Below are 57,671 nucleotides of genomic sequence, written 5' to 3' on the forward strand. Positions count from 1 at the left end.
GTGGGATCCTCGGGGGCATTTTTGCACCCCTGGATCCCACGCAACTCGACGTCAGCTTGTCTCCAGCGGCCGCGATGGGTCGGACGTCCACGCGTTCATCGAGCCGTCGTAGACCGATGCGTCGTCGCGGCCAACCGCCGCGAGGGCGAAAGCTGCTGCGGTGGCGGCGATTCCGCCTCCGCAGTAGGTGACGGGTCGCACCGAGTCGTCGAGGGCGCCCACCGCGTCGAAGATCGCTCGAAGCGCGGGAACGTCTTTCAACGTGCCCCGCTCGTCGACCAATTCGCCGAAGGGCACGTTCACACTTCTGGGGATGTGGCCGGCCGCGAAGGTGTCTCGGTCGAGGCGTTGATCAATAGCACGCCCGAGTCGTCGACGTCGGTGACCACCTCGTCGGTGGTCTCGATGCGTTCCTCCCGCCTCTGAGCTGTGAATTCTGCAGGCGGATAACCCGATTCGCCGCGGTCGACGGGGAAGCCCGCGTCAACCCACGCCTGCAGGCCCCCGGCGAGCACGGCGACGTTGTCGAAGCCCTCGAGACCGAACTGCCACCACAGCCTGGTGGCCCAGATTCCGTTCTCCGAGTCGTAGACCACGACGCGCGAGTCGTCACCGACACCCGCCGCACCCACGGCTGCAGCGAACTGTTCCGACGACACGACGGCGAACGGCGCCTCCCCGTCGGGGTCGGTGAGCGCGAGCAGTTGATCGACGAACACCGCGCCGGGAATGTGCCCGGCCAGGTACGACTCCTGCCCGGACTCGATCTGCGGCGCTCCGTCACCGAATCGGAGATGCACGGTCGCGTCGACGACCCGCAGCTTGGGATCATCGCCCAGATCGCGCAGGTCAGAAGCTGTGATGAGATGTGGCGTGCCCATACCCCGACACTACCGGCGACCGGCGCACACCCCGCCGATCAACTCTGTTCCCCGCGCAGGTTCTCGAGCAGCCTGAGCCAGATCTCACTGATCGTGGGATACGACGGGACTGCGTGCCACAACCGTTCCAGGGGAACCTCGCCGACGACGGCGACGGTGGCCGAATGCACGAGCTCTGCGATGTCGGGTCCGACAAACGTGGCTCCCACCAAGACGTTTCGCGCGCGGTCTATGACCAGCACCGCGTGGCCGCTGTAGTTCTCGCGTGCCAGCGCCGACCCTGCGACCTCGATGTCGAGTTCGGAGGTGACAACATCGATGCCCGCGTCGCGGGCGGCACGCTCGGTCAGCCCGACCGACCCGACCTGCGGCTCGGTGAACACCACCTGGGGCACCGCCGCGTGGTCGGCTGTGGCCAGAAAACGCTCGCCGTCGAGTGAACGGACTTCTGCGCGTGCGGCGATCACGTCACCGGCGACCCGCGCCTGATACTTGCCCATGTGCGTGAGTGGCGCGCGGCCGTTGACATCGCCGACCGCATACAGCCAGTCGTGCCCGGCGACATTCAGGTGATCGTCGACGTCGAGCTTGCTCTTGGGATCGATGCCGAGTGTCTCGAGTCCGACGCCGACGGTGCGGGGTCGTCGACCTGCGGCGACAAGGATCTCGTCGACCTCGAGTCGATCGACGACGTCGCCGTCGCGGTTGGCGAGTTCGACGACGGCCGGCCCGCCGTGCACTCGCCCGTAGCCGGTGTCGTCGACCTCCGGTCGCGCCACCGACCCAAACGTCGTGCCGAAGCGGATGTCGACTCCCCTGTCTCGCAGACCCGACAAGACTCGTTCCCCGACAAAGGGTTCCATCGACGGAAGCAGTGCGTTGCCTCGCACGACCATCGTGACCACACTCCCGAGCTCCGCGAGCCACGTCGCCGCCTCGCAGGCAACGACACCCCCGCCGAGGACCGCGATGCGTGCGGGAACCTCGACGAGATTCGTCGCATCACGCGACGTCCACGGCGCAGCATCGGCGAGACCCGGGATCGGCGGGATCGACGCGTCGCTCCCCGTCGCCAGCACCACCGCCTCGGTGGCGCGCAGGCGTCGACCCTCCACCTCGACCTCCCGCTCGCCCACCAGCCTGCCGACGCCGCGCACGACGTCGATGCCCGCGCCCCGCGCCCAATCGACCTGCGACGAGTCGTCGCGGTTGTGGGTGAACGAGTCGCGCCACGCCAGCAGACGGCCGGGTTCGGGCTGATCGTCGACGATTCGCGTCCGCGAACCGGGCAGCCCCGTCGCAGCCTCGAGTGCGGCGCCCGCCCCCAACAACGCCTTGCTCGGCATGCACGCCCAGTACGAGCATTCGCCGCCGACGAGTTGACTCTCGACGAGCACTGCACGACGGGCACTTCCGCGGATCGCGTAGTCGGCTGCGTTCTCGCCCGCCGGTCCTGCGCCGAGCACGATGACGTCGTAGGTGTCGGTGTCTGCCATGAAATCCACGGTAGCCCCGCCTGAATGGTGCGGACTGGCTGTAACACTTGCTGACCGCGGAACGACCACTAACACATCGGGTCCGCTCACCGCAGGAGAACCATGCCAATTTCACCCGAATCCGCTGCCGGCGATCCTCGCGATCAGTGGATTACCTACGACGCCCCCGTTGCCGACGAGTCGACGGCCCCGGGTAACCGAACTCCCGGTCCACGCCGAATCCGGCGCAGGCTCGTCGGTCTCGCCACTGTGCTCACCCTGACCGCAGCCCTGCTGGGCCTGAGCGCGGTGATCGGCAAGGACGACCGCGCCTCGGCGCTCGTCGGACACCCCGAGGTCCTGCGCAACGGCTGCACGTGGGACTCGTCGGGAAACTACGTCCAGAACTGCAAAGTGTGGTCGCCGTCACAAAACAAGTGGGTCGTCGTGCAGATCCGAGCGTCGAGCGGCAGCGACAAGGGCGTGTACCTCCTCGACGGCATGCGTGCCCGCGACGACCGCTCCGCGTGGACCACCGACGTGCAGGCCGCCAAGGTCTACGACGGTAAGAGCGACACGACACTGGTCATGCCCGCGGGCGGAGCGTCGTCGTTCTACACCGACTGGGACGCCGGAGCCGGCGACAAGAACGTCAAGATCAAGCAGGAGACCTTCCTGACCGACGAACTGCCCGCATATCTCGCGACCAATTTCGGTGTGAGCCGATCGAACAACGCGATCGTCGGGCTGTCGATGTCGGCCGGGCCTGCTGTCACGCTTGCCGAGCGGCATCCTGAGCAGTTCAAGGTGGTGCAGGCGATGTCGGGCTACTACCAAACCGACAATCCGATCGGCGCGCTCGGAGTGTTGGCAACGCAGACACTCGTCTCCAACTACACCAACGGGATCGTCAACATGTGGGGCGCGCCGGGAAGCGCACGGTGGACCGCGAACGATCCGTCGAAGAACATCGACAAACTCAAGCAAAACGGTCAGACGCTGATCATCTCGTCGGGAAGCGGCTTTCCGAGCCCCGCCGATATGGCGAAGCTCTCGCAGTCGGATCTGATCAACGCCATCGCGTTGGAAGTCCTGTCGGCGGTATCGACGGTGCTCATGCAGTTGCAGCTCGCACAGTCCGGGGTATCGGTGATCTCGCTTCCGAACTACGGGGTCCACAACTGGGCCAACTGGGATCGCAGCCTGGGCGCAGGCAAGAACGACGTGTTGGGCGCACTCAACAAGACACCTGCGGTGACCGCGAAGACCCAGCTCGTCAGTGCTGCGGGATCGCCGGAACCCGACGGCGTGGCCAAGGCAACTGCTGCCGCGCGTGTCGCGGCGTCGCAGCAGGTGCAGTCCCCGGCGGTACTCGCAGCGGTGGCGGCAGACAAGGCGTCGAGTACATCGAGCACTACATCGACCTCGACCTCGCCGTCGGAATCCGCCCGATCTGCCGGCTCCACAACCGAATCGACGACCAGCACTCCTTCCGAGGAGACCACGACAACCACAACCCCTGCCCCGACGGGCTCCAGCACATCGAGCCCGAGCAACTCGACGCCGCCGCAGTCGACGACTTCTGACTCGACGACGACTACAACAACGACGACAGTCGCCACACCGTCGCCGTAACCCTGCAGGCCGGGGGAAGCCGCTAGGCGCCCAGCATCGTCGTGCCCGTCCGCTGACGGATCGGCTCGAATGATCTACTCAAGGGCATGACGCCTTCACCGAGCGCCCTGGTCCTCGCCGCGGATCAGGGCGAGGTCGCAGTACTCACACTTGCCATCGCGCTCTACTCGGCGGCCATACTCATCGCGATCGGCGTGGGTATCAACGCCGTCAACCGCAAGCGTCGACGCCTCGCCATCGCGATGGCGATATGCGTCGGGGTGCTGGTGGTTGCCGGCGTCGTAGTCGCGGTGATGAGCAGTATCCACTGACGGCTAGCCGTCCCTAGCCACTGACGGCTCTGCCGTCCCAATCCCACTGACGGCTCGCCGTTCACCTGCACCGACGGCCTGCCGTCCACCACCTCGACGCCCCGCGTATGCGCGAACGCTCAACGGTATTCACCGAGGGGGCTTAGACTTCGGCGGTTACGCTCTGCCGCGGGGGACGCAGCCCGTAGACCCGACGGTGGAATCGATCTGATCAGGGGTGTGTATGTCAGAGATGCCGTTCGGTGGGTTGAGTCGTCGCGAGTTCTTGTCGCGAGTTGCCGCGGTCGGCGGGGGCGCACTGCTCACGTCGTGGGCCGCGCCGATCATCGACAAGGCCTACGCCCAGGCCGACCCTGCGGGCACGGGATCACTCGACGACATCGAGCACATCGTGCTGTTCATGCAGGAGAACCGCAGCTTCGATCACTACTTCGGCACCTACTCGGGTGTGCGAGGATTCGGCGAGTCGACGCCGCTGTGGCGCCAGCACGGCTGGGCACCCGGCGTCGGACCGACCAAGTCGGGATACACGATGCCGTTCCGCCTCGACACCGAGAACGACGCCAACCTCGACGGCGAGTGCATCAACGATCCCGACCACTCGTGGGCCGGGCTCCATCACGCGTGGAACGGCGGCCGCAACGACGGTTGGCTCCCCATGTCGATCGATTCGGTCGGTCCCGCCAACGCGCCTGCACTCATGGGCTACTACGAGCGCGAGGACATCCCTGTCCACCGGACGCTTGCCGAGGCATTCACCATCTGCGACGCCTACCACTGCTCAGTACTCGGCCCCACCGACCCCAATCGCCTGTACTGGATGAGCGCAACGCTCGACCCCGAGGGCAAGCACGGTGGTCCGCTTCTCGAAACACCAACGCTCATACCCAAATTCGCCTACAGCTGGCGCACCATGCCGGAGAACCTCAGCGAGGCGGGCGTGAGTTGGAAGATCTACAACAACAAAGACCTCGGCCCGGTCTCGTCGGTTGTCCTCGACGGCATGATGGGCTGTTTCAAGCAGGCGCAGAATCCCAACTCGGAGTTGGCTCGACGCGGTATCGACCCGACCTACCCGAACGACTTCCGCGCCGACGTCGCCGCCAACCGGCTACCCAAGGTGTCGTGGGTCGTCCCACCGGCGATGGAGTGCGAACATCCCGCGCTGCCCGCGGCTTTGGGCGCTGTCGGCATCGTGCAACTCCTCGACATCCTCACGTCGAATCCCGCGGTCTGGGAGAAGACGGCTCTGATCATCAGCTACGACGAGAACGGCGGCTTCTTCGACCACGTCGTTCCCCCGACGGCACCGCCCGGCACCAAGGGCGAGTACGTCAGCGTGCCGAACATCAACAAGGTCTCGTCGTCGAAAGGCATCCGCGGGCCGATCGGACTCGGCTACCGCGTGCCGTGCTTCGTGATCTCGCCGTACAGTCGTGGCGGACTCGTCGCGCGCGAAACCTTCGACCACACTTCGCAATTGCGACTCATCGAGAAGCGCTTCGGCGTCGACGTCCCGAACCTGACCGCGTGGCGCAGGCAGACCGTCGGCGACATGACGACGGCGTTCGATTTCGCGCACCGCCCCAACTCGGCGCGACCACGCCTCGGCGACCCGAATCCCAAGGCACAGAACGCCCTACTGAAGTGCGGCCCCAACATTGCAGCGGGCACGGCCGGGTATGGCGCGCCGTATCCGGTGCCGCCCAACAGTATGCCGCGTCAGCAGCCCGGCACGCGTAGGTCGCCGAGCGGCATCGTCTGACCCGTTGTCACGCCGCGGCGGGCAGACGTCCGTCGAGAACCGCCGCGGCTGTGCGCGTGAACACTGTCATCCACACTGTGACGAGAACGCCGAGAAGTATCGCTGCGGCAATGCGAAACATGGTGGAGTCCAACACTGTTCCCAATGCTGCCAGTCCAGTCACGCAGGTGCCGATCGGAAACGTGAAGCTCCACCATGTCAGCGCGAACGGCATGGAACGTCGGATGTTGTGCACGGTGACAGCGGTGGCGAGCGCGAACATCACTACGCCCAAGCCGGTCGCCGCGACCCCGTAACCGACACCGAAGATCCGCAAACCCGTTGCGATGGTGTGAGACTCGGAGGCGTACCCGGCGAGCGCGGAGTCGGCATGCGCGGCAAGCGAATTCGCTGCCGTGATGGACTGGCCGATGATGCCGAGCGTGATCCAGATCGTCGGCGCGGCGCACCCGGTGGGTACGGTCCCGTGAACCAGGCGGCCATAGATCATCGAGAGTGTGATCAAACCCAGGAACAAGCTCAGTCCAAACAGCAAGTAGCACAACAGCAGAAAGCTCACTCGCCACTGCCCCGCCGGAACGTGGTCGACCAGCAGCGCACCCGTCGTCGCCGACACCATCGGCGGGACGACCGGCATCAGCCATGCCGGTAGCGCGACAAGGTCGGTGCGTCGACGATGGCGCGTCATCATGAGAAATGGCACCCCGATCGCCGTGCCTAGCCCCACGAGGGTCCCGACCGACCACAGGGCCGCGTCGACGACAACCGCGGCGTCGGTCCCGAGGATCGACGCCCCGACGGTGATGGTGCCCGCTCCGACGGTCAACAGTGCCATCGGGATCGCGCCGTAGAACTGAACCATCACGGGGTCGGCGGCGTAACGTCGCGCCTGCCCGGAATGCCGCACCCAGTGCACACCGAACGCCGCGGCGATCACCACCAGCAGCACCGCCGCGAGCAACCAGATCGCCGTCGCGAAGCCGCGGACCGCCGGTACATCTCCGGCAACACTGATCGCCGACGTCGCCACGATCCCGGTACCCATCACCGCCGCGAACCAGTTGGGCGTGATGTGGGCGAACGCCTCCGCGCGACGCCCCCCCGACGACCCGCTCGACGGAACGTCGGAGGCCAGCGGACGGTCGAGGATCTCGGTCATGGTTCCCAGCATCGGCCGCCGGCCAACCCTCCGGAAGACGGCTCAACGTTGTGGGGCCACAAGCACTGGTTGTGGCTGAGCACGCCCACTCGACGCGACGAAGCGCCCGCTCGACGGAATACAGCGCCCACTCGGCCGCGCTCCCTGCCGACTGGGCGCTTCATTCAGCCCACTGGGCGCTTCATTCAGCCGACTGGGCGCTTCATTCAGCCCACTGGGCGCTTGGCTCAGTCCACCGTGCAGGTCAGTCGACGGCCATCTCGCCGAGCTCCGACCAGCCGTCGGCGTCGACGGTGGTGTTGATGATTTCCGGTGTCGCGACGAGGAACTGCGGCAGGTCGGCGGTCGCCTTCTTGAAGTGATCGCTCGAGACGTGAGCGACGGCGGCGTCGTCGTCGAACGCCTCGATGAGGACGTATTCGTTGGGGTCGTCGAGGCTGCGTGACCACGTGAACCATTTGTTGCCGGGCTCCGACCGTGTTGCCTCGGTGAATTCGGCGACCAGGTCGGGCCACTGATCTGCGTACTCGGGCTTGATCTGCCATTTGGCGACGATGTGGATCATGCACCCAGCCTAGGTCGCCGCCACGACAACGTGGAACGGTTGCCGTGTCTCATTGTGAGAACACCGATCGTGCAAACACCGAGTGTGAGGCGGCGTGCATCACCTAACCCAAGCGGGCGTAACTTGGGTCACACAGCACCACAGGAGGAGAAGCGATGCGCGAGATCACCAAGTTCTACGTCGACGGTCAGTGGGTGGAGCCCACCGAGTTGAATCTCATCGACGTGATCAATCCGGCCACCGAGAAGGCCGCTGGCCACGTCGCCCTGGGCACCGCCGCAGACGTCGACGCCGCCGTGAACGCAGCGCGACGCGCCTTCGCCTCGTGGGGGCGCAGCTCCGTCGACGACAGGCTCGCCGTGCTCAACGCCATCATCGCGGAGTATCAGAAACGCGCAGACGACCTCGCCGACGCCGTCACCGAGGAGATGGGTGCCCCCGCGGGACTGGCGCAGGCCGCCCAGGTACCGATCGGCCTCGGACACCTCATGACCGCCGCTGCGGCGCTGCCCGAGTACCGCTTCGCGGAGGATCGCCGAACCTCTCGAATCGTCAAGGAGCCCATCGGTGTCTGCGGATTCATCACGCCCTGGAACTGGCCGCTCAATCAGGTCATGTGCAAGGTGGCACCCGCGTTGGCCACCGGCTGCACGATGGTGTTGAAGCCGTCGGAGGTCGCTCCGTTCTCGGCCGCGATCGTCGCCGAGATCTTCGACGCCGCAGGCGTTCCCGCAGGCGTCTTCAATCTGGTCAACGGTGACGGACCCGGCGTCGGGTCGGCGTTGGCGGCCCACCCCGGCATCGACATGATCTCCTTCACCGGCAGCACCCGCGCGGGCATCGAGGTCGCGCGCACCGCAGCCCCGACCGTCAAGCGCGTCGCACAGGAACTCGGCGGCAAGAGCCCCAACATCATCCTCGACGACGACGACCTCGCACAGAACGTCGCCGGTGGCGTCGCATCGGTCATGCTCAACTCCGGACAGTCGTGCAACGCACCCACCCGCATGCTCGTCCCCAACTCGCGAATCGACGACGTCGTCGAGGCCGTGAAATCGGTCGAACCCTCACTGACAGTGGGAGATCCGACCAGCAAGGTGCGTCTCGGCCCGGTCGTCTCGGAACCGCAGTTCGAGAAGATCCAGGGCCTCATCGAGCGCGCGATCGACGACGGCGCCACCCCGGTCATCGGCGGTGCCGGCAGGCCTGACGATCTGCCGACCGGCTACTACGTGCGTCCGACCGTCTTCTCCGGCGTCACCAACGACATGGAGATCGCGCGGACCGAGGTGTTCGGGCCCGTGCTGGTCGTCATCGGCTACGACGACATCGACGAAGCACTCGAGATCGCCAACGACACCGAGTACGGTCTCGCGGGCTACGTGTCGGGCAAGGATCTCGACGAGGTGCGTCGGATCGGCGAGCGTATCCGCGCCGGATCGATCTCCCTCAACGGGGCGCAACTCGATCCGTCGGCACCGTTCGGCGGCTACAAGCAGAGCGGCAACGGCCGCGAGTGGAGCGACTACGCATTCGACGAGTTCCTCGAGGTGAAGTCGCTTTTGGGCTACGACGCCTGAGCCTACGTATCCGGATGGGTCACACATGCCCATCCGGATACGCTGCGGGCAACGAAGACTCGGTGACAGTCGCAGAGTAGGTCGACCCCGCGAGGAGCCAAGATGACCGTTGCCCGTGACATCGCCGACGTGATCGAACACCACATCGGCGGTGAGATCCCTGTGCATCTCACCGCATGGGACGGCAGCGTCATCGGCCCGGACGACGCTCCGCACGTCGCCATCTACAGCCCCGACGCGCTGCGCCGAATCATCTGGCATCCAGGCGAACTCGGCGCAGCTCAGGCCTACGTCACCGGCGAGCTCGATGTTGTCGACGACCTCGACGACGCCCTCACCCATGTGTGGGAGGTCGCCGCCGCTCGCGGGCTCTCTGGTATCCGCCCATCACCGCGTGTACTTTTCGACGTCGCGCGACTGGCTCTCCGCTACCGACTTCTCGGCCTCCCCACAGCCCCGCCTGCCAGCCAGGCACGCGTGCGGGGACGTCTGCATTCCCGCGCTCGCGACCGCGCCGCGATCAGTCACCACTACGACCTGTCGAACGACTTCTATGAGCTGATCCTCGACGAGCACATGGCGTACTCGAGCGCCTACTGGACGTCGGATCACCCCGACTACACGCTGGCCGACGCGCAGGCGGACAAACTCGATCGCGTCTGCCGCAAGGTGGGTCTGGATTCGGTTGCCGGACAGCGATTCCTGGACATCGGGTGCGGATGGGGCTCGCTATCGCTCTATGCGGCAGAGCACTTCGATGCACGAGTGGTCGGCGTGACCATCTCACGCGAACAGAAGGCATTCATCGACGAGCGCATCGCCCAGCGCGGCCTGGCCGACCGCGTCGAGATCCGCGTGCAGGACTACCACGAGATCCCCGACCCTCCGTTCGACGCCGTGGCGTCGTTGGAAATGGGCGAGCACGTCGGTGAGCAGAACTATGCCACGTACGCACAGGTGTTGCGCGACAAGGTCATTCCCGGTGGACGTGTGTGCATTCAACAGATGTCAAGGCCCGAGGGCAAGCATCCCGGCGGTGGCCCGTTCATCGAGTCGTTCATCGCACCCGACATGTACATGCGCCCCGTCGAGCGAACCGTGCAGTACCTGACCGATGCCGGACTCCGCGTCGACGACGTCGAGGAGATGGCCGAGCATTACGTTCGGACCGTAGACATCTGGTACGACACCTTCGAGAAGAACTGGGCACGTGCCGTCGACCTGGTCGGCGATGAGATGGCACGCGTGTGGCGGCTCTACCTCGTCGGCGGACGCATGGCCTTCCGCGACGGCCGCATGGGCGTCGAGCAGATCACGGCGACGAGACCGCGTTAGCCCTGAGACCGCGTTAGCCCTGAGAGCGTTAACTCGGCGCGACGTGCTGCTCGAGCCACCCGAGCGTCGTCGAGAGCACCTTGTCCTGCTCTGGCTCGTTGAAGATCTCGTGGTAGAGATCGTCGAAGATGACGAGCGTCTTGTCGTCGGAGCCCGCGAGGCGTTCGACCATCTCGCTGCCTGCCGGGTTGGTCAGCCGGTCGGCCGAACCGTGCATCACGAGAAGTGGGATCGTCAGTGAGCCCACGCGGTCGGGGAAGCTCTGCATCGTCGACAGCATCTCCGCACCCAACCGCGCCGGAATACGAGCGCGCGTCACCAGCGGATCGGCTTGGTATGCGGCGACGACGTCGGGATCGCGAGAGACGGCCGTCGAATCCAGCGCGATGGTCGGCAGCCAGGGCGCAACCTTGCCGAGAACCTGGGAGACGGCGATGACCGGACCCGGCATGTCGTCGCCGGGCATCACGGCGGCACCGGAGAGGATCAGTCCGTCGAGCTTGCCCTGATGGTCGAGTGCGTAGTCGAGCGCGATGCAGCCGCCCATGCTGTGTCCGAGCAGATAGGTGGGCAGCCCGTCGATCGCGGTCTGCGTGACGACGGTGTCGAGGTCGTCACTGAATTGCTTGAATGACTTGATACGCAACCGTTTTCCGCCGGATCGGCCATGCCCGAGGTGGTCTGGTATCGCGACGGAAAATCCGGCGTCGGTGAACACCTTCGCGACATGCGAGTAGCGTCCGCCGTGCTCGCCGAGGCCATGTGCGATGACGACGAGTCCGCGCAGGTTCGCGGGCGTGAGGGTTGTGTAGAAGATCTGCTCGCCGTGCTTGCCGGAGAAGGTGCGCTCTTCGGTCGTGACGCCAGGTGTGCCGTCTGCGCTGTCAGCCATTGGGCCATTATGGCTCACCGCGCGGCCAGATCAGCAAGTTCGGGCCAAGCTCCACCCGGGCACGTCAACCACCGGTCCGCGTCAGACGCCGACCCCGACGAACTTCTCCGACGCCGCCCAGAGCCCGTCGATGAGGTCTCGGCGGTGTGCCTGCTTGTTCTCCCGACCGTTGGGCTTGAGCCGGTCGAAGTAGACGCCGTTGATCTCCGGGTCCGCACCACGACGTGCCAGCGCGATGAGTGGCTGCGCACCCTGCTCAGGGGTGATGGTGCCGAACCGCTTGAGCGGTGTGCGATAGAACAGTCCGACGAAGGCAGAGTCGCGACCGAAGCTGCTGGCGACCACACCGGGGTGTACGGCAGCCGAGACGATCCCGTCGTCGCGCCACCGATCGGCGATACCCCTGGTGAACATGATGTTCTCCAATTTGCTTGTCCCGTAACACCGTAACTCGATCGTGCGTCGTCGCTCGAAGTCCAGGTCGGTGAGATCCACGCTGCCCGCAAGGTTGCCGAAGCTCGAGGTGTTGACCACCAGCGCGCCACCGTCGGCAGCCAACTGCTCCTTGAGCAGGTTCGTCAGGAGAAACCCGCTGAGGTGATTGATCTGGAAGTTCGGCTCGTGTCCGTCCGCCGTCTTCTGTGCCGGCGCGAACGTGCCGCCCGCGTTGTTCAGCAGCACATCGATGGAATCGACCCGTGCGGCGATGTCGCCCGCCAGAGCGCGCACCTCGTCGAAGCGCGCGTAGTCGGCGGTGAACGCCGTCGCACCCACTTCTGCCGCCACAGCCTTCGTCTTCTCCTCCGACCTTCCGACGATGATCAGGTCGACGTCGGGTCCGGCGAGCTCGCGCGCGGCGACAGCTCCTATTCCGTCGCTGGCGCCGGTGATCACGATTGTCCGTGTGTCTGCCACTGAGGTCCCCCGCTTCGTGTCATCGAGCGTCGTGCCCGAACCGTTCTCATCAGGTCTACACGGCGTCGGGTCCAGACGGCGTCGGGCCTGGTCCCATCGCTCGCGGGGCACGACGAGCACGCATCACTCGCGCCAGAACCCCGCTTCTTCCAGCAACTCGACGGCGCGATGGCCCCCACGCAGGAAGTGCCCCTCGATCAGCGTGCGAACGATGCCCGGCGAACGGCCACGCAGAGCGTCGAGGATCTCGCGATGATCACGCATCGACGAGGCCACCGCGTCGGGGTGGGAATCGAAGAACCCCGACGGAATAGCCCTGCTGAGCAACCGAAGCTCCGCGATCAGCCGCCGTGATGAGGACGCCTTGTTGATCACCCGATGGAAGTGCGAGTTCAGTGCTTCGAGTTCGATGAGGTCGGCGGTCGATTCCATCTGCGCGGCAAGGTTGTCGAGAGTCGCGAAGGCGTCGTCGGAGAGGTTCATCGCAGCACGCTCTGCGGCAAGGCCCGAGATCACACCGAGCATCCAGTAGTGGTCGCGAATGTCGTCGCGGGACAGGTCGGCGACGAACGCCCCGCGGCGCGGGATCGTCTCGATGATGCCTTCGCCCGCCAACGAGATCAGCGCCTCACGGACGGGCAGTTTGCTCATACCCAAGTGGTCGGCGAGCGCATCCTGGTCGATCTTGGCGCCCCGACGTAACTCACCGGCGAAGACGAGGCCCCTGATCGCACGGGCCGCGGCCTCCTTGCGCACCGACGTCGCCACGTCGGACTTCTCGGCGGAGTTCACGGTCATTCGTCGATGCTATCGCCCAGTCGACGCCGCAAGCACCCCGAATTATCATCTTTGACGCTCCGTGCGGACATAGAAAGCGTCTTAGCTGTTGATATGTAAGTCCTCTTGGTGCGCCCGGCGTGTATTTGATAATTTTCACCCCATGACCACCGCAACCGATCAACCGACGCCCGAGGTCGATGCCGACGATTTCGAGCAGATCCGCCAACTGGTCCACGACTTCATCCGCACCAGGGTCGTGCCCCGCGAAACCGAGATCATGCAGTCCAACGAGGTACCGGCCGATCTGCGTGCGCAAGCCGCGGAGATGGGATTGTTCGGATATGCGATCCCGCAGGAATGGGGTGGCCTCGGACTCGACCTGACCCAAGATGTCGAGCTGGCAATGGAGTTCGGGTACACCAGCTTGGCGTTGCGATCGATGTTCGGCACCAACAACGGCATCGCAGGTCAGGTGCTCGTCAACTTCGGCACCGACGAACAGAAGAAGCACTGGCTCGAGGGCATCGCGTCGGGCGAGGTGGTCGCGTCCTTCGCACTGACAGAACCGGGAGCGGGCTCCAACCCGGCGGGGTTGCGCACCAAGGCAACCCGCGACGGGCAGGAATGGGTGATCGACGGCCAGAAGCGCTTCATCACCAATGCGCCGATCGCCGACCTCTTTGTCGTCTTCGCACGAACCCGTCCCGCCGATGAGTCGGGAACCGGCATAGCCGTATTTCTCGTTCCCGCAGACACTCCCGGCGTCGAGGTCGGCACCAAGGACGCCAAGATGGGCCAGGAGGGCGCGTGGACTGCCGACGTCACCTTCGACGGGGTACGTGTGCCTTCGTCGGCGCTTGTCGGTGGCGATGAGGAGAAGGGCTACAAGGCTGCGATGACGTCGCTCGCCCGCGGCCGTGTGCACATCGCCGCACTGTCGGTGGGGCAGGCGCAGCGCGCACTCGACGAATCGGTCGCCTATGCCGCCAATGCCACACAGGGCGGAAAGGCCATTGGCTCTTTTCAATTGGTGCAGGCGATGCTCGCAGATCAGCAGACCGGAGTGATGGCCGGACGGGCACTGGTCCGCGAGGCCGCCGCCAAGTACGTCTCCGGAGAGGATCGACGTGTCGGACCGTCGGCGGCGAAACTGTTCTGCACGGAGATGGTGGGCAAAGTCGCCGACCTCGCCGTGCAGATTCACGGCGGAACCGGCTATATGCGCGAGGTACCGGTCGAACGTATCTACCGCGACGTGCGCCTGCTCCGCCTGTACGAGGGCACCAGCGAGATTCAACGACTCATCATCGGCGGCAACCTGATTCGCGCCGCGACGACGTAGACGCCGCCGACAACCACACCTCCACCCGTCCCGAGAACAGGACACTTCACCATGCCAGGACCGCTCCTGAACGATCAGACCGCCGTGATCACCGGCGCCGCACAGGGAATCGGTTTCGCCATCGCGCAGCTCTTCGTCGACGAGGGCGCTCGCGTCGTGATCGGTGACGTCAATGCGGAGGCCGCCGACAAGGCAGCTGTGCAACTCGGCGGCTCCGAGCGTGCGATCGGCGTGCGGTGCGATGTCACCGACAGCGACGACGTCGACGCGTTACTCGCCGCAGCCGCAGACGCTTTCGGCCCCGTCGACGTCATGGTCAACAATGCCGGGATCACTCGCGATGCCACCATGCGAACCATGACCGAAGACCAGTTCGACCAGGTCATCAACGTGCATCTGAAGGGCACCTGGAACGGCACGCGCAAAGCCGCGGCGATCATGCGCGAACGCAAGAGCGGTGCCATCGTCAATCTGTCGTCGCTGTCGGGCAAGGTCGGCATGGTCGGGCAGACCAACTACTCAGCAGCCAAGGCGGGCATCGTCGGGATGACTAAAGCCGCCGCGAAAGAGATGGCGCACCACGGGGTTCGAGTCAATGCCGTCGCGCCAGGCCTCATCCGCTCCGCCATGACCGAAGCCATGCCACAGAAGGCATGGGATCAGAAGATGGCCGAGATCCCGATGGGACGCGCGGGCGAGGTCAGCGAAGTCGCCACTGTGGCACTGTTTCTCGCGAGCCACCTCTCGTCGTATATGACCGGCACCGTCATGGAGGTCACCGGCGGGCGGTTCATGTGACCACCGGGCGTAGTCACGTGTCTCGCCCGCTGGCTGGCGTTCGCGTTGTCGAAGTGTCGAGCTTCGTCGCATCTCCCCTGTGCGGCTTGACTCTTGCGCAACTCGGCGCCGAGGTGATCCGCGTCGATCCGACGGGCGGTGCCGCCGACGTCCATCGCTGGCCGTTGACCGATGACGGCACCACCTCCATCTACTGGACCGGCCTCAACCGCGGCAAGAAGTCGATCACCGCAGACCTGCGTTCACCCGACGGCCAGGAGTTGATCCGACGACTCGTCGTCGAATCAGGTTCTGGCGGTGGGATTCTGGTGACCAATGCGGCTGGCCGGGACTGGATGAGCCACGAGACGCTGGCAGCGCTGCGCAGCGACGTGATCACCGTCGAGCTGTGCGGGCTTTCCGACGGCTCCCCCGCAGTCGACTTCACGGTCAACGCGCGCATCGGCTTTCCGATGATCACCGGTCCGCTCGATCATGCGGGTCCGGTCAACCATGTACTCCCCGCGTGGGATGTGATCTGCGGACTCTATGCCGCCGTGTCACTCACCGCGGCGGTGCGCAAACGGGAACACAGCGGCGACGGTAGCCGTATTCGGCTGGCGCTCGAGGACACCGCGTTGTCGATCGCCGGAACGCTCGGCTATCTGACCGAACCGCAGGTGAATTCGACGTCGCGGCCCGCCACGGGGAACGACGTCTACGGGACGTACGGCACCGACGTCACGACCGCGGACGGGGATCGATTCATGATCGTCGCCCTCACCGCACGCCACTTTCGCGACTTGGTCCGCATCACCGGAACCGACGGTGTCGTCGGCGCACTAGAACGCTCACTCGACGTCGACTTCACCACCGAGGCCGACCGCTTCACCCATCGCGACGTGTTGAACGCGCTGTTCCGCACGTGGTTTGCCAACCAGCCGACTGAGAGCGTCGCCGAGCTCCTCGAGGAGTCGTCGGTACTCGCGCAGCGCTACCGGACATTCGACGAGGTGGTGGCGTCCGGCGCGCTGGCCGCGAACCCGCTGTTCACTGATCTCGACCAACCCGGCGTCGGCACCTACCTCGCCGCGGGACTACCCGCAGGCTTCGACGGCGAACACTTCGCAGCAGGGCCTGCGCCAACCCTCGGCGCCGACACGCCCACGTGGCCCCCTACGACCCAGTGACACCGCCGACCCCGTGACACCGACGATCCCGTGACGCCACCGACGACGTCTCCGGAATAACACCGCACCTCGGCAGGTTGACTGAACCAGTTGCTCAGATTTGAGCAAACAGCCGACCAGGAGGTTCCGATGCCCGCCATCACCGCCGACACCACAACATTGCCCCGCCTCACCGCGCCGGCACTCGAGGCCACCGAACGACCCGTGAAGTCGCTGACCCGTGGTCCGCGCGGATACGAGGGAGAAGGGTTTCCCGTGGTCAGAGCCTTCGCGGGCGTTCCAGCAGCGGTTCTCGACCCGTTCATCCACATGGATCAGATGGGTGAGGTCGACTACGAGCCGGGCGAACCGAAGGGCACCGACTGGCACCCGCACCGGGGCTTCGAGACCGTCACCTACATCATCGACGGCCGCTTCCAGCACCAGGACTCCACCGGTGGCGGCGGCTTGATCGAGAACGGCGCCACCCAGTGGATGACCGCCGGGGCCGGCATCCTGCACATCGAGACCCCACCGGCCGAGTTGGTCGAGTCCGGTGGCCTGTTCCACGGCATCCAGCTCTGGGTGAACCTTCCGGCCAAGGACAAGTTCCTCACGCCGCGCTACCAGAACCTCGAAGCCGGGAACGTCGCGCTCGTCGCCTCGCCCGACGGCGGCGCACTCGTCCGCATCATCGCGGGCGAGCTCGACGGCCACGCGGGGCCGGGTGCCACACACACGCCGATCACGGTGGCGCACGCGACCGTCGCGCCGGGTGCATCCGTGTCGGTGCCCTGGCGGGAGGACTTCAACGCCCTTGCCTACGTCCTGTCCGGACGTGGCACCGTCGGCCCAGATGCGCGTCCGATCGAGCAGGGTCAACTCGCAGTATTCGGCAAGGGTGACCGTCTGACGGTCGCCGCCGATGCCGGGCAGGACAGCAACCGCCCCGCCCTCGAGGTCCTCCTGCTCGGCGGACAACCGATTCGCGAACCCGTCGCACACTACGGTCCGTTCGTGATGAACACCCGCGAGCAACTGATCGAGGCCATCGAAGACTTCCAGGCCGGTCGTCTCGGCGTCATTCCGCCGGATGCGATCATGCCGCACACCAGCACTCGATGACCGCCAACCCCTCGATCCAGAAGGTCGCCGCGTCGAAATCCCAGGCGTGGCGGCTCTTCATCGAGACCAGCGCCCGACTCCAGACCACGCTCGACGACGAACTCCGTGCTCACTGCCGAATGTCGTTGGCGGACTATCACGTTCTGTTGATCCTTCACGAATGCCCCGGTGGCCGTGCACGAATGCGCGACCTCTCCCACCGCATGGTGTTCTCGACATCGCGTCTCTCCTACCAGATCGACGCGATGGTCCGACGCGGGTGGCTTCGTCGCGAGGCGGCCCCAGAGGACAAACGCGGTAGCTACGCGGTACTGACCGACGACGGACGCTCGGCGTTCGAGGCGGCGGCACGCGACCACGGTGCGGCCGTCGACAGGTTGTTCACCTCCGCGCTGTCGGATTCCGAAGCAAGCGAACTCGCCGACCTCATGGAGACACTGACCGGTCACCTCGACGCCGAAACTCCCCTCACCCCAAGCACATCCGCGAGCCGAGCGAAATGAGGACACCATGACCGACACGCAGACCCCACCGATCACCGATGTCGCAGGCTGGCGCCTCATCCGCGCGGCTGACCGCTACATGTGGAACGACGAGGCCATCGACTCGCGGCAATCATTCCCTGCCACGGGCAGTTTCGACCTCGCGGCCAACGCGCACGGGATGCTACTGGTCCACAACGACGACATCGTCGACGCGGGCGCAGGCTTCGACACCCATCAGCATCGCGACGCAGAGATCGTCACGTGGGTCGTCGAAGGCGCTCTGCACCACAGGGATTCGCAGAGCAGCGAAGGTATCCTGACACCCGGCGTCGTACAGCGCATGTCTGCGGGATCGGGAATCAGGCATTCCGAGCGCAACGCGTCGACGCGCGCCGAGAACCAACGGCTGCGCGTGGTGCAGATGTGGATCGCACCGGAGTATTCGGGCGGCACACCGAGTTACGCGGAAGCGGACGTCAACGAAGCGTTAGCCGACGGCGGGCTGGTCACCATCGTGTCGGGACTCGACCGCGACGCGGGTGGGCATACGTTGTCGATCGGCAACAGCTACGTCGCGCTACACGCCGCGCGCCTACTCCCCGACCGCCCGGTCACCCTGCCGTCTGCACCGTTCGGGCACCTGTTCGTGGTCTCCGGCACCGTCACCGTGTCGGGCCTGCCGAGCGGCGAGACGGCCGACGACCCCCTCACGCTCACTGAGGGCGACGCGCTGCGTACCGCGAGCACCGCCGCATTGACTGTCGCCGCAGACGCACCGGCCGAGATCCTCTTCTGGGAGATGCACACGTCGTTCGACGCCGCACGCCCCTGACCGCTCGACAAACGCGATCAGAGTTGCGGCGCAACCGTTGTGGAGATCAGCTCGAGATGCTCGAGATCGTCAAGGTCGAGCATCTGCAGGTACAACCTGGTGACTCCGATGGCCCGGTAGGACTCGATCTTCTCGACCACCTGATCGGGTGTACCCGCGAGTCCGTTCTCCCGGAGCTCGCCGACCTCGCGCCCGATTGCGTCGGCACGTCGTGTGACGTCTGCATCGCTTTTGCCCACGCAGATCGTCAACGCCGCCGAATACGTGAGTTCGTCGGGTCCGCGACTCGCCGCTGTGCACGCATCGCGCACGACGTCGAATTGCGCTGCGACGACGTCGGTCTTCGCGAACGGCACGTTGAACTCGTCGGCAAACCGCGCGGCCAACGCGGGGGTGCGCTTCTTACCCATGCCGCCGATGATGATCGGGGGCCGCGGTGACTGCACCGGCTTGGGCAACGCGGGTGAGTTGCTGACCTGAAAGTGCTTGCCGCGGTAGTCGAAGAGATCGCCGGCGGGCGTCGACCAGAGCCCGGTGATGATCTCGAGGTTCTCGGTCAGCTTCTCGAAGCGTTCTCCGAGCGGCGGGAACGGGATCGCGTACGCCTCATGCTCCTCGGCGAACCATCCTGCGCCGAGTCCGAATTCGATTCGGCCACCGCTCATCTCATCGGCCTGCGCAACCTGGATCGCGAGCTGACCGGGATGGCGGAACGTCGCCGACGTCACCAGGGTGCCGAGACGGATCGTCGAGGTCTCCCGACCGAGCGCCGCCAACGTGAGCCACGCATCGGTCGGCCCCGGGAGCCCCTCGGTGTTCATCGCCAGGTAGTGATCGGATCGGAAGAATGCTCCGTAGCCGAGGTCTTCGCTCGCCCGCGCGACGCGCAGCAGCGTCTCGTACGTGGCACCCTGCTGAGGTTCGGTGAAGATTCGCAATTCCATGGAATTCAACCTACGCGTCGCGAACTCGGGTCTGTCCGGCGTGCCGTCATCTCTGGGGACGCGTCACGCCTCCGGCGTGATCTGGCCCGCGGGCACCAGCGACGGCTCGTCGACGGTCGAGAGGGTGAGGACGGCCTCGACGATCGCGTCCTGCGTCTCGATCTGCGCTTCGAGCCTTCGCAACCGGAATGCGACGTCGTGCTCGGCGAGGTCGCCGGTGATGTCTACGGCTGCCACCAGGTAGAACTCCATCGGACCGACGTACTCCGCATGCAGATAGGTGACCCGATCGATGTCGGCCATGTCGAGCAGACGAACGAGGATGGCGTCGCGAATCGGCGCCATGGCCTCCTGGCCGAGGAGAAACTCGCTGTTGCGTCGGATCAGGAAGATGGCGATGAAGCCCAACAGCAGACCGACGAGGATCGATCCGAGCGCATCCCAGACTGCGTTGCCGGTGATCTGATGCAGCGCCATGCCCGCAGCAGCGATCGCGAGTCCGACGAGTGCCGCGGAGTCCTCGGCGAACACTGCTCGCAAAGTGGTGTTCGACGTCCGGCTGACAAATCGAAGCGGGTGCATCGACATCCGACGTCCGCCCGCCTTGGCTTGGCGCACCGACTGTATGAACGAAATACCTTCCAGCACAGCGGAGATCGCGAGCACGATGTAGCCGACGAGATAGTTGGTGTCTTCTTCCGGGTGTACCAGCGCGGTGATGCCGTTGACCACCGACACGGCAGCGCCGACTGCGAACAGTCCGAACGCCGCGAACATCGACCAGATGTAGGTTTCCCTGCCGTGCCCGAACGGGTGACTCCTTGTCCTGCCACGGTTTCCGCGGCGCTCGGCGATGAGCAGAAAGATCTCGTTTCCCGAGTCCGCCCAGGAGTGCATGGCTTCAGCCGTCATCGATGCCGATCCCGTGACGATCGCAGCAATCGTCTTGGCAATGGCGACCGCAACATTGGCGACGAATGCGATGACGACCGTCGTCATCGAATCCTGATCGTTGATAGGGGTGACGAGTTGCTCATCGGTCCGCGGCGCATCCGTGTCAGCCATTATCCGATCGTCTCACGGCATGCGTTTGCCGACACTCGATCCGGACACGCCCTCGCCGAGAAAATGACCGCGCGGCGCACCCAGCCGAAGGTGCACCGCGCGGTCGTCGAATCCAGACTCGGGTGAGAGGTTATCCGAGGCTGAAGGGCTTTCCGTAGAACGTCACGATCTGTTCTGCGTTGGGTGTGTTCACATACACGTCGGCAAACGAGCGAGCCTGCGCATAGCCTGCGCAGCCGTTGATCCCGATCTGCTCGTCGGTATAGCTGAGCTTCGCGTGGTTGGTGGCCTTGTACCCGACCTTGTTGCTCAGCTTCTGGTTGCCGAAGTCGTCGGCGGACTCGACAGTGTTCACGTAATAGGCGACCGCCTGGCCCGGACCGACCGACAGCGAGGTTCCGGCGCCTGCCGTTGCCGAACTGATTGCGGGCGGACTGTCGATATTCGGACCCGGTTTGCCGGATGCGGCACCGTTGCCGCTACCAGTGACACCGGAGATGTTGACCTGGCAGCCGACGATGTAACCCGCCCTGATCTTGATGTTCTTGGCGTCTTTGCTGGTCTTGACAGCGTAGGTGGCCGACACCCATGCGTTGCGGTGTAGCGGGGTTCCGCCGAGGGACGGGTTGATGTTTGCCCTCTCGTTACTCCTCGTCACCGACACGACGGTGCCGTCGCCCAGGGTCTGCTGGTCGGTCTGTGACGGGAGCGCGACGTGGACGTCCGCGTGTGCGATGGCCGGTGTCATCAGTGCGGCGACGGTTGTCAATGCCGCGGGCGCGCCGATCGTGACGAGCCGCTTCAAGCTGATATTCATTTCTTCCTCGTATGTCGTCAGTCGTTCAGGGAGGTGTCAGCCGATGGAGAAGGGCTTGCCATAGAGATTGATCTTCTGATGATCGCTACCTGTGGTCTCCACGACCACGTACGAGCGAGCCTGCGCGTAGCCTGCGCAGTTGTTGATGTTCAGCTGCGTGCGGTCCCAATTGAAGTAGTACGTGCCCTTTTTCTCGATGTCCTTGTAATCGAGCTGAGCAAACACCACCTGGCCGGGCGTCAGCGGAATGCTGAGACTGCCCGAACCCGATACCGCGCCGGCGCTGAGCAGGTTGAGTGTTCCGGTGGCACCGACCGTCATGGATCCGACGTTCACCTGGCAACCGACGATGTAGCCCACCGAGAGTGTCGCCGCAGCGCCGTCCGTCGACACGCCGCCGGTGCCCGGGTAGGTGGCCTCGCCGTTCGAACCGACGCCGTTGTTCGGTCCCGCCTTGGAGTCCTTCAGGCCTGGCGCCTTGAGAACAACGCTTCCGCTCACCCACGCGGTGCGGCCAAGGCCATTTGCCGCAAGAGACGGCGAGATCTGTGCAGATTCAGAGGTGCGGGTCAGGGTCAGCCCGTCGCCGTTGGCCGTTCCTCCCGGCAAACGAACGAAGGCGTCGCCGTGTGCGGGAGCCGCGGCCAGGCCGACGGCGGTCGCGACGGCACCGATGGCCAGTGCGCCGACGGCACCCCGTCGCATCCGTGACTCGTTGGTGGTCATGTAGTCCCCTCAAGATGAATTCATTGCTCGGCTCGCTCGCTCCGCGCGCTGCGCCGGTCGTCGCCCCAGCGGCAACTCCGCGCGAACTGTACTGAGATGACGGAGAACAAAACGTGAACAAAGAGCGGCCACACGGCGGCGCGTTGACCAATTTGTGATCTTCGAATCCGTTGCACGACAGGATGTTTCGTTTTGCACCGTTTGCACTGCCAAATATCGGACATAAGCGACGCTTGCTGATCGTCCGCAAATGAGTGCAGGCTTCGCGATACCAAATCGAGGTTCGTCCGGTTAGTGTTTGCGAGTGAGCTCCGACGTTTCCGACCACCGAATGCGGCAATGGCTGCTCTCCGATATCTCACCGGAGCCCGCAGGCCTCATGGGACCGCACCGCATTCCGAGCGAAGAATCGCACACACACCGGTGGTGGCAGGTGATGTGCCTGACCGGCGTCGACTATTTTTCGACGCTCGGCTACCAGCCGGGCATCGCTGCGCTCGCAGCGGGAACCGTCGCCCCTGTCGCGACATTGGTGCTGGTCGCACTGACGCTCTTCGGCGCGCTTCCCGTCTATCGCTACGTCGCAGCCAAATCGCCCAAGGGCGAGGGCTCTATCGCGATGCTCGAGCGACTGCTCCCCAAGTGGGGCGGAAAGATCTTCGTTCTCGTCCTCCTCGGCTTCGCGGCAACCGACTTCCTGATCACGATGACGTTGTCGGCCGCGGACGCGACTGCCCACTTCGTCGAGAATCCCCTTGTCCCACGCGGCTTCTCCAACCACACGGTCCTGATCACACTGATCCTGCTCGCGCTGCTCGCCGCGGTGTTCCTACGCGGCTTCACCGAGGCGATCACCATCGCTGTCGTCTTGGTCGTCGTGTATCTGAGTCTCAACGTTGTCGTGATCGCGACCGCGCTGTGGCACATCGTCGAAGCTCCACATCTCGTCATCGACTGGCAGTCGGCGATGTTCACCGAGCACGGCAATCCGTGGATGGTGGCAGCGATCGCCGTCCTCGTGTTTCCCAAGCTGGCGCTGGGATTGTCGGGCTTCGAGACGGGCGTCGCGGTCATGCCGCAGGTCGACGGCTCACCGGCCGATCCACCCGATCATCCGATCACCCGCATCCGTGGCACACGACGCCTCCTCACCACATCGGCACTGATCATGAGTGTCTTTCTCATCTCGAGCAGTCTGGTGTGCACCATCCTGATACCCGAGAACGAGTTCCAGCCCGGCGGCAAAGCCAACGGTCGTGCGCTCGCCTACCTCGGACACGACTACCTCGGCAGCGGATTCGGCACCGTCTACGACATCAGCACCATCCTCATCCTCTGGTTCGCCGGGGCGTCGGCGATGGCCGGTCTGCTCAACCTGGTGCCGCGCTACCTGCCGCGCTACGGCATGGCTCCGGACTGGGCGCGCGCCACCCGCCCGCTGGTCGTCGTCTTCGCACTCATCGCCTTCGGCGTCACCATCTATTTCGACGCCAACGTCGACAAACAGGGCGGCGCATACGCCACCGGCGTGCTGGTTCTGATGACGTCCGCGGCCATCGCCGTCACGCTCTCGGTGCGCAAACGCAGGATCCGACGACTGACGCTGATGTTCACGACGATTTCGGCGATCTTCATCTACACCACCGTCGCGAATATCATCGAACGCCCCGAAGGTGTGCAGGTGGCGGCATTCTTTATCGCGGCGATCCTGATCGTGTCGTTTGCTTCCCGAATCAACCGATCGTTCGAATTGCGAAGTGGCATCATCACTTTCGACGAGACAGCACAACGCATCATCGACGAGGCAGCGGCCTCCGGGGAGATACAGATCGTCACCCACGACCCCGACGAACGGTCGCTGCACGAATACCACGACAAAGAACTGCAGCAACGCGCCGAAAGCCACATTCCCGACGCCGATCAGATCGTGTTCCTCGAAGTGAACGTGACCGACTCGTCGGAATTCGCCACCGACCTCCTGATTCACGGACGCTACCGCGAAGGTGGCTACCGGATCCTCTGGGTTGATTCGGCGGCGGTGCCCAATACGATCGCAGCCACGTTGTTGGCCATCCGCGAACGGACCGGAATCGTTCCCAACGTGTACTTCGAGTGGAGCGAGACCAACCCGCTGCTCAACCTCCTCCGGTTCTTGTTCATCGGCGAAGGCGAGGTGGCGGCTGTCACGCGAGAGGTCGTCCGACGAGCCGAGCCGGAGATCAGCCAACGGCCGGTCGTACACGTCGGCTGACTTCCCGACACCAACATCTCAGTGCCCGGCCCATGACGATTGTCATGGGCGAAACATGACATCTGCTCTGTGTGTGGACGCCCGCGCGGGGCGACTCTTGATGTCATGAACAACACGGACTCCTCCGCGATTCGCACATCGGCGCCGACACACACCGTGCCGGCACTCGTCATCGACGGCGTCACGAAGACCTTCCGCAGCGGCAACAGTTCTCAGGTCACCGCCGTCGACGACCTCAGCCTGACGATCCGCCAGGGCGAGGTCGTGGCCTTCCTCGGGCCGAACGGCGCAGGCAAGACCACGACGCTCGACATGGTTCTCGGCCTGACACAACCGGATTCGGGCACGGTCGAGGTCTATGGGTCGTCGGCCAGGAAGGCCGCGCGGACCGGTAGGGTCGCCGCGGTTCTGCAGAGCGGCGGTCTGCTCCCCGATTTCACGGTCGAAGAGACCATGCGCATCATCGCGGATCTGCACGGGCGCACGCGCGACGTCGAATCAGCAATGGCTCGCGCCGGCATCTCAGACATCGCCGGGCGCAAGGTTTCCCGGTGCTCGGGTGGCGAGCAGCAACGCCTCAAGTTCGCGTTGGCGATGCTGCCCGACCCCGACCTCATCGTGCTCGACGAGCCGACCGCCGGAATGGATGTGGAGTCACGACGCGCCTTCTGGTCGGCGATTCGTGCGGATGCCGGTGCCGGTCGCACCGTCGTCTTCGCCACTCACTACCTCGAAGAGGCCGACGACTTCGCCGACCGCATAGTGATGGTCTCGCACGGACGCGTCGTTGCCGACGGTTCGACCGCCGAGATCCGCAATGTCGCCAGCAGACGGGTGGTGTCGGCAATCGTCGACGACACCGGTATCGCCGCAGTGGGTACGGCCATTCCCGATCTCGAGGTGGTCGAGCGTCGAGGCGGACGAACCTATCTGTCCGCCAACGATTCCGATGCACTTGCGAGGTTTCTACTGACCGCGACCGACGCACGTGAACTCGAGGTCGCAACCCACAACCTCGAAGACGCCTTCATCGCGCTCACCACCGACTGACCACCACGACCCTCACAGCCGCCCAACCCCAGCACATCGAAAGGCTCGACCACCATGAACGTGCATGCTGCCGACGCACCGACGACGACCGGAGCGGACTCCCTTCGCGGGTTCTTCGCCTCACCCACCTATCTCCGTCTCGACATCCGTCGCGTCATGCGCAATCGCCGCGCGATGATCTTCACCGTCGCGATGCCCGCCCTGCTCTACCTGGTCTTCGGTGCAACCCAGAAGACAAGCGATGCAGTGGGATCCGGCAACGTCGCCTTCTACGTCCTCATCGGCATGGCCGTCTACGGGGCGATCCTGGCCGCAGCCACGAACGCCGCATCGGTCGCGATCGAACAGCAAGCCGGTTGGACCAGAACGCTCATGATGACGCCGCTACAACCCGCGGGCTACGTGGCGACGAAAATCGGTGTGGCCCTTGCGATGGGTGCACTGCCCATTGCGGTGCTCTGCATCGCGGGCATCGCCACCGGTGCGCGCGCACCCGCCGGCGCGTGGATCGCATGCCTGCTGCTCGGATGGATCGGCGCGTCGGTGTTCGCAGCGTTCGGCTTGGCGGTAGGCAGCCTGATGCGGTCCGACGGTGCGATGCAGGTGATGGGTGGCGTACTGGCACTCCTCGCCTTCGCAGGCAATGTCTTCGTCCCACTCAAGGGAACCATGCTGACCATCTCCCAGTTCACCCCGATGTTCGGGGTCGTGACTCTGGCCCGCTACCCCCTCGACCACGGGGTGACCGTCTACGGCACGCACATCGGACTCTGGGTCGCCATCGCCAATCTGGGCTTCTGGGCCGCAGTGTTCTCGATCGCCGCCGCGGTCTTCTACAGTCGCAGTACACAGCGCCAGTGAGTCAGCGGGCCAGTGAGTCAGCGGGCCAGTGAGTCAGCGGGCCAGTGAGTCAGCGGGCCAGTGAGCCAGTGAGCGACCGAACCGACGACGGAACAGCAGGAGAACATCGCCCATGACGGTCGAGAGTGCGTGATGGCACAGCGGTTGGGCCTCAAGGCTGGCGCGGTGGCACCCTGGCGCAATCTGCGCTGGGTGTTCACTGCTGTCTGGCTGATCTTTCTCGCCTACCCTATCGGCGCGGTGGCGACCTCCGATCACTCGCCCGCGACAAAGGCGATCGGATTCGCCCTCCTGACGCTGTTCGCACTGTCCTACCTGTGGGCCAGCGTGTACCTGCTCACCGGCCGGTCAGCGACCGATCTGCGCGGCGTGCCCTTGTTCGCGCTGCTCGCGCTCCTGATGGTGGGGTTACTGCCGATCATCGGCGAGAACGCCTTCGGTGCAGCGCCATTCCTGATGGTCGTCGCCGCCTTCTGCTTTCCGACACGGTGGGCGCTGATCTGCGTCGGCGCCGTCGTCGTTGCCTCGGTTGCCGTCCCCCGTCTCTTCGGGTGGCACACCGATGCCAGCATCGTGCTCGTCCTGCTGGCCGTGGGACTGACCATGCTCGGATTTCGAGCCGTCGCGGTGCGAGAGGGAGAGCGCGAACGCGAAGAGGAGCGTCGAAGAGAACTCGACGCACGGCTGGCCGTCGTCGCAGAACGCGAGCGTGTGGCGCGCGACGTCCATGACATCCTCGGCCACTCGCTCACGGTCATCAGTGTGAAAACCGAACTCGCACAGCGGCTCGTCGAACTCGATCCGGAACGCGCGCAACGAGAACTGGGCGAGATCAATCAGTTGACCCGCGATGCGCTCGCACAGGTGCGCACGACCGTCGGCCGCATGCGCACACCCGATCTGCCCGACACCATCGCGGGGGTCGACAGCGCGTTGCACGCGGCGGGCATCGCGGCCACGTTGCCCGAGCCGACCGTCGACACCGAACACGCCGAACTCTTCGCCTGGGTCCTGCGGGAAGCCGTCACCAATGTCGTCAGACACAGCGGCGCACAGCACTGCGAGGTGCTGATCGACGAATCGTCGATGTCTGTTCACGACGACGGTGCCGGCCTGGGCGACGCCGAGCACGGCAACGGGCTGCGTGGACTGCGCGAGCGCGTCGAATCTGCCGGCGGCACAGTACACTTCGACTCCGATCCGACGGGAACGACAGTGCGGGTACATATCTCATGACCGACTCGATCCGACTACTCCTCGCCGACGACCAGGCGCTCGTTCGGGGCGCGCTCGCCGCACTGCTCGACCTCGAACCCGATCTGGAGGTCGTCGCCCAGGTCGGACGGGGCGACGAGGTGGTCGACGCCGCCCGCGAATCCGGCGCGCAGGTCTGCCTCCTCGACATCGAAATGCCCGGAGCCGACGGCATCGAGGCCGCTGCCGCGATTCGGATACACCTCCCGGACGTGCGCTCGTTGATCGTCACGACGTTCGGCCGTCCGGGCTACCTCCGTCGCGCGATCGACGCGGGAGCGTCGGGATTCGTGGTGAAGGACACTCCCGCGGCCCAACTCGCCGATGCCGTCCGACGCGTACACGCGGGACTGCGCGTCGTCGATCCGACGCTCGCGACGGAAAGCCTTGCCAGTGGCGACAATCCGTTGACCTCGCGAGAAACAGACGTGCTGCGTGCCGCGCTGTCGGGCGCGACGGTGGCGACGATCGCAGCGCAGGTCCACCTGTCCGCGGGCACCGTGCGCAACCATCTGTCGTCGGCCATCGGAAAAACCGGTGCGAGCACACGCGGCGAGGCCGCGCATATCGCGCGCGATCGCGGCTGGATCTGACGTCTTCTGCGCGCAGAAACCTGCACCCCACGGGCCCCTCGCATGTACCGGTACGTACGGCGGCACCGAGAGGCGTCACTTTCTGCACGGCTGTTCCCATCCGCGGTCCACACCTGCTCCGAATCGCTGGTGCTCATCCACCGACACACTGACAAGCAAGGAGCTTCACATGCGGAATACAGCCCGAATCGCATTGGGTGCACTGGTCGCAACGGCAGGCGCGGGAGCGATCGCGTTCGCCGCAGCACCCGACGCCGCTGCCGCACCCACGATCTGTCCGGCTCTCCCAGGACAGAGCTCGACAATGCCTGGCTGCACAGCAGATTCCGGCCCCACAGGACTGAGCCTGGCGGTCGTCGACAGCGGCGGCACCGCGTCGTCCAAGGCAGACAACTACGCCGGTCCCGCAGCAATTGCGGTGGGGCCCAAGGCATCAGTGACGATGACGGGTATCAAACCGGGACTCGCGATCGGCATCGCCGGACCGGGTGCCACCGTCGTCGTCGACGGCAAGAACGGACCCACCTGCACCGGCGGCACCTCGTTCGCAGGTGACTTCCAAACCCTCAAAGGCTGCTGGAAGCCCTGAGACAGAACGCTTTTGACTCACCTATGACCGCCAACGCCCGGCGATGTTACAGGTGTAGCCCACGGAGATAGGAAGCCTGCCCGAGGTGCTTCGCGTCGTCGTCGACGATGCTGACCAATCGGACGCCGAGCGTCACGGGAGGATCCCATCGCGCGTCCACGATCCGGTCGAGGTCGGCGTCGTCGAGCGTCGTGAGGTAGGCGACCGATGCGTCGTGTGTGGCGTCGTAGTAGCCGAGCAACTGGTCGGGTTCGGCTACTACGCGTCGCGCATCCTCGGGCGACTGCCCGTAGCCGGTGGCCTCCTTGTCGAATGGCAGGGCGAAACTCTCGTACCAGCCATCTCTGATCCAGACCTGGTCGAAGTCGGCGACATCGGCGATCTGCGCGTCCTGGACTCGGGTGAGGTGCCAGATCAGCCAGGCAATGGTGTTGGCTCCCGGTGCCACCGTGAGACCCAGTCGCTCTTCGTCGATCCCGTCGAGGACACCGTGTACCCCGTCCTTGATGCGACCCAATCCGTCGAGGAGAACTTCCGAGGCGTTCATGCCAACCATTCGTACCCCTTTGGCCCGCGGTGCGCACAAACCTGGCGTGACCCGACGTGAGGCCGGACGATCAGCCGAGTGTCTGACAGCCATCACGTTTCCGCCCCCACCTCGCGGGCAAGCACGCCGCGACCCATCCGCTTCAACGCATTCGACATGAATTGCGTCGCCCACCAATCGCCGGGTCTGTGGCGTCACCCCGCGGATCGATCGTGGGACTACAACGCGCTCGACTACTGGGTCGAGTTGGCCCGCCTCCTGGAAACGGGCGGATTCGACGGCCTGTTCATCGCCGACGTACTCGGCACCTACGACGTCTACGCGGGCACGGACGAAGCCGCGATCAGGCAGGGCGCGCAGATTCCCGTCAACGACCCGCTGCTGCTGGTGTCGGCAATGGCTCACGCGACGGAGCACCTCGGCTTCGGGATCACCACGGGCACCGGATTCGAGCATCCGTATCCGTTCGCGCGCCGATTGTCGACGCTGGACCATCTGACCAAGGGCCGGATCGGCTGGAACGTGGTGACCGGCTACCTGCCGTCGGCCGCGCGCAACATGGGCGACGACGATCAGCTCGCGCACGACGACCGCTACGACCACGCCGACGAATACCTGACGGTGCTCTACAAGCTCTGGGAAGGCTCGTGGGAGCGCGACGCGGTACTCCGCGACCGCACCTCCGGCGTGTTCGCCGACCCGTCGAAAGTGCACCACGTCGGACACCGCGGTAAGCATTTCACCGTGCCGGGCATTCACCTGTCCGAGCCGTCGCCGCAGGGCTCGCCGGTCATCTACCAGGCGGGGGCCTCACCTCGCGGCCGACGCTTCGCCGCCCAGAACGCCGAAGCCATCTTCGTCGCGGCTCCCACCAAGCAGATCCTCCGCGACACCGTCGCCAAGATCCGCGACGAACTCGTCCTCGCAGGTCGTGATCCCTACGACGCACGGATCTACACGCTCCTGACGATCATCACCGACGCCACGCCGGAAGCCGCACGCGCGAAGGCGGCCGAGTATCAGCGACTGGCCAGTGACGAGGGCTCACTGGTGTTCATGTCGGGCTGGATGGGCATCGACCTCGCGTCGTATGACCTCGACGAACCGATCGGCAACGTGGCGAGCAACGCGATCCAGTCCGCGGTGGCCGCCTTCCAGCAGGCATCCGATACCGGCGAGCAGTGGCGGGTGCGCGACATCGCGGCGTGGGGCGGCATCGGCGGAATGGGTCCGGTGCTGATCGGGTCGGGCGACGAGGTTGCATCGGCCCTCTTGGACTGGGCCGCCGAGACCGACGTCGACGGCTTCAACCTCGCGTATGCGGTGACGCCCGGCACCTTCTCCGACGTCATCACCCACGTGGTGCCCGCTCTGGAGCGGCGAGGCGCCTACGAGCGGGAGTACGTGCCGGGTACGTTGCGCAACAAGCTGTTCGGACGCGGTGACCTGCTTCCGGAGAACCACCGCGGAGCGTCGTACCGCGTCGGGGGCACGGGATCGACCATCGACGACTCCGTCCGTGACGTGGCGGCACGAGTCGACGCCGTCGGCGCCACACCGAGCTGACTCGCCGCCTATTGTGGCGGGGTGAGTCGCGATCCCGGACCCCACCGCACACACGTCGGACACTCGCACAGCCATTCGCTGTCGGAGATCCCGGCGGCCTTGTCTCCGTTCGCGAAACGATTCGTCGTCGTCACGCTGACGATCGCCGGAATCGCCGTCATCGTCGGCATGGTGCTGCTGTGGCCGTCGGGCGGGAGCCATCCGATTCCGCCGCAGTTCCGAGGCGCAGACGGCGGAGCGATCACGACGGTGTCGGGCAAAGTGGTCGGGCAATCGCGTGGCCCCTGCCTCAACCAACTCGTCGGAACGGCGCAGGATTCGCCCGATTTCGGCACAACGCCGACACCGAACGGCCCGTGCATCGAGAACACCGTCAAGCTCGAATCGGGAAGCGACTCAGGCAAATACACATTGCTCGAGATCCCGACGAATCGGGCGCAGGCCGGCAGCGGCCCGGACAGCGTCGCACCCGACCCCTCAACCCTCGACGAACCGCAGGCGGGCCAACCGTCGCTCTCGCCCGGCGACGCCATCCGGCTGAGCACGGTACCGGGCCCCGACGGCGCTCCGCGCTACACGTTCTTCGATTTCTCACGCGGGATACCGACACTGATCTGGGCGGTGCTCTTCGTCGGCGCGGTGGTCCTGGTTGCGGCCTGGCGTGGCTTGCGGTCGATCATCGGTCTCGTCTTCGCCTTCGCTGTCCTCGGCATCTTCACCCTGCCCGCGATTCTCGACGGTGAGTCGCCCGTCGCGGTGGCTGTGGTGTCCTCGGCCGCGATCCTGTTCGTCGTCTTGTATCTGGCGCACGGCATCAGCCTTCGGACGAGCTCGGCGCTCCTGGGCACGTTGAGCTCACTCGTGCTCGCAGGCGTGCTGAGCTGGCTGGCGATCAGGACCATGCACCTCACCGGATTGTCGGGCGACCAGACCACCAACCTGCAGGTCTACCAGGGCAGCATCTCGATCAGCGGCCTGCTGCTCGCCGGATTCATCATCGGCACCCTCGGCGTTCTCAACGACGTCACGATCACCCAGGCATCAGCGGCATTCGAACTCGCGGGCGCGGGAGAGCCGACGAGGCTCGCGACCTTCCGGGCCGCGATGCGCGTCGGCCGAGACCACATCGCGAGCACCGTCTACACCCTCGTCTTCGCGTACGCGGGCAGCGCGCTACCGCTGCTCCTACTGTTCTCGGTTGCGCGACAACCTTTCTCGTCGCTGCTGACCACCGACGCGGTCGCCGTCGAACTCGCCCGATCGTTCGTCGGCGGCATCGCCATCGCGCTGTCGGTGCCACTGACCACAGCGATCGCCGCCGCCCTCACCCATCCGACGCCGCGCGCGGTGGAGCCGGAGGTACACACGAAATCCCGCGCGGTGGAGCCGGAAGTAATCCCGACGCGCCGCGCTGCAGAACCCGAGACGCGCATTGCGCGTCGGGCTGCAGAACCCGAGCCGCGCTCGACGCCACGTTCGGCGGAGCCGGCTCGCACGACGTCCGGCGCGCCAGACGCCTCGGTGCGCGCAACCCGTCGTATCGAGAACGGGCGGCCCGTCAACGAGCGTCCCCCAACCGAGTCGGCACCCCGTGCCGCACCCCGCGAGGCACAGGAGCAACCGAGCCGCCACGACCGCGGCGTCGACCCTTCACCTCCGCGCACGGGTCGCCACTCCATGCCCGACTGACCCCTGCCGACCGGGCGCCTCAGACTGCCGACCGGGCGCCTCAGACCGCCGACTGTGCGCTCGAGACCGCCGACTGTGCGCCGTTCAGAGGGCGGGACACTTCCCCGCCGGAATCAACGTGAAGTTCCGGCCGAGCCAGTCGCCGACCTTGGTCAGCATCTTTGTGCCGTCCTCGAATGTTCCGCTGGTCGGACGAGCAGCCATCGAGACCGCGACCTCCCCCTGATCGGTCGCGATGAGGCCGAGCTGGCGCACCAGGTAACCGGGTGCCGCATCGGTGGCAGGCCCCCAGCCACCCTTCACCGCGGTGACCGCGTGCTGCTTGGGACCGAGATCAGCGATGCCCCACCGTTGATTCGGCGCCACCGAACCCATGTGGTCGAGGATGTTCTTGGTGTTCGGCATGCACGGCAGGTGCGCCCCAAAACGCGCCTGATCAGCCAGCGCCCACTGCGTATAGCCCGGATACGAACGTGGAGTGTCGATCTCCGAACTCACCCGAGTCGTCACATCATGGCCTTCGCGCAGCACCGCGGTCACCGCGTCGACCGACGCCCTGCCACCTCCGAGCGATCCCCAGAGGTCGCCAGCGGCGTCGTTGTCGGAGAAGGTGATCGCCTTGTCCTCCTTGGCGAGGATCGATGCACCGTTCTTGCGCTCGGCCGCCAGTGCGACGGGGACCTTGAAGGTCGACCACGCCCGCCCCGTCTTGAGCGACCCGAATGACTGTGCGGCGTCGGACCCGACGGGCACCAACGACACACCGATTTGGCCGGGAATCGACTTACGAATCGACTTCTGCGCAACCGCCCAGCTATCCGCGAGCCTCTTCGCCGGAGGCACCGGCGGACGCAACCACGTCGCAATCGGCTCGGGTAGTGGCGGCGGCCGGAACTGGGCAGGAGCCGCATGCGCGCTTCCTGCGCCGAGGACGATCGCCGTCACCGCGACGGCGATCAGCACGCAGAGTCGTTTGGAAATAGTCACATCTGTCCCTCTAGTCACTTGAGTAACAGACGTTACGGCTCGGCCGCGGCCGAAGCGACCCCGAGGGCGTCACAACTCGGTCACGCCCGGCCCGCGCTGAGGAACACCACCGTGCACGGGGCGTGGCGTGGCTGTCAGGAGGGCTGCCCGGCGCCCCTGCCCGACGCGACCGCGAGCCGCACCAGTTCGGCACCGGCAACAGCCCGCTCGAGTTCTTTCGCTCGCGCCACGTCGTCGGCGGCCGAGGGTGTCTGCCACACAGCGACCGGAGACAGAGCATCGTCGAGGAACAACTCGCGACACCGCCCACGTTGAATCTTGCCGCTCGACGTCGTCGGAATCGACTGCGGCTCGACGAGAAACACCGAATGAGGATCGACGCCGTATCGATCGGCAACCACAACACGCACGCTCTCGATGATCTCGGCGAGGGCGTCCGCATCGAGTGCGCCCACACCACCGTGGTCGATGTCCACCTCCTGGAGGATGACCAGTCGTTCGACCGCGCGCAATCCCGGCGTGAACGCGAACGCCGCGCCACGACCGGATATCAGGGATGCGTGGCAACCCTGCACGGTGAGTTCGATGTCGTTGGGATAGTGATTGCCACCGCGGATGACGACGAGGTCTTTGCACCGACCGGTGACGAACAACTCGCCGTCACGCAGAAACCCGAGGTCGCCGGTGCGCAGGAACGGCCCTGCCCCGGTGTCGGTGGTCGACGCGCCGAAAGTGTGCTCCGTCTCCTCGGGTCGGCGCCAATATCCCGCCCCGACACTCGTTCCCGCACACCAGATCTCGCCGACGTTTCCCTCTCCGCACTGCACGCGCGTCACCGGGTCGACGATCACCACCTCGCCGGCGCGTGGCTCGCCACACCCGACAACCGTCATCGCACCCGCCGGGTCGTCGCGCTCGACGACTCTGTCTTCGGCGAGCACCTCACGATCGAGATGCATCGCGCGAGGCTGCGCCGAACCGGGCCGACCGGAAACGAGAAGCGTCGCTTCAGCCAAACCGTAGACCGCAGAAAATGCCTCGCGCGCGAATCCCGCGGGCGCGAAGGCTTCGGCGAACCGCCGCAGGGTTGCCTCCTGCACGGGTTCAGCGCCATTCATCGCGGTGTGCAGCCTCGAAAGGTCAAGTGCTGCACGTTCTTCGGAGGTGCTGTGTTCGACGCACAACTCGTAGGCGAAATTGGGCGCAACGGTGTAGGTCGCGGCACACGAGGAGAGTAGTTCCATCCATGCCATCGGCCGTTTGATGAACGCCGTCGGCGACATGAAATGTGCTGTGCAACCGAGATAGATCATCGACAGCACCCCGCCGATCAACCCCATGTCGTGATGAGACGGAAGCCAAAAGGCGCCGACGTCGGAGTCTGTGCCCTCCCACGACGATCGGATCGCCTCCATGTTCCGCATCAGGTTGTCATGTTTGAGGACAACGCCTTTCGGCGTCGTGGTCGATCCGGACGTGTACTGAATCATCGCGACCGTAGTCGCGTCGATGTTCGGCGCGACCCAGTCGTCGGCATCCGCCGAGACCACGTCCATCAGACCCCAGGTCAGGTCGCCGCCCTCGCCGAGCGTGTCGAGCATCGTCTTGATGGCCGGCTGCGTCTCCGACACTCCCAGCGCGAAACGTGCGCGCGCATCCGGCACGACCGAAGACAGTCGCGGAGCCAATCGCTCGTGCACCGGAACCGCGACCGCGCCGGCATAGACACATCCGAAAAAGCCTGCGATATGGTCTAATCCGGGTCGACAGAGCACCAGTACGCGCTCGCCTGCCGCACCCTTACTCTGCAACTCGGCAGCGATCGCGCGCGCCCTGTAATCCAGATCACGGTAGGTCAGCACACTCGCTTTCTCGCCGTCGCCGTTGTACGAGAAGTCGAATGCCACCTTGTCGGCGTACCGATCCGCCCGCTGCCGAAGCAGTTCGAGCAGAGTGTCTTCGGTGAGTTTTGCGTGCTTGGACATCGGCCACCTTCGTCGATCGTGATCTCGGCGCCGCGTCGAGTCCGCGGCCCCGTAAGACGACGACCCATCGTTCGCATTCCGTCCGGGCCGCCGGGCGCGAGGGACATTACCCGAGCATCGGTTGCAGGATGCCGTTTTTCTCAGGTTCTACGCCCACTACGACACCGAAACCTACTCTTCAGTACCACGCTATCGCGAATCTTTGACTAACTATCGCAAGCGATTACAGCGCGCTGAGCTGGTTCTTTAATGATCTAACGACACCAGACGAGTCCAGTTAATGGTTCGTGTACAAAAGCAAATTTACCGAAACGGCCCTCTCTCAGCTTGCTCTGGCTCTACGTTCAGACTGCACTCAAGTTCTTGCACACGTCCCCGAGGAGAGTCCGTGCAGCGTTCCGCTCCCATCGCCCTGCAAGGCGATATCGAAGTTCCGAAGAAAGCCCCCCGTGCGTGGGTTGCCGCTGGTGTCGCCATCGCAGGCGCGAGCGTCATGGCCGTCGCGCCCGGCGTTCATTCCGAGGTACCGACCGCGTACAAGGCCACCGAGGCCACCGTCCGTCTCGCAGCAGACTGGAAGCCACTCGAGCCGTACATCGACGCCTTCAACGAGGCATCGAAAAATGCTGCGACTCTTGCCCATAACTACTTCCTGGCTCCCGGGCTGCCCCTTCAGCAGATCATTTCCAATCAGTCGAAGTATCTCAACGAAGTTCTGAACGATCCGTCCAAAGCCGACGACGCCCTGAAGAAGATGCGGGCCAACCTCGAAGCCGTCATCACCGGTGTCACCGGTATCGGCGCGAGCGACGACACGCTCGCGCAGACGAAGGATCACACGGTCGACGGCCTGCACGGGCTGGTGCTGCAGTTGCTACCGCAGTTTCTTCCCGAGGGCGGACCGATCGATCCGGCGACGATCACCGCGATCATGAACGTGTTGGCGTCGCCGATGAGTGGCGTGCTCATCGGTCTGGTCGGCCCCGTGATCAGCCCGGCCGTCGCCGTACTCAACAGCGGAATCGCCATCGCGGCCGCGATCCAAGCGGGCAATCCCGATGCGGTCTTTTCCGATGTGTTCTCCGCTCCGGCCAACGTCGTTGGAGCGGTTTTCAACGGTGCCACACTCGATCTCACCGCTCTGACTCCGATCATCAACGAGACCGGCCTACTCGGTAGCACGACACTGAACTCACTCGACATCGCCTTCGGCGGCCTGTTCACCCCTGGTTCGGTCGGACGCGGGTCCTATGACGGCCCCAATGGCACGTCGATCACCGCCCCAGGCGGGTCGATCCTGAACAGCGTCGGCATGAACGTCACTACAGATGCGTTGGGTTTCCCCCTCACCCTCGGCATTCCTGGCCAAGCTGTCGGCCCCATCGGCGCAATGGAGGGACTGTCACAGACCGTGGGAGTGCTCCTCGGCGACGGCTGGGATGGCAAGAGCGGCAAGCCGGTTCCGCCGCTTGCCGGTGTGGAGTTCCCGACGATCAGCGACAAAGCCTCAGACAATTGGGCCGCGGCCATCCAGAAGCTGGCCGACACATTGCTGGGTAAGAAGGACTCGGAGACAACCCCTTCGCCCGACACCGCCAAGACCGCAGCCGCCGTCGCCACAGCCGGCGTCGCGGTGGAGTCGGCAAAGGCGGAATCGGCGAAGGTCGACGTCGCGGAGACAGAGTCGAGCTCAACACAGGCCAGTCCGTCCGCGGAGGCCCAGAGTCGCTCCACGGCACAGGAATCCACCGCAGCGAGCCCAACCGTCCAGCCGTCCGTCAGCCAACCGTCGAGCCCGGCGACACCCACGACCTCGGCCACCGAGTCGTCGACCGCACCGGCTGCGTCTGCCGACAGTTCCTCGACGGCTACGGATTCGACGCAGGGTTCGGCGTCGACCGGATCGTCGACGCCGAAGACCGACGCCGACACCCAGAGCGCTGCGGACTCCAAGTCGGGTGCATCGTCGTCTGCCAACTCGGGCGAATCGACTGGCGCGTCAAAGACGTCGAGCGGTTCGACATCTTCTGCTGGTACCGGGTCTTCCGGTACCGACTGACACCCGTCACCGCACCGACATCGTCACGGCAGAGCGCCGGATCCGTCACCGGGTCCGGCGCTCTGCTCGTTGTCGTACCGCCGAAGAATGGATGCGAACGGCCTGCACCAGGGCAATCAGCAGGTACCGCGGGGAAGCCGAGCGGCGTTTCGGTTGAGCCAATTACCGATTGTGTTGAGCGCGGCGATGCCTCCCGACATCGAGCCACCCGCGGCGCTCATGGCGACGGCGGTCTGACGTCCGTCGGAGTACGTGATGAGTCCGATCTGCCTGACCAGGTACGAGCCATCGACACCCGGACCCCAACCGCCCTTCACGGCAGTCGATTTCGGCGTCGACATCACCTCGATGCCCCACTGCTGGTTGCCTGCGACCTGCCCCATCAGCGACACGACATGCGCTGTTCCCGGCATGCATGGCAGATGGGCGGTGAACGTGGCAGCGGCAGGCAACGTCCACACGGTCTGCCCGAAGACCGTGAAGCCGGCGCGCAATCTCTGTGCGGGCACGGTCGACTGAGTGTCGCCGCCCTCACGCAGGACCGCGGTGACCTTACGAGCGGCGACAGCATCGCTCCCCAGCGACGACCACAGCGACTCGGCAGAAGCGTTGTCGGAGTTGATGATCGCGTTCGATTCAGCGGCCGACGGACCGTTCTCGCGCTCGGCCGCGACAGCAAGCGGAACCTTGATCGTCGACCATGCCACCTGGGGTGTGTTGTCGCCCAACACAATCGGATCACTGCCGCCTCGGCCAACGGGGGCCAATGCAACTCCGACGGGTACTCCGACCTGCGCGGCGAGCGCTGCGAGCCCGCGTGCCCGCGGGTTCGCGACAGGAGCACTCGACGGCACCGACGCAGACGTCTGCGACGTCGTCGAACCGGTCACCGTCACCGTGACCGGAGTGATCTGGTTGTCACCGCGACCCGTCGTCGAACAGCTCGAAACGCCAAGAGCGCACACGGTGACCAGTCCGACGACACCGACCAGACCGCGCAGGTCAGTAGACATAGACCACCGCGTCGTTGCCGCCGCGACAGGCGACGACACCACCTTCCGGACCGCAGGACATGACGTAGCTCATTCCCGTGACCGGGCTGTAGGCGCTGATCACCCGCGACTGTCCCTTAACCCCGGTGCGCAGATACTCGTCCCGGACTGCCTGCGCGAACGAGCAACTCGTCACCGACGTACCCGCCGACACTCCGGCGCCGCAACTGACCGCTCCCGGCGGCGGGGTCGCAGGCGGCGCGACCGTCACGGTGGAGGTCGGCGCCGGATTAACCGTCTGCGTGACTGTGGGCGTCGACTGCGTGTCGGTCGACGAATCCGAGCTCCGATTGAGCAGGAAGTACGCGCCGACGATGAGCAGGCCGATGATCACCAGAGCGGCAACGCAGATCAGCACGATCATCAACGACTTGTCCCGACCCTGCGAACGTCCAGGCGGCGGATACTGCTGCGGGTAGGCCGACTGGGGGTAAGCGGGCGGGGGGTACGACATCGGTGCGGGGGCCGATGGATACGCGGGACCAGGCTGGGTCGGTTCGGAACGGGGCGGCTCCGGATAGGAGTAGTCGGCGTACATCGGCGGCTGATAGGCGCTCGGGTCGGCATCCTGTGACGTCCCCGGGTAGCCCGACGGATCCGTATACGCATTCGTGGACTTCCGGTAGTCGCCGGAGTCGTAGCCGCCGGTGGGGTCGTGGCCGGTGGGGTCGTAGCGTGAATCACCGCCCCCGGGATACTCACCCCCGGGACCTGACTGATCGTGCGGTGTCGGAGTCACACTGGCCACGTCCGATTCGTGAACATAGAGAAGAGAATATCCGGGATGGCAGATGATGCACGCCGGATCAGCGTAGCTACACCCCTCATTCAGATGACGTGGCCCCAGATGTCCACACTCAGATCACACCGTGAATCGGAGGGCTCTCCCCACGCAACACCCAGCGACCGATGTGCTGGTACTTCCAGCGCACCGGATCGTGCAGCGTGTGTGTCCTGGCGTTTCGCCAGAACCGATCGAGCGAGAGCTCGGCGGAGGCGCTGCGCGTGCCCGCAACCTCGAACAACGCAGAACTCACCGAATTCGACGCACGGTCGGCGACGGCCTTGGCGACAGCGACGGCAATCGACGCCTGAGCGGTGAGCGCTGGATCGTCGACGTCCTCGGCCGTCGCCGCGTCGACAGCTCTACTCGCCGCATCGAGCGTCGCTTCTGCCGCCGCGACCTCGACGCCGAGCTCACCGAAGCGTTGCACCGTCAACGGGTCGGCGTCTGCGCGTTCGACTCCTGCCTCGAACCACGGCCGCGACTTCGTGCGCACGAAGTCGGCGGCCGCGTCGAGTGCGCCGCGCGCGATACCGACGTCGATCGCGACGTGCAGTAGCTGGGCGAATGCGCCGTAGCCGGTCGGTTGAGCGACCGCCGGTGCGCGAGCCACGAGGTCGCCCGGGTCGACGTTGACCCCGGCGAACCTGACGGTCCCCGAGCCGGTCGTGCGCTGACCGAGGCCATTCCAGTCGTCGACGATCTCGACCCCAGGAGCGTCGGCCGCCACGAATGCGACGTACTCCCCCGGCTCGAACCCGCCTGCGGCTTCTTCGGTTTCGGACTCCGCGGTTTCGGCCCCTTCGGGCAAGCGCGTCAGTACGGCCAGGGTGTGCGCGAACAACGACCCTGTCGCATAGAACTTTTCGCCGTCGAGCACGAAGCGGTCGCCTTGCCGACGCAGCGTGGTGTTGATGTCCGCGACGGTCTTGCCACCCCGCTCCGACTGTGCGTTCGCGACACGGCCACCCTGCAGAACGTGACCGAAGATGCGCTGCGCCAACGCATCCGGCGCGGCCAGGCGGAGCAGGTTCAGATAGACGAAGTGGCTGTGCGGAATCTGCGCGATGTTGGGGTCTGCGGCCGCGAGTAGTCGGGCGACATCCGCGACGACGCTCGGCGCCAAGTCGGGACCGCCGAACCGCTGTGGGACGGTGATCGCGAGAAGCCCCGACGCGGACAGCTCGTCGATCTCCGCGTACGGGAGTCGGCGATCGCGGTCGCGCACCGCGGCGTCGACCTCGATCCGCGCCGCGACCTCACGTGCCCTCGCCAACGCCTCCGCAGCACTGGTCGGTACGACCACTGGATTCGCAGTCGGTACGGCGACTGGATCCGCAGTCGGTACGGTCTCTGCCGGCCGAGCAGTCAAACCTTCTGTCGCCGTTGATGTGTGGGGGTCTGTCGACACCGTCAGACCGTCGCGCTGCTTTCGGCGAGCTCGAGTTCGCGCACCAGCGGCAGCACACGCTCGCCGAAGTACTCGATCTCCTCCTGGAAGTGCAGGAATCCACCGAGAACGAGGTCGACGCCGAGCTTCTTGTACGCGACGATCCGCTCGGCGACCTGCTCCGGTGTACCGATCAGTTGCGTGCGGAAGCCGTCGTTGTACTGCACGAGATCCTCGAACGACGAGTCGGCCCACATGCCCTTCTTGTCGCCGGTCGAGCTGCCCGCCTGCTGTACCGCACTCCGAAAGCCTTCCACCGCAGGCTTGTTCGCCTTCTCGACGATCTCGCGCAGGGTGTCACGCGCCTCCGCTTCGGTGTCTCGCGCGATGATGAATCCGTTGAGTCCGAAGCGCACTTCGCGGTTGTGCGCGCGGGCCACGGCACGCAGATCGTCGAGCTGCTCGGTGACACCGTCGAAATCTTTGCCGTTGGAGAAGTACCAGTCGGAGTAGCGGCCACCATTATTGCGTGCCGCCGTGGAGTTACCGCCTTGGAACAGTTCGGGATTGGGCCGCTCCGGAGTGTTGAGCGGCTTGGGCTTGAGGGTGAAGTCGTGGATGCGGTAGAAGTCTCCGCGGTAGTCGACGTTGTCCTCGGTCCAGATCTTGCGGATCACCTCGAGGAATTCGCCGCTGCGTCGGTAGCGCTCGTCGTGCTCGAGCCACGGCTCACCGAGGTGGGTGAACTCGTCCTTGAACCAACCACTCACCACGTTGATCGCAAAACGCCCGCCCGACAAGATGTCTGCGGTCGCACCGAACTTGGCGAGCACTGCGGGATGCCACAGTCCGGGGTGAATGGCCGCGATCAGCTTCAGGCGTTCGGTCGCGCCGAGGAGCGCGAGGCTGAACGACGTCGACTCGTGCTGGAACTCGGCCCCGTAGCTCGCCTCGTACCGCACCTGGCTGAGCGCATACTCGAATCCGTTGTTCTCGGCGGTCTGTGCGAGGCGCTTGTTGTACTCGAAGTCCCACCCGGTCCGCTGCTCGATGTCGCTCGTCACGAGCCCACCGGACACGTTCGGGACCCAATACGCGAACTTGATCTCGTCGGCGATCTTCTCGGTGGACATGACACTCCTGTTGCTCGGCGGACGTCCGCTCTCGGACACAATCGACAGTCAGTGTCCTCGACGACGCCGCACCCGCCCACAGTTGTAATCGGCATGGATTCAAGTCGACGAAATGCGCCGACCTGTTCCCTGTCCGACGATCAGCGGTCGTCGGACGGCTCCCACTGCGCCATACCGAGGAACACGATGACCAACTGGCGCTGAGTGCGTTCGATGATCGCCGACTCCGCGCCTCGGCCGCGGTGCTCGCCGTCGAGGATGTCGGCGACGGCGGTCAGCATGATGCTCACGATGAGTTCCGCGGCGAGCTCGAGGTCGTCGGCGGTCCAGTCGGCGAGGTCGGGTATCCGCGACAGGTCGATGGCCAATTCTTTCGAGAACAACCGCAACTCGGTGTCGATGGCCCGCCTGATCTCCGCCAAACCGCCGTGCTGTTCGCGGATCAGGAAACGAAACGCCGGCTCGTTGTCGTGCACGTGCTGCAGCAGGATGTCGAGTGCGTTCTTCGCGGTCGGCAGTGCCTGCCTGGCGGCGAGGTCGCGACGCCCTTCGCGCAACGTGCGGCGCAGCACTCGCATCGAGTCCTCGACAAGCGTGACGCCAAGGTCTTCCATCGAGGCGAAGTGCCGGTAGAACGCGGTCGGGACGATGCCTGCACCCCGCGCGACCTCTCGCAGGCTGATACTTCCGAAGCTGCGTTCGGCGACGAGATCGAGGGTTGTACTGATCAACGCCTGCCGGGTGCGGTTCTTGCGGTCGGCGCGAGTCTCGGCGTCAGCCTCCCGACCGCCATGGGCGGAGCCGGAGCGTCGAGTCCTGGTCACCTGCCCGAGCTTATCTTGCCGCAGGTCAGGCCGACCCACCGCCGTCGCTCACGCCGACGCACCGCCACCCGGTCGGCGACCACTCAGCCGGCGACCTCGAAGAGCCCGGCGGCGCCCATACCTCCGCCGATACACATCGTCACCACGCAATAGCGGACGCCGCGTCGTCGACCCTCGATCAACGCATGCCCGACGCAGCGCGCACCCGTCATGCCGTACGGGTGACCGACCGAGATACCGCCGCCGTCGACGTTGAACCTCTCCGGATCGATACCGAGTTCGTCCCGGCAGTAGACGGCCTGGGACGCAAAAGCCTCGTTGAGCTCCCACAGACCGATGTCGTCGACGGTCAGCCCATGCTGCTTGAGCAGTTTCGGCACCGCGAGCACCGGCCCGATTCCCATCTCGTCGGGTGCGCATCCCGCAACGGCCATGCCCCGGTAGACACCGAGCGGTTCCAGTCCACGTCGTGACGCTTCGCGGGCTTCCATCAACACCGACGCCGACGCGCCGTCGGACAACTGCGACGCATTTCCCGCCGTGACGGTCGACGTCGCGGTGACCGCTCCGTCGGGAAGCACCGCGCGCAAACCGGCGAGCGACTCGCTCGTCGTCGACGGACGGTTGCCCTCGTCGCGATCGAGCATGACCTCCTGCTCCGACGTTTCACCCGTTTCCTTGTCGACGACCAGCTTGGTGGTCCGCAGCGGCACGATCTCGTCGTCGAACCGGCCGGCCTCCTGCGCTGCCGCTGTTCGCTGCTGGGAGATCAGTGCCAGCTCGTCCTGGCGCTCCCGGCTGACGCCGTACCGTTCCGCGACGATCTCCGCGGTCTGCAGCATCGGCATGTAGATGTCGCCGACATTGGCAACGAGCCACGGGTCCTGAGCCCGGTAGTTGTTCGCATGGTCGTTCTGTACCAACGAGATCGACTCGACGCCGCCACCGATGGCGATCTCCATGCCGTCGTCGACGATCTGCTTGGCGGCCGTCGCAATGGCCATCAGGCCGGACGCGCACTGCCGGTCGACGCTCATGCCCGACACCGAGTTGGGCAGTCCCGCACGCAGCAGCGCCTGGCGGGCGATGTTGAACCCGGTCGAGCCCTGCTGCATGGCGGCACCGAGCACGACGTCCTCGACCTCGCCGCCCTCAATACCTGCCCGCGACACCGCATGTGCGATGGAGTGCCCGGCGAGCTCTTGTGCCTGGGTGTTGTTGAACGCTCCTCGGTACGCCCTGCCGATCGGGGTGCGTGCGGTGGAGACGATGACTGCTTCGCGCATGAGTGTCCGTTCTTTCTGGTGCTGGTGCTTCTCGCGTGCTGGTGTTTTGCTTTGAGGTGTATGGCGGGCTCAGGGAATGAACACGAGGCGACCGACGGTCGTGCCCTCGCCAAGACGACCAACACCGTCGGCAACGTCGGACAGCGCAAGTCGTTCGCCCACAAGAGGTTTGACAAGACCCTTGTCGGCCAACCTGGTCAGTTCGGCGTGGCACTCGTCGATCACCGCCGGGTTCTTGGTCTGGTAGAGACCCCAGTGCAGCCCGACGATCGAGTAGTTCTTGATCAACGCATGGTTGAGTGCGGGTTGCGGAATGGTGCCTCCTGCGAAGCCGATCACCACAATGCGCCCCTCGAATGCGATGCACTTGGTCGATCCGGCGTACGCGTCGCCGCCCACCGGGTCGAAGACGATGTCGGCGCCGTGTCCGCCGGTGAACTCCTTGACCGCGGACACGAAGTCCTCGGAGCGCCGATCGACGACGATGTCTGCACCGAGTTCCTTGGCGTACAAAGCCTTTTCCGGTCCACCAACGACACCGATGACCTGCGCACCCGCAGCCTTGCCCAATTGAACTGCCGCACTGCCGACGCCTCCTGCGGCCGCGTGCACGAGCAGGTAGTCGCCCTCGGCGATCTGCGTCCGACGGTGCAGCGCGAACCATGCGGTCTGGTAGCCGATGCTCAGAGCGGCTGCCTCTGCGTCGTCGAGTGCATCGGGAGCGTGAAAGACGTTGGCCTGATTCATCAACGCGTACTCGGCGAACGCGCCGCCCGGCAGATTCGGGTTTCCCACGACCCGCTCGCCGACGACGGCACGATCGACTCCCTCACCGATGGCGACAACCTCACCACACAGTTCGACGCCGGGCGTGAACGGCAGCGGCGGTTTGATCTGGTACTTGCCCTGGCAGAGCAGGACATCGGGGAAGTTGGCCGGCGTGGCAAGAACTTTCACCAGAACCTCGCCGGGGCCTGCCGTGGGTGTATCGACCTCTTCTAGGGTCAGAACGTCGCGGGGATCACCGAGTTCGTTGACGCGCCAGGCTTTCATGGATGTGTCTCCTTCTATGGACTTCGAATGATGTTGTGGGATAGGCGGTGCCGAGGGCCGCGCCTTCGACGAGCAGGAGTCAGGCTGCGAGGTCGATCAGTTCGGCGAGGCGTCGGCGATGCCAGTAGCCGGTTCCGAACGCGAGTTGATCGGCCTTGGCCCGTTTGAGGTAGAGATGCGCCGGATACTCCCAGGTCATCCCGATACCGCCGTGAAGCTGCACGCATTCCTCCGCAGCGCGTACGGCGACGTCTCCGCAATACGACGCCGCCATGTGCGCAGCGATGGTCGCATCGAGGTCGCCGTGCGCCGCGGTGTCGGCGGCATAGCGGGCTGCCGCGCGTGCCGAACTGACTTCGAGCCAGAGGTCTGCCAGTCGGTGTTTGATCGCCTGGTACGAGCCGATCACCCTGCCGAACTGTCGACGCTCCTTGACATACGCGAGCGTCGTGTCGAGGCACCACTGCGCCACGCCGTACTGTTCGGAGGCCAGTAGTGCCACCGCGGTGGTGACGGCCGCCGTCAGCGCGGTTGCAGCGTCGGCGGTGTCGACTCGATTGGCGCGGACCCCGACCAGCTCGACGTCCGCGAGCGGACGCGTCATATCCAGCGACACAACGGGTTCGACGACGACTCCGGTGGCATCGGCGGCCACCACATGCAGCTCCAGCCCGTCCGGTCCGTTGACCGGGATGACGAGCAGATCCGCCTGTGCCGCACCGGCTACCGTCTCGACCCTGCCGTGCAGGACGCCGTCGACAGCATCGACCGACGCCGCAACGGCACCCGGCGTCGTCGAGAACGGAATCAACAGTGCGCCCGTCTGCTCTCCCCCGGCGAGAGCACTGACCGTGTCTACGTCGCCCGCGTGCAGGAGCGCCTCGGTCGCGAGCACCGCGCTCGTCAGGAACGGGGTGGGCGCCACGGCGCGACCGATCTCCTCGAAGACCACAGCGGCCTCCCGCTCGGTCGCCCCTGCGCCGCCGAGGCGTTCGGGCACAAGCAATCCCGCGACGCCGATCTCACCGGCAAGCGACCTCCAGAACGCAGCAGTGTCGATGGCCGGCTCGTCGTAGCTCGCCGACAGCGCAGCAGGGTCGAGTCGGTCCTCGAAGAGCCTGCGCACCGCGGCACGCAGCGCCTCTTCGGTATCGCCATAGGCAAGGTCCGGCTGCCCGGACTGCGGTGCAGTCGTCGGTTGCACAGACTGCGGTGCAGTCGTCGGCGCGGCGCCAGATGCAGTAGCAGTTGCGGTTGTGGTTGTGGTCACTGTGGTAGGTCCTTCCATGCGATTCCCTTGTCGACGCGGTGTTCCGGCGGCAGGCCGAGCACGCGCTCGGCCACGACGTTGCGCAGGATCTCCGACGTTCCGCCCTCGATCGAGTTGCCCTTTGCCCGCAGATATCGGTATCCCGGCCCGCGTCCGGTGAAGTCGACGGTGTCCGGGCGTCGCAACGTCCAGTCGTCGTAGCGCAGTCCTTCGTCGCCTGCCAACTCGAGTTCGAGTCCCGAGATCGCTTGTGCCTGACGGGCAAAAGCCAGCTTCATCGCGGAGCCCTCGGGGCCAGGTTGGCCCGCCGCGAGCTGTTGGCGGAGGCGTTCTCCGGCGAGGCGGGTGACCTCTGCGTCGATCCACAGTTGCATCACCCGATCCAATGCCGCGGGCTCGCGGTCGTCCGGATTCTGGCGCCACCACTGCGCGAGCTTGCCGATCATCCCGCCCTCCCGGGGATTACCGGAGCCGATGGCAACCCGCTCGTTGTTGAGAGTCGTGGTGGCAACCCGCCATCCGTTGCCGACGTCGCTGATGCGGTCGGCGTCGGACACACGGACGTCGGTGAGGAAGACCTCGTTGAACTCCGCTTCTCCGGTGACCTGGCGCAGCGGCCGGATCTCGATACCCGGCGCACTCATGTCGACGACGAAGTACGTGAGCCCGGAGTGTTTCACCGCGCCGGGGTCGGTGCGCGCCACCAGGATTGCGCGCTGGGCGTTGTGCGCGCCCGATGTCCACACCTTCTGACCGTTGACCACCCACGAGTCGCCGTCGCGTACCGCACGCGTTGCCACGCCTGCGAGGTCCGACCCCGCTCCCGGCTCGCTGAACAACTGGCAGTAGATGTGTTCACCTGTGTAGAGCGGACGTAGGAAACGGGCGCGCTGTTCCTCGGTGCCGAGCGCGGCGATCGTCGGTGCCGCCATTCCCAGTCCGATTCCGTTGCGACCGCGCGCGGGCCCCGGAGCACCGGCCGCGTCGAGCGCGGCATCCACGCCGGCCTGATAGGTCTGCGCGATTCCGAGTCCACCGTGGCCGACCGGGAAGTGCACCCAGGCCAGTCCGGCATCGAAACGTGCACCGAGGAAATCGCTTTCGGATGTCTCGGTCGGCGGATGGGTGGCGAGCAGCTGTGTCACGCGCGCGTCGAGGTCGGCGGTGATGTCGTCGGATACGGGCGCTGAAGCATCCTGGAGCACTGGGCATCGATCCTTTCGGGTAGCGGTGGAGTGATCGGCGAGGCGCGTGCCGTCAGTCCTTCGGTCCGCCGGCCACGTAGACGACCTGGCCGGAGACGAATCCCGCTCCCTCGGAGATGAAGAACGAGGCAGTGTGTGCGATGTCTTCCGGCTTTCCGGTTCGTGCGACGGGAATCGCTGCGGCACTGGCCTTCTTGAGCTCATCGAAGTCGACGCCCATCCGCGCAGCGGTCGCCGCTGTCATGTCCGTCTCGATGAATCCCGGTGCGATGGCGTTGGCCGTCACGCCGAACTTGCCCAGTTCGATCGCGAGCGTCTTGGTGAAGCCCTGCATGCCCGCCTTGGCCGCGGAGTAGTTGGCCTGACCACGGTTACCGAGCGCCGAGGTGCTCGACAGATTCACGATCCGACCCCATCCGGCGTCGACCATGTACTTCTGCGCTGCCTTGCTGACGTTGAAGGCACCGCGCAGATGCACCGCCATGACCGTGTCCCAGTCGTCGACGCTCATCTTGAACAGGAGGTTGTCGCGAAGCACGCCAGCATTGTTGACGACAACCGTCGGCGCGCCGAGTTCGGCGACAACCTTCTCTACGGCCGCGCTGACCGATGCCTCGTCGGAGACGTCGGCGCCCACGGCGATCGCCTTGCCGCCGCCCGCGGTGATTGCGGCCACGGTGTCGGCGCATGCCGCGGCGTCGAGATCGAGCACCGCGACGGCAAGCCCGTCGTCGGCAAGCCTTTTCGCGATCGCGGCGCCGATTCCGCGCGCTGCTCCGGTGACGATCGCTACCTTCTGCTTCATGGTGTTTCCTCCGTTGTTCGGTATTGAGGTCGATCTCAGAATGTGCTGTATGTGAATGTGGTTGTGAGCGTTGATGTGTGGTCGTGCCCCGAGCGGACTATCGGTACTGCGAGGCGTCGCCGAGTCGTTGGCCGCCGTCGATCACCATCACCTCGCCCGTCATCCACGACGACGCGTCGGAGGCGAGAAAGACGATGGCCGACGCGATGTCCTCGGGCTCGCCGATTCGGCCGAGCGGCGTGGCGGCGGCAACCTGCGGCTCGTGCTCTCGCCACAGCGCCTCGGCGAGCTTGGTGCGGACGACGCCGGGCGCGACGCCGTTCACCCGGATGCGCGGAGACAACTCGAGCGACAGTTGCTCGGTGAGGTAGATCAGCGCCGATTTCGTGGTGTTGTACACGCCGATGTTCGCCTCGTGAACCATCCCGCCGATCGACGCGGTGTTGATGACCGATCCCCCGCGCTCACCCATCCACGCCTGCACGGCGAGCTTCGTCCACAGCAGGGGCGCCCAGAGGTTCACGTCGACGGTCTTGGCGAATCGTGCGTGGTCCTGGGTGATGAGCGGGCCCGCGGCAGGGTTGGTCCCGGCGTTGTTGACCAGAATATCGATGCTGCCGAAACGTTCCAGCGTGAGTTCGACGCAGCGTTGCGCGGCATCCTCGTCGACAGCGTGGGCCGCGACGCCGAGCGCGCGAGGTCCGATCTGAGCCGCCGCCGCGTCGGCCGACTCCTGCTTGCGCGAGGTGACGACGACGTTGGCGCCGGCGTCAGCCAGTGCAACCGCGGCGGCGAGGCCGATACCGCGCGAGGCCCCGGACACCAGTGCCGTCCGTCCGGCGAGTTCGTGAGATGTCATGGCGCAGAGATCCTTTCGGTGGTGAGCAGGCCGACGTCCCGTCGGGTCGTCGTCGACGTCGTCGTTGAGAATTTGTTTGCGAGGCAGAGCGCCCCCTCACAAACTGACCCATAACGTGATCGCAGTCTCGACAACCATCTATAGTTGAAGGTGATTTCAGATTCAACATCGCCCCGTGGCGATCTGAGCACAGGAGGAACCTTGACCACCGCAACACAGCCCGTCCGCCCGACCACGGCCGCCGATCTCACCGAGCTGGTCGGAACCGAACTCGGGCCGACACCGTGGTACTCCGTCGAGCAGGACCGGGTGAATGCCTTCGCCGACGCCACCGATGACCACCAGTGGATCCACCTCGACACCGAGCGCGCCGCCGCCAGCGACCTCGGCGGGACGATCGCACACGGCCTGCTCACCCTGTCCCTCGGACCCCACCTGTCGAGCCAGTTGATCAAGTTCGACGGTTTCGCGCACAGCCTCAACTACGGCTACAACAAGGTCCGTTTCCCCGCTCCCGTACCCGTGGGTTCGCGCGTGCGTATGCGCGTCACCGTCGTATCCGCCGACGAGGTCTCCGGTGGCATCCAGGTGGTGACGTCGCAGGTCATGGAGCGTGAGGGCTCCGACAAGCCGGTGATGGTCGCCGAGTCGATCGCCCGGGTCGTCGCCGCTTCTTGACGCACAACGACGTGTCCACCACCTCGATCTGAAAGGCATTCCCATGGTCAATCTCATCGATCCCGTCGTGCGTCACGCGACGACACGGCCCGATGCGACCGCTCTTCTCGGTGGCTCGACGTCACTGACCTACGGAGAGTTCTACGACGCGGCGTTGGCCTATGCCGGGGCGCTGCGCGATGCGGGCATCCGACGCGGAGATCGTGTGCTGCTCGCGGCACCTTCGGTCCCCGAGTTCGCGATTGCCTACATGGGCATTCAGGCGCTCGGCGCCACCGTGATCACCGTCAACACGATGTCCACCGCCGCAGAGGTCGGCTACTTCCTCAGCAACTCACAGGCGTCACTGGCCATCGGGCACGTCACGCTCGGCCCAGCGGTCGTCGATGCCGCAGCGCAGGCCGGTGTTCCCTCGTGGCAACTCGACGCCGCTGCGGCGAGTCCGGGTAACGCGACCGCAACACCACTGGAGACCCCCGTCGACCGCGCACCCGACGAGACCGCCGCCCTGCTCTACACCTCTGGCACCACAGGAAAGCCCAAAGGCGCCGAGCTGACGGTCAAGAATCTGCTGTCGGCCGGAGAAGTGGCAGGCGAGGTCAGCAGGGGCACCGCAGACGACAGGTTGGGTACCGGACTGCCGCTGTTCCACGTCTTCGGTCAGGCGTCGGTGATGATGGCAGCCTTCACCACGGGCGCATCGATGTCGCTGCTGAGCCGGTTCACCCCGCGCGCAATGATCGACATGCTCGCACGCGATCGGCTGACAGTGATGTGCGGCGTCCCGACCATGTGGAACGCGATGCTGCACGAGGCGACGGAAGCGGACGGCGAAGGTTTTGCACATCTGCGCGTTGCCGTCTCCGGCGGAGCGTCGCTGCCCGGGGAGATCGCACGCGCCTTCGAGGAGCGCTTCGGGTGCACCCTGCTCGAGGGCTACGGGTTGACCGAGACCACCGCGATGGCGACGTTCAACGACATCGACCGCGGCGGAAAGATCGGTAGCACCGGCGCCGTGGTGCCGCGCATGCGCGTCGAGGTACGCGACGCCGACGGAGCCGTGTGCGCACCGGGCGTCGTCGGTGAGGTGTTCATCGCGGGCGACATGGTGTTCAAGGGTTACTGGCGCAATGACGAGGCGACCGCCGCGGCACTGTCGCACAACGGTTGGTTCCGCACAGGCGATCTCGGCGAGATCGACGTCGACGGTGATCTACGGATCGTCGACCGCGTGAAGGATCTGATCATCCGTGGTGGCTACAACGTCTATCCCGGCGAGGTCGAGGAGATCCTCTACCAGCACCCGGATGTGGTCGAAGCGGCAGTCGTCGGCGTCCCCGACAGCCACTACGGCGAAGAAGTCGCGGCGGTCGTCGTACTGACGTCGGGAGCAACAGCCACCCACGACGACATCGAGTCGTGGTGTCGAGAGCGGTTGTCCGCCTACAAGATTCCCCGCATGGTCTTGTTCGTCGACGAGCTACCCAAGGGATCTACCGGAAAGATCCTCAAACGCAACATCGATCGCACGTCACTGAGGAGGACCACCGCATGAGCGCAGTCAACCGCCAGATCAGACTCGCAGCTCGACCCACGGGTGAGATCGACGAGAACACTTTCACCGTCACCGAAGAACCGATCCCACAACCGTCGGCGGGCGAGTTCGTTGTCGCCGTCGACTATGTCTCGGTCGATCCCGCCATCCGCGGTTGGCTCGACGACGTGCCGTCGTACATCCCTCCGGTGGGTATCGGCGAGGTCATGCGCGCACACGCCGTCGGCACCGTCGTGGCGTCGGAGAATGACAAGTACCCCGTGGACACCGTGGTGTCCGGACCGTTCGGTGCGCAGGAGTACGCTGTGTCCGACGGCCACGACATCATGGTGGTCGATACCGATCTCGCGCCCGCACCGACCTGGCTCGGCGCGCTCGGATTCCCCGGAATGACAGCGTATTTCGGGCTGCTCGACGTCGCACAGACGAAGCCGGGCGACACCGTGCTGATCTCGGGCGCGGCGGGTGCCGTCGGCAGCGTCGCCGGGCAGATCGCAAAACTGATGGGCTGCAGGGTGATCGGGGTGGCCGGTGGCGAGCGCAAGTGCTCATGGCTGACCGACGAACTCGGATTCGACGCCGCCATCGACTACAAGCAGGGTTCCATCGGCAGACCGCTGCGTGCGGCCGCTCCCAGGGGCATCGACGTGTACTTCGACAATGTCGGTGGCGATGTGCTCAATTCGGCTCTGGCACAGTTGCGTACACACGCACGCGTGGCGATCTGCGGAGCGATCTCGGGGTACAACGCCACGACGCCCCCGCCCGGGCCGTCGCGCTACCTATCGCTGTTGATCAACCGCGCGTCGATGGCCGGATTCATCATCTTCGACTACCGGCGTCGCTACCCGGAGGCTCAAGCCGCATTGCAAGCCTGGATTCGGTCGGGTCAGATCACCGCGGCCGAGCAGGTCGAGAAGGGCGACATCACGGCGTTCGGCGACACTCTCGCCATGCTGTTCTCCGGAGCCAACACGGGCAAGCTGGTGTTGCAGATCCGTTAGCCCGATCGGGCCCCAAGGGACGTAACCCTTTCGTACGAAACCCAGAGCGGGGGAGGAGATTTCCTCCCCCGCTCTGGGTTTCTCACGCTGTTCTGTTGTTCCGCTCTTACTGGTGTCGCTGACGACCGAGCTGACGAATCCACGCCCGTGAGTCGGCGGGATCGATCACATCGTCGAGTTCGAAGGTCGTGGCGGAGTGCAGCGCCTTGCCGTGCTCGTACGCTTTCGCCACCAACTCGGCGAACAACGCGTCCCGCTCGGCAGGATCATCGATCGCCTCGAGCTCCTTTCGGAATCCGAGTCGTACCGAACCCTCCAGTCCCATCGGTCCGATCTCGCCCGTCGGCCACGCGACGGTGAACTGCGGTGCGTGGAACGAGCCGCCCGCCATTGCCATCGCACCGAGACCGTAGCCCTTGCGCAGGATGATCGTTCCCAACGGCACAGTCAGCCGCGCGCCGGCGACGAACAACCGTGAGAACCGGCGCACGGTTGCATGCTCCTCCGAATCCGGCCCCACCATGAATCCCGGTGTGTCACAGAGGGTCACCACTGGGAGCCTGTGTGCTTCGCACATTTCCAGGAAGTCGGCAGTCTTGTCGGCGGCCTCCGCGTCGATCGCGCCACCGAGGTGCGCACTCGAGTTCGCGACCACTCCGTATGCCACGCCTTCGACTCGGATCAGCGCGGTGACGACTCCCATGCCGTAGTCGGCCCGCACCTCGAGCGTTGAGGCGGGATCCGCAATGGAGTCGATCGCCTCGCGAACGTCGTAGGCGCGCAGGCGATTCTCGGGTACCACGTGTCGGGAGAGCCTGGTGTCCGGCGCGTCCCAGTCGACGACGTCGCCCTGGAAGTACGCGAGGTATCGCCGTGCCAGATCGACGGCGTCGGCTTCGTCGCGCGCCGCGATATGCACGACGCCGTTGCGACGCTGAAGCTCGACCGGCCCGATGTCCTCGGGACGGAACACGCCGAGACCACCGCCCTCGACCATCGCCGGACCGCCCATGCCTATGTTGGCTTCGGGTGTGGCGATGAGGACGTCACACGCTCCGGCGAGTGCGGCATTGCCCGCGAAACACCGACCCGAGACAACAGCGATCGTCGGCACCCGGCCGCGCAACGAGGCCATTTCTCGGAACGTGTTGAGCTCCAGGCCCGCCGCACCGTTGGCATCGGTATCACCCGGCCGGCCTCCACCGCCCTCGGCGAAAAGCACCAGCGGAACATTCTTGCGCTTGGCCAACTCGATCAGCCGATCGGTCTTGGCGTGGTTACGCAGTCCCTGCGTGCCCGCCAGCACCGTGTAGTCGTACGAGATAACCACAGCTTCAGCAGCTTTGGCACCGAACCGGTCGGCACCGATCGTCGCCACGCCGCCAACCAGTCCGTCGGCGGGAGTGTTCGCAACGAGGTCTTCTTCGGTGCGGCGCGTGCGCTGAGCGGCAAGTGTCAACGCCCCGTATTCGACAAAGCTGTCGTCATCGACGAGGTCGGTGATGTTCTCGCGAGCGGTACGTCGACCGATTCGGTGGCGCTTGGCAACCGCGTCGGGACGCGCGGCGTCGAGCGTCACCTCGTGCCGCGCGTTGATCTCGGCGAGATCGGGCCGGATGTGGCCCGGGTCGATCTCGGCGCGAGTCTCGACATCTGCATCACCGCCAGCAGCTCCGACGACCGCCAACGGTCGACCGGTTGCGACGGCCTGACCCGGTTCGACCAGCGCCCGGATCAGTGTTGCCGCGGTGGGCACCGACACGGTGTGCTGCATCTTCATCGCTTCCAGCACGACGAGTGCCGTACCGGGCGCTGCGGCGACGCCCGCCTCCGCCACCTCGACGACCACCCCGGACATCGGGGCCACCAGCACGTCCTCGCCGTCGGCGAGTTCGACGTCGAGGACCGGCGCCTCGGCGTCGTCGGCGATCGGCTTGGCCGCGCCTGCGGTGTCGAATTCGGTTGCACGCGCGACGAGTTCGTCGATGTGCTCGCCGAGGTACCCCGTCGTGACCGAGCCTGCGCCGAATGCCTTGTCGCCGAGTATCGCGCGTAGCAGGCCGACGTTGGTCGCGACGCCGTCGATGACGAATTCGCCCAACGCATCGGCGGTCTTGCGCGTCGCGATGGTGAAATCACCCCGCGCTGTGTGGCCGATCACCTTGGCGAGCAACGAATCGTAGCGCGGGCTCGTTGTGAGGCCCGGCCGCCCGAACGTGTCCACCCGGACCCCGGGTCCCGTTGGCGCTAAGAACGACCGCAACGTGCCCGATTGCGGCACCGTCGTGCCATCCGGGGTTGTGGTCTCCATGTTCACGCGCGCCTGGATCGCGACACCCGCCGTATCCACGGGTGTTCCGGTCACGGCTTCACCGTCGGAGGTGATGCCCGCGGGTAGCCCCAACTCTCCGAAGCGCCGGTCTGCGGCGATGGCCAACCCGATCTCGACGAGGTCGCAACCGGTCACCTCTTCGGTGATGGTGTGCTCCACCTGAATTCGCGGATTGACCTCGAGGAAGACGAATCGATCTCCCGCGACGAGGAACTCGACCGTCGCCAGCCCGCGATATCCGTTGGCGGCACACAGCCGTGCCGCGCACGCGTGCAGCCCGGCACGCATCTCGTCGGAGACGTGTTGTGCCGGTGCGATCTCGATGAGCTTTTGATGTCTGCGCTGCACACTGCAGTCGCGATCACCGAGCGCCAGTGCCGTAGTTCCAGATGTCGTTGTCCCCGAGCTGGACTCAGCCGAGATGATCTGCACCTCGATGTGCCGCGCCGAGCCGCACAGCTCCTCGGCAAACAGGTCCGCGTTGCCGAATCCCGCCAGTGCCTCGGCGGCACACGTCTTCATCGCGTCGCCGATCTGGTCGGCCGAGGTGACCTCGCGCATGCCGCGACCGCCACCGCCTGCCACCGCTTTGATCATCACGCCCGACGGGTGCGCGGCGAGCAGTTGGGCGACCTGCGCCTCGTCGACCCCGCTCTCGGTGGCGTCGAGGACCGGCACCTCTGCGGCGATCGCTGCTCGTCGTGCCGACGCCTTGTCGCCGAACGTCTCGAGGGCTTGTGCCGACGGACCAACGAACCGCAGACCGGCGACAGCACAGGCGCGCGCCAAACGTGGCTCCTCGCTGAGGAATCCGTATCCGGGATGGACAAAGGTGGCGCCGGTGCGCTGCGCGGCGTCGACGATCGCGTCGACGTCGAGGTACGCCTGCGGTCCGACGCCCTCGAGCGCGAGGGCCTCGTCGGCGGCACTGACGTGTGGTGCCTCGGCGTCGTCCGCGGCATACACCGCGACGACGCGATGCCCGGTCTCGCGGGCGGTGCGGATGATACGGAGAGCGATCTCCCCACGGTTGGCGACGAGTACGGTTGCTGAACTCATGCTTTTCCTACCTTCGCGAAGAGGTCGCCCTTGCGTACCTTGCCCGTTGCGGTCATCGGAAGTTGTTCGATGATCTCGATCTCCGGCACCTTGTAACCTGCCATGTTCTGTCGCGCCCAGGCGATGATGTCGTCGGCCGAGAGCTCTTCGCCGTCGCGCAGTTGCACGAAGGCGAAGGCGATCTGACCTCGTCGTCGATCCGGTTTGGGTACCACCGCAGCTTTGTCGACGGCCGGATGAAGCATCAGCAGCGACTCGACCTCCGAGGGGAAGACGCTCATGCCGTTGGTCTTGATCATCTCCTTGTTGCGCGCCAGGTAGTGCAGCGCGCCGCGCTCACTGAACTTGCCGAAATCGCCTGTCTGGAGCCAACCGTCGCGCAAGGCGTCGGCGGTCGCCTCGGGATTGCGATGGTAGCCGCCCATCACCGACGGACTGCGCACGATGATCTGGCCCTCGCTGCCAATCGGGACCGGATTGCCGTCGGCGTCGACGATCAGGATGTCCGTGCCGGGAACGGGTACCCCGCAGAACACCGGGTCGCCCAACAGGTCGTAGTCTCCGGCGGAGTAGCCGAGTGTGATGGTGTCCGCGGTGTGCGTTTCGGTCATCCCGTAGCTGCCTTCGCGCAACGTGTTCCCCGTCGCCTCACGCCAGCGAGCGCGGACCGTCGGGTCGAGTTTCGACACAAAAGACACTGCGAGCGGATTGGTCAACGAGGTGAGGTCGTGCGTCGAGAAGTCTTCGCGCTCCATCAATTCGATGTAGTTGTCGACGGTGCCGATCATCGAATCCACGCGATAGTTCTCGATGCCGTCGAGTACGACGCCCGCATCCCATCGCGTCAGCAAGACGACGGTGTCGCCGTTCACCAGTGGGACCAGGATTCCGGTGTCCTCCCCGGCGATCCAGAACACCGGCATGAAGACCAGCGACGCACCATGTACAGCCCCGACCCGACGGCCATGCGCCGCAGTCGCCGTGACCGCGGTGTAGAGCATGTGCCCCTGAGTGTGCCGGCATCCCTTGGGCATTCCGGTCGTCCCGCCCGTATAGTTCAGCGCGGCAAGACGATCCGGGTCGACCGGTGGAAAGTCGGTAGGCGCGGGCGTCCCGACGATCCGAGCCCAGTCCGTTGACTCCCCGGTCCGCTCGAACGGTGCGGCGGGGCTGTCCGCGAGCAGCATGTCGGAGAGATCTGTTGTCGCGATGACGCGCACCTGCGTGCGATCACGAACCGTCTCGACGAGGGCGGCGAGCGTTGGCTGGGTGATCACCACGCTCACCTCGGCGTCGGCGAGTTCGTGAGCGAGTTCGTGCTCGCGGAGCATCGGATTCACGGGCACATGAACGGCACCGAGTTTCAGTATCGCCAT

General features: G+C 65.5%; 49 protein-coding genes and 1 pseudogene (1 of these 50 running past the window's edge). 23 read left to right on the plus strand and 27 right to left on the minus strand.

Going from position 1 to position 57,671, the window contains the following annotated elements:
- Window positions 1-51: 51 nt before the first annotated feature.
- Window positions 52-881 (minus strand): annotated as a pseudogene (locus tag A5766_RS13700) (sulfurtransferase).
- Between the two features lie 38 nt (window positions 882-919).
- Window positions 920-2,377 carry a dihydrolipoyl dehydrogenase family protein gene (locus tag A5766_RS13705; RefSeq protein WP_039854247.1) on the minus strand — a complete coding sequence of 486 codons (1,458 nt, stop codon included), beginning with the start codon at window positions 2,375-2,377 and terminating at the stop codon, window positions 920-922.
- 102 nt (window positions 2,378-2,479) lie between these two features.
- On the opposite strand from A5766_RS13705, the gene A5766_RS13710 reads away from it, so the two are divergent.
- The 3 genes from A5766_RS13710 (at window position 2,480) to A5766_RS13720 (ending at window position 6,067) form a co-directional block, all read left to right on the plus strand.
- Window positions 2,480-3,991 carry an alpha/beta hydrolase gene (locus A5766_RS13710; RefSeq protein WP_005202112.1) on the plus strand — a complete coding sequence of 504 codons (1,512 nt, stop codon included), beginning with the start codon at window positions 2,480-2,482 and terminating at the stop codon, window positions 3,989-3,991.
- An 86-nt stretch (window positions 3,992-4,077) separates the two neighbouring features.
- The gene (locus tag A5766_RS13715) at window positions 4,078-4,302 is read left to right on the plus strand and encodes a hypothetical protein (RefSeq protein ID WP_005202113.1); all 225 of its coding nucleotides are present in this window, start codon (window positions 4,078-4,080) and stop codon (window positions 4,300-4,302) included.
- 223 nt (window positions 4,303-4,525) lie between these two features.
- Window positions 4,526-6,067 (plus strand): alkaline phosphatase family protein, encoded by a 1,542-nt coding sequence (locus A5766_RS13720; protein ID WP_064905054.1) that lies wholly within the window; start codon window positions 4,526-4,528, stop codon window positions 6,065-6,067.
- Window positions 6,068-6,074: 7 nt separating this feature from the next.
- Here A5766_RS13720 and A5766_RS13725 read toward each other — a convergent pair whose 3' ends face one another.
- Together A5766_RS13725 and A5766_RS13730 are read right to left on the minus strand one after the other, a co-directional pair.
- Window positions 6,075-7,226, minus strand: coding sequence for a TDT family transporter (locus A5766_RS13725; RefSeq protein WP_064905093.1), 1,152 nt, complete (start codon window positions 7,224-7,226; stop codon window positions 6,075-6,077).
- 244 nt (window positions 7,227-7,470) lie between these two features.
- A complete protein-coding gene (locus A5766_RS13730; RefSeq protein WP_064863761.1) occupies window positions 7,471-7,791 on the minus strand; it encodes a putative quinol monooxygenase in 321 nt (106 codons plus the stop codon).
- A gap of 155 nt (window positions 7,792-7,946) precedes the next feature.
- Between A5766_RS13730 and A5766_RS13735 the strand changes: the two genes are divergently transcribed.
- Both A5766_RS13735 and A5766_RS13740 read left to right on the plus strand, forming a co-directional pair.
- Window positions 7,947-9,371 carry an aldehyde dehydrogenase family protein gene (locus A5766_RS13735; RefSeq protein WP_064905056.1) on the plus strand — a complete coding sequence of 475 codons (1,425 nt, stop codon included), beginning with the start codon at window positions 7,947-7,949 and terminating at the stop codon, window positions 9,369-9,371.
- 102 nt (window positions 9,372-9,473) lie between these two features.
- Window positions 9,474-10,706: an SAM-dependent methyltransferase gene (locus A5766_RS13740; protein WP_064905057.1), complete on the plus strand. Its 1,233-nt coding sequence runs from the start codon at window positions 9,474-9,476 to the stop codon at window positions 10,704-10,706.
- 28 nt (window positions 10,707-10,734) lie between these two features.
- Here A5766_RS13740 and A5766_RS13745 read toward each other — a convergent pair whose 3' ends face one another.
- From A5766_RS13745 to A5766_RS13755, 3 genes are all read right to left on the minus strand, one after another.
- Window positions 10,735-11,598 carry an alpha/beta hydrolase gene (locus A5766_RS13745; RefSeq protein WP_064905059.1) on the minus strand — a complete coding sequence of 288 codons (864 nt, stop codon included), beginning with the start codon at window positions 11,596-11,598 and terminating at the stop codon, window positions 10,735-10,737.
- An 81-nt stretch (window positions 11,599-11,679) separates the two neighbouring features.
- The gene (locus tag A5766_RS13750) at window positions 11,680-12,513 is read right to left on the minus strand and encodes an SDR family NAD(P)-dependent oxidoreductase (RefSeq protein WP_064905060.1); all 834 of its coding nucleotides are present in this window, start codon (window positions 12,511-12,513) and stop codon (window positions 11,680-11,682) included.
- Window positions 12,514-12,636: 123 nt separating this feature from the next.
- A complete protein-coding gene (locus A5766_RS13755) occupies window positions 12,637-13,311 on the minus strand; it encodes a GntR family transcriptional regulator (RefSeq protein ID WP_064905062.1) in 675 nt (224 codons plus the stop codon).
- 142 nt (window positions 13,312-13,453) lie between these two features.
- Between A5766_RS13755 and A5766_RS13760 the strand changes: the two genes are divergently transcribed.
- From A5766_RS13760 to A5766_RS13785, 6 genes are all read left to right on the plus strand, one after another.
- Window positions 13,454-14,635: an acyl-CoA dehydrogenase family protein gene (locus A5766_RS13760; RefSeq protein WP_064905065.1), complete on the plus strand. Its 1,182-nt coding sequence runs from the start codon at window positions 13,454-13,456 to the stop codon at window positions 14,633-14,635.
- A 51-nt stretch (window positions 14,636-14,686) separates the two neighbouring features.
- Window positions 14,687-15,433, plus strand: coding sequence for a 3-oxoacyl-ACP reductase FabG (gene fabG, locus A5766_RS13765; RefSeq protein ID WP_064905067.1), 747 nt, complete (start codon window positions 14,687-14,689; stop codon window positions 15,431-15,433).
- 17 nt (window positions 15,434-15,450) lie between these two features.
- The gene (locus A5766_RS13770; RefSeq protein WP_064905095.1) at window positions 15,451-16,602 is read left to right on the plus strand and encodes a CoA transferase; all 1,152 of its coding nucleotides are present in this window, start codon (window positions 15,451-15,453) and stop codon (window positions 16,600-16,602) included.
- Window positions 16,603-16,731: 129 nt separating this feature from the next.
- Entirely contained in the window at window positions 16,732-17,706 is a 975-nt protein-coding gene (locus A5766_RS13775; protein WP_005202136.1) for a pirin family protein, read from the plus strand.
- Window positions 17,703-18,209: a MarR family winged helix-turn-helix transcriptional regulator gene (locus tag A5766_RS13780; RefSeq protein WP_064905069.1), complete on the plus strand. Its 507-nt coding sequence runs from the start codon at window positions 17,703-17,705 to the stop codon at window positions 18,207-18,209. Before A5766_RS13775 ends, A5766_RS13780 begins: the two co-directional genes overlap by 4 nt.
- Before the next feature lie 7 nt (window positions 18,210-18,216).
- The gene (locus A5766_RS13785) at window positions 18,217-19,023 is read left to right on the plus strand and encodes a pirin family protein (RefSeq protein ID WP_064905071.1); all 807 of its coding nucleotides are present in this window, start codon (window positions 18,217-18,219) and stop codon (window positions 19,021-19,023) included.
- 17 nt (window positions 19,024-19,040) lie between these two features.
- On the opposite strand, the gene A5766_RS13790 is transcribed toward A5766_RS13785, so the two are convergent.
- The 4 genes from A5766_RS13790 to A5766_RS13805 all read right to left on the minus strand — a co-directional run bounded on the left by A5766_RS13790 (window position 19,041) and on the right by A5766_RS13805 (window position 22,575).
- Window positions 19,041-19,967 (minus strand): LLM class F420-dependent oxidoreductase, encoded by a 927-nt coding sequence (locus A5766_RS13790; RefSeq protein ID WP_064905073.1) that lies wholly within the window; start codon window positions 19,965-19,967, stop codon window positions 19,041-19,043.
- A gap of 63 nt (window positions 19,968-20,030) precedes the next feature.
- Window positions 20,031-21,032 (minus strand): cation diffusion facilitator family transporter, encoded by a 1,002-nt coding sequence (locus tag A5766_RS13795; RefSeq protein WP_005202140.1) that lies wholly within the window; start codon window positions 21,030-21,032, stop codon window positions 20,031-20,033.
- A 130-nt stretch (window positions 21,033-21,162) separates the two neighbouring features.
- Window positions 21,163-21,849, minus strand: coding sequence for an MspA family porin (locus A5766_RS13800; protein ID WP_064905075.1), 687 nt, complete (start codon window positions 21,847-21,849; stop codon window positions 21,163-21,165).
- A gap of 36 nt (window positions 21,850-21,885) precedes the next feature.
- The gene (locus tag A5766_RS13805) at window positions 21,886-22,575 is read right to left on the minus strand and encodes an MspA family porin (RefSeq protein WP_005202142.1); all 690 of its coding nucleotides are present in this window, start codon (window positions 22,573-22,575) and stop codon (window positions 21,886-21,888) included.
- Between the two features lie 379 nt (window positions 22,576-22,954).
- Between A5766_RS13805 and A5766_RS13810 the strand changes: the two genes are divergently transcribed.
- The 6 genes from A5766_RS13810 (at window position 22,955) to A5766_RS13835 (ending at window position 29,173) form a co-directional block, all read left to right on the plus strand.
- Window positions 22,955-24,826 (plus strand): amino acid transporter, encoded by a 1,872-nt coding sequence (locus tag A5766_RS13810; RefSeq protein ID WP_156527460.1) that lies wholly within the window; start codon window positions 22,955-22,957, stop codon window positions 24,824-24,826.
- Window positions 24,827-24,931: 105 nt separating this feature from the next.
- Window positions 24,932-25,876 (plus strand): ABC transporter ATP-binding protein, encoded by a 945-nt coding sequence (locus A5766_RS13815; RefSeq protein ID WP_005202150.1) that lies wholly within the window; start codon window positions 24,932-24,934, stop codon window positions 25,874-25,876.
- A gap of 54 nt (window positions 25,877-25,930) precedes the next feature.
- Window positions 25,931-26,737 (plus strand): ABC transporter permease, encoded by an 807-nt coding sequence (locus A5766_RS13820; RefSeq protein WP_064905077.1) that lies wholly within the window; start codon window positions 25,931-25,933, stop codon window positions 26,735-26,737.
- A 132-nt stretch (window positions 26,738-26,869) separates the two neighbouring features.
- Window positions 26,870-27,973 carry a sensor histidine kinase gene (locus A5766_RS13825; RefSeq protein ID WP_051993717.1) on the plus strand — a complete coding sequence of 368 codons (1,104 nt, stop codon included), beginning with the start codon at window positions 26,870-26,872 and terminating at the stop codon, window positions 27,971-27,973.
- The gene (locus tag A5766_RS13830; RefSeq protein ID WP_005202155.1) at window positions 27,970-28,584 is read left to right on the plus strand and encodes a response regulator transcription factor; all 615 of its coding nucleotides are present in this window, start codon (window positions 27,970-27,972) and stop codon (window positions 28,582-28,584) included. Before A5766_RS13825 ends, A5766_RS13830 begins: the two co-directional genes overlap by 4 nt.
- Window positions 28,585-28,753: 169 nt before the next feature.
- Complete coding sequence (locus A5766_RS13835; RefSeq protein ID WP_064863746.1) at window positions 28,754-29,173, plus strand: DUF6764 family protein; 420 nt, start codon at window positions 28,754-28,756, stop codon at window positions 29,171-29,173.
- Between the two features lie 46 nt (window positions 29,174-29,219).
- On the opposite strand, the gene A5766_RS13840 is transcribed toward A5766_RS13835, so the two are convergent.
- Window positions 29,220-29,720: a mycothiol transferase gene (locus A5766_RS13840; protein WP_064865391.1), complete on the minus strand. Its 501-nt coding sequence runs from the start codon at window positions 29,718-29,720 to the stop codon at window positions 29,220-29,222.
- Window positions 29,721-29,798: 78 nt separating this feature from the next.
- Here A5766_RS13840 and A5766_RS13845 point away from each other — a divergent pair, with 78 nt between their 5' ends.
- On the plus strand, window positions 29,799-31,286 hold the full coding sequence (locus A5766_RS13845; protein WP_267625813.1) for an LLM class flavin-dependent oxidoreductase: 1,488 nt from the start codon (window positions 29,799-29,801) through the stop codon (window positions 31,284-31,286).
- Window positions 31,287-31,307: 21 nt separating this feature from the next.
- Window positions 31,308-32,975 carry a YibE/F family protein gene (locus A5766_RS13850; RefSeq protein ID WP_082946538.1) on the plus strand — a complete coding sequence of 556 codons (1,668 nt, stop codon included), beginning with the start codon at window positions 31,308-31,310 and terminating at the stop codon, window positions 32,973-32,975.
- Between the two features lie 84 nt (window positions 32,976-33,059).
- Here A5766_RS13850 and A5766_RS13855 read toward each other — a convergent pair whose 3' ends face one another.
- Window positions 33,060-33,962, minus strand: a complete 903-nt coding sequence (locus A5766_RS13855) for a hypothetical protein (protein WP_197500805.1) — start codon at window positions 33,960-33,962, stop codon at window positions 33,060-33,062.
- A 134-nt stretch (window positions 33,963-34,096) separates the two neighbouring features.
- Window positions 34,097-35,947, minus strand: a complete 1,851-nt coding sequence (locus A5766_RS13860) for a fatty acyl-AMP ligase (RefSeq protein WP_064905079.1) — start codon at window positions 35,945-35,947, stop codon at window positions 34,097-34,099.
- 388 nt (window positions 35,948-36,335) lie between these two features.
- Here A5766_RS13860 and gjpA point away from each other — a divergent pair, with 388 nt between their 5' ends.
- Window positions 36,336-38,006: an outer membrane porin GjpA gene (gene gjpA, locus A5766_RS13865; protein ID WP_064905081.1), complete on the plus strand. Its 1,671-nt coding sequence runs from the start codon at window positions 36,336-36,338 to the stop codon at window positions 38,004-38,006.
- A 116-nt stretch (window positions 38,007-38,122) separates the two neighbouring features.
- Here the strand turns inward: gjpA and A5766_RS13870 are convergent, their stop codons facing one another.
- From A5766_RS13870 to A5766_RS13920, 11 genes are all read right to left on the minus strand, one after another.
- On the minus strand, window positions 38,123-39,019 hold the full coding sequence (locus A5766_RS13870) for a hypothetical protein (protein WP_064905083.1): 897 nt from the start codon (window positions 39,017-39,019) through the stop codon (window positions 38,123-38,125).
- Window positions 39,009-39,797, minus strand: coding sequence for a hypothetical protein (locus A5766_RS13875; protein WP_064865627.1), 789 nt, complete (start codon window positions 39,795-39,797; stop codon window positions 39,009-39,011). Before A5766_RS13875 ends, A5766_RS13870 begins: the two co-directional genes overlap by 11 nt.
- 118 nt (window positions 39,798-39,915) lie before the next feature.
- On the minus strand, window positions 39,916-41,148 hold the full coding sequence (locus tag A5766_RS13880) for an SfnB family sulfur acquisition oxidoreductase (protein ID WP_064862709.1): 1,233 nt from the start codon (window positions 41,146-41,148) through the stop codon (window positions 39,916-39,918).
- 107 nt (window positions 41,149-41,255) lie between these two features.
- Window positions 41,256-42,365, minus strand: a complete 1,110-nt coding sequence (gene sfnG, locus A5766_RS13885; protein WP_064862711.1) for a dimethylsulfone monooxygenase SfnG — start codon at window positions 42,363-42,365, stop codon at window positions 41,256-41,258.
- 140 nt (window positions 42,366-42,505) lie between these two features.
- Window positions 42,506-43,189, minus strand: coding sequence for a TetR family transcriptional regulator (locus A5766_RS13890; protein WP_064905099.1), 684 nt, complete (start codon window positions 43,187-43,189; stop codon window positions 42,506-42,508).
- 83 nt (window positions 43,190-43,272) lie between these two features.
- Window positions 43,273-44,475 (minus strand): acetyl-CoA C-acyltransferase, encoded by a 1,203-nt coding sequence (locus A5766_RS13895; RefSeq protein WP_064905085.1) that lies wholly within the window; start codon window positions 44,473-44,475, stop codon window positions 43,273-43,275.
- A gap of 69 nt (window positions 44,476-44,544) precedes the next feature.
- On the minus strand, window positions 44,545-45,528 hold the full coding sequence (locus tag A5766_RS13900; protein WP_064905087.1) for an NADPH:quinone oxidoreductase family protein: 984 nt from the start codon (window positions 45,526-45,528) through the stop codon (window positions 44,545-44,547).
- 79 nt (window positions 45,529-45,607) lie between these two features.
- On the minus strand, window positions 45,608-46,732 hold the full coding sequence (locus A5766_RS13905; protein WP_064862707.1) for an acyl-CoA dehydrogenase family protein: 1,125 nt from the start codon (window positions 46,730-46,732) through the stop codon (window positions 45,608-45,610).
- A gap of 62 nt (window positions 46,733-46,794) precedes the next feature.
- Window positions 46,795-48,003, minus strand: a complete 1,209-nt coding sequence (locus A5766_RS13910) for an acyl-CoA dehydrogenase family protein (RefSeq protein ID WP_064905089.1) — start codon at window positions 48,001-48,003, stop codon at window positions 46,795-46,797.
- Window positions 48,004-48,055: 52 nt separating this feature from the next.
- Window positions 48,056-48,808, minus strand: coding sequence for an SDR family oxidoreductase (locus A5766_RS13915; protein WP_064862706.1), 753 nt, complete (start codon window positions 48,806-48,808; stop codon window positions 48,056-48,058).
- Between the two features lie 97 nt (window positions 48,809-48,905).
- Entirely contained in the window at window positions 48,906-49,667 is a 762-nt protein-coding gene (locus tag A5766_RS13920) for an SDR family oxidoreductase (RefSeq protein WP_005208356.1), read from the minus strand.
- 201 nt (window positions 49,668-49,868) lie between these two features.
- Here A5766_RS13920 and A5766_RS13925 point away from each other — a divergent pair, with 201 nt between their 5' ends.
- Genes A5766_RS13925 through A5766_RS13935 form a run of 3 tightly spaced genes read left to right on the plus strand, consistent with a single transcriptional unit; the run spans window position 49,869 to window position 52,904 of the window.
- Window positions 49,869-50,345, plus strand: a complete 477-nt coding sequence (locus A5766_RS13925) for a MaoC family dehydratase (protein ID WP_005208357.1) — start codon at window positions 49,869-49,871, stop codon at window positions 50,343-50,345.
- 43 nt (window positions 50,346-50,388) lie between these two features.
- Window positions 50,389-51,900 carry an AMP-binding protein gene (locus tag A5766_RS13930; RefSeq protein WP_005208358.1) on the plus strand — a complete coding sequence of 504 codons (1,512 nt, stop codon included), beginning with the start codon at window positions 50,389-50,391 and terminating at the stop codon, window positions 51,898-51,900.
- The gene (locus A5766_RS13935; protein ID WP_064905091.1) at window positions 51,897-52,904 is read left to right on the plus strand and encodes an NADP-dependent oxidoreductase; all 1,008 of its coding nucleotides are present in this window, start codon (window positions 51,897-51,899) and stop codon (window positions 52,902-52,904) included. The genes A5766_RS13930 and A5766_RS13935 overlap by 4 nt, the downstream gene beginning before the upstream one ends.
- A 106-nt stretch (window positions 52,905-53,010) precedes the next feature.
- On the opposite strand, the gene A5766_RS13940 is transcribed toward A5766_RS13935, so the two are convergent.
- Window positions 53,011-56,295 (minus strand): acetyl-CoA carboxylase family protein, encoded by a 3,285-nt coding sequence (locus A5766_RS13940; protein ID WP_005208360.1) that lies wholly within the window; start codon window positions 56,293-56,295, stop codon window positions 53,011-53,013.
- Window positions 56,292-57,671, minus strand: partial view of an AMP-binding protein gene (locus A5766_RS13945; protein ID WP_005208361.1) — the 3' portion only. The gene runs 363 nt beyond the window's last position; only the last 1,380 of its 1,743 coding nucleotides appear in the window; its start codon lies beyond the right edge, outside the window; the stop codon is at window positions 56,292-56,294. Before A5766_RS13945 ends, A5766_RS13940 begins: the two co-directional genes overlap by 4 nt.

It is taken from the genome of Gordonia sp. 852002-51296_SCH5728562-b (assembly GCF_001665475.1).
Classification (GTDB): Bacteria; Actinomycetota; Actinomycetes; order Mycobacteriales; family Mycobacteriaceae; genus Gordonia; species Gordonia sputi.

What these genes read in the sequence shown, in the direction of transcription:
- A5766_RS13705 (WP_039854247.1), bottom strand. Translation starts at nt 2,377, where the DNA reads ATGGCAGACACCGACACCTACGACGTCATCGTGCTCGGCGCAGGACCG.
- A5766_RS13710 (WP_005202112.1), top strand. Translation starts at nt 2,480, where the DNA reads ATGCCAATTTCACCCGAATCCGCTGCCGGCGATCCTCGCGATCAGTGG.
- A5766_RS13715 (WP_005202113.1), top strand. Translation starts at nt 4,078, where the DNA reads ATGACGCCTTCACCGAGCGCCCTGGTCCTCGCCGCGGATCAGGGCGAG.
- A5766_RS13720 (WP_064905054.1), top strand. Translation starts at nt 4,526, where the DNA reads ATGTCAGAGATGCCGTTCGGTGGGTTGAGTCGTCGCGAGTTCTTGTCG.
- A5766_RS13725 (WP_064905093.1), bottom strand. Translation starts at nt 7,226, where the DNA reads ATGACCGAGATCCTCGACCGTCCGCTGGCCTCCGACGTTCCGTCGAGC.
- A5766_RS13730 (WP_064863761.1), bottom strand. Translation starts at nt 7,791, where the DNA reads ATGATCCACATCGTCGCCAAATGGCAGATCAAGCCCGAGTACGCAGAT.
- A5766_RS13735 (WP_064905056.1), top strand. Translation starts at nt 7,947, where the DNA reads ATGCGCGAGATCACCAAGTTCTACGTCGACGGTCAGTGGGTGGAGCCC.
- A5766_RS13740 (WP_064905057.1), top strand. Translation starts at nt 9,474, where the DNA reads ATGACCGTTGCCCGTGACATCGCCGACGTGATCGAACACCACATCGGC.
- A5766_RS13745 (WP_064905059.1), bottom strand. Translation starts at nt 11,598, where the DNA reads ATGGCTGACAGCGCAGACGGCACACCTGGCGTCACGACCGAAGAGCGC.
- A5766_RS13755 (WP_064905062.1), bottom strand. Translation starts at nt 13,311, where the DNA reads ATGACCGTGAACTCCGCCGAGAAGTCCGACGTGGCGACGTCGGTGCGC.
- A5766_RS13760 (WP_064905065.1), top strand. Translation starts at nt 13,454, where the DNA reads ATGACCACCGCAACCGATCAACCGACGCCCGAGGTCGATGCCGACGAT.
- fabG (WP_064905067.1), top strand. Translation starts at nt 14,687, where the DNA reads ATGCCAGGACCGCTCCTGAACGATCAGACCGCCGTGATCACCGGCGCC.
- A5766_RS13775 (WP_005202136.1), top strand. Translation starts at nt 16,732, where the DNA reads ATGCCCGCCATCACCGCCGACACCACAACATTGCCCCGCCTCACCGCG.
- A5766_RS13780 (WP_064905069.1), top strand. Translation starts at nt 17,703, where the DNA reads ATGACCGCCAACCCCTCGATCCAGAAGGTCGCCGCGTCGAAATCCCAG.
- A5766_RS13785 (WP_064905071.1), top strand. Translation starts at nt 18,217, where the DNA reads ATGACCGACACGCAGACCCCACCGATCACCGATGTCGCAGGCTGGCGC.
- A5766_RS13790 (WP_064905073.1), bottom strand. Translation starts at nt 19,967, where the DNA reads ATGGAATTGCGAATCTTCACCGAACCTCAGCAGGGTGCCACGTACGAG.
- A5766_RS13795 (WP_005202140.1), bottom strand. Translation starts at nt 21,032, where the DNA reads ATGGCTGACACGGATGCGCCGCGGACCGATGAGCAACTCGTCACCCCT.
- A5766_RS13800 (WP_064905075.1), bottom strand. Translation starts at nt 21,849, where the DNA reads ATGAATATCAGCTTGAAGCGGCTCGTCACGATCGGCGCGCCCGCGGCA.
- A5766_RS13805 (WP_005202142.1), bottom strand. Translation starts at nt 22,575, where the DNA reads ATGACCACCAACGAGTCACGGATGCGACGGGGTGCCGTCGGCGCACTG.
- A5766_RS13810 (WP_156527460.1), top strand. Translation starts at nt 22,955, where the DNA reads ATGGGACCGCACCGCATTCCGAGCGAAGAATCGCACACACACCGGTGG.
- A5766_RS13815 (WP_005202150.1), top strand. Translation starts at nt 24,932, where the DNA reads ATGAACAACACGGACTCCTCCGCGATTCGCACATCGGCGCCGACACAC.
- A5766_RS13820 (WP_064905077.1), top strand. Translation starts at nt 25,931, where the DNA reads ATGAACGTGCATGCTGCCGACGCACCGACGACGACCGGAGCGGACTCC.
- A5766_RS13825 (WP_051993717.1), top strand. Translation starts at nt 26,870, where the DNA reads ATGGCACAGCGGTTGGGCCTCAAGGCTGGCGCGGTGGCACCCTGGCGC.
- A5766_RS13830 (WP_005202155.1), top strand. Translation starts at nt 27,970, where the DNA reads ATGACCGACTCGATCCGACTACTCCTCGCCGACGACCAGGCGCTCGTT.
- A5766_RS13835 (WP_064863746.1), top strand. Translation starts at nt 28,754, where the DNA reads ATGCGGAATACAGCCCGAATCGCATTGGGTGCACTGGTCGCAACGGCA.
- A5766_RS13840 (WP_064865391.1), bottom strand. Translation starts at nt 29,720, where the DNA reads ATGAACGCCTCGGAAGTTCTCCTCGACGGATTGGGTCGCATCAAGGAC.
- A5766_RS13860 (WP_064905079.1), bottom strand. Translation starts at nt 35,947, where the DNA reads ATGTCCAAGCACGCAAAACTCACCGAAGACACTCTGCTCGAACTGCTT.
- A5766_RS13870 (WP_064905083.1), bottom strand. Translation starts at nt 39,019, where the DNA reads ATGTCTACTGACCTGCGCGGTCTGGTCGGTGTCGTCGGACTGGTCACC.
- sfnG (WP_064862711.1), bottom strand. Translation starts at nt 42,365, where the DNA reads ATGTCCACCGAGAAGATCGCCGACGAGATCAAGTTCGCGTATTGGGTC.
- A5766_RS13895 (WP_064905085.1), bottom strand. Translation starts at nt 44,475, where the DNA reads ATGCGCGAAGCAGTCATCGTCTCCACCGCACGCACCCCGATCGGCAGG.
- A5766_RS13900 (WP_064905087.1), bottom strand. Translation starts at nt 45,528, where the DNA reads ATGAAAGCCTGGCGCGTCAACGAACTCGGTGATCCCCGCGACGTTCTG.
- A5766_RS13915 (WP_064862706.1), bottom strand. Translation starts at nt 48,808, where the DNA reads ATGAAGCAGAAGGTAGCGATCGTCACCGGAGCAGCGCGCGGAATCGGC.
- A5766_RS13920 (WP_005208356.1), bottom strand. Translation starts at nt 49,667, where the DNA reads ATGACATCTCACGAACTCGCCGGACGGACGGCACTGGTGTCCGGGGCC.
- A5766_RS13930 (WP_005208358.1), top strand. Translation starts at nt 50,389, where the DNA reads ATGGTCAATCTCATCGATCCCGTCGTGCGTCACGCGACGACACGGCCC.
- A5766_RS13935 (WP_064905091.1), top strand. Translation starts at nt 51,897, where the DNA reads ATGAGCGCAGTCAACCGCCAGATCAGACTCGCAGCTCGACCCACGGGT.
- A5766_RS13940 (WP_005208360.1), bottom strand. Translation starts at nt 56,295, where the DNA reads ATGAGTTCAGCAACCGTACTCGTCGCCAACCGTGGGGAGATCGCTCTC.